A 57,671-nucleotide genomic window follows, 5' to 3' on the forward strand; every position below is an offset into this window, starting at 1 on the left:
GCTTCATCACCTCGTCAAACATTCCTTCGTACCCGCCATCCTTGAACAGGCCGCCAGGTTACCAGGTTTGACGCACAAAGACCTTGAAAGGGCTGCCCATAAGACCCCATCTCAAGCAGCCGTTAATTTTGAGGAAAGCGACGACGTCCGCCACGTCGCTCTAAATACAAGCCGGCTGAATTTCAGCTAGGCAAACTACTTGTTCGACGATGACGTGGTCAATAACGTGCGGAGAAACGTCCTGGGGCAAGACGACGTACCGCGCATTGGGGCGATCCGTTCTTCGACCAGAAGGGTATTCGCTGTCGGCCGCGATCGCAAGATTCATCGATATGCTGTTCCCCTTGAACGAGGACACACGCATCGAAAGTGGACGCCGGAATGGAGCGCATCTCGTTCAGTCGCAGACCGGTTTGGGCAGGAGGACGCCGTGCAGCGCGCTCATGCGTCTGTTGCATGGGTGTGCACAAGTCGACTGCGCTGGCTATTCAGAAAGGACCGAATCAGGAGCCGCAGATTGCTGAGGCCTCGCTTTCGCAACTACGTGACGCGAGCTATCTTCTTCGAGCTGACTCTCAATCTGATCAGGCATGCCGACAAAACTTGACGCCGCACTAACGGCTCTGAACAGATCCAGTTGTCGATGGACGCCATTGCCTTCAAGGACGACGAATCGATGCAAACGATCCAGCCAGTCAGCAGAAACTCGCCGCGTGACGGTGTCGACCATCAGCCGCTAGAACCGGACTTGACCATATCTCCTCGGGGGCGTGTAATATAGTCGCCACTTCACATCATCTGATGTGGTCATCTATGAATTGTAAAGAAATCGAAACGTCCAGCTATATGTCCTCGAAAATTAAAATCAGTCAAAGCACAAAGATTAGGGCCGATGGATTTTTCGTTAATGTATTGATTGCGATTGGTGCAGTCATTGCAGCATGCGTGGTGCTGCAAACGATATTCTGGGAAACCAGAAATTTGTTTGTGGTGCCATGGTACGACGACATGTTTGACCATACGCGTATGCATCATGCAATGGTTAGCTTGAAAGCGCTAATGTCCTATATGATCTCGCCGCACAATGAGCATCGCATTTTCACCACGCGCGCTATCTCGTTCCTTGACGAGCGTTTCCTGTCGGGTAGAGAATACGGGCAGGTTTTCATTACAAATTTATTGCAAATCGGCGCTGCGCTCATTACATGGATTGTCTTTATAAAGAGTGGTATCTTCGAGAACCGCTATTTGAAATTAACCCTTTTGCCGACCATTTTTCTCTTCTTTGTTAATCCGAATTTTCTCTACACGCTAGTCATACCGTTTCAATTGCAATTTGGCTTCATGGCGTGCATATGTGTCACCTCGGCGTTCGTTGTAAGCCAGGCATCGTCGGTAGAAAGGCTCACAGATCGTGAGCAGATCAAGTTGGTTGGTACTCTACTTGCCCTCGCCTTGGTGGCGACATTTACGCTGGGAAACTCACCGGTCGTGCTGCTTGCTTCGGCCGCCACCGCGGTGGTACTTCGATGGAGGCGATCGATAACCGCAACCTTAATTCTTCTCGCTGTCGCTCACGTCGCGATTATGCTGGCCATCACGCCAGCAACAGGTTCGCGGACCCATAACCCGATCCTGATCTTAAAGTTCTCGCTAATGTATCTCGGCGGAGCCTTCACGAGAGTCGATCCTTGGCCGGGTAATTTTCTAACGTGGAGCGACTCTCCTTACGTCGCCGCAATATGTGGGGCGTTTGTCCTCGCGACTGCTGTATGCTTCGCAATCGCTCGTTTCTTGCGTCCAGGACTCGGCGGTCGACTCGCAACTTTTGGGTTCATGCTTCTGACCGTCGTAATCATAACGAGCCTCGCGGGCGGCCTTGCTCGCGCTCAGTTCGGTATATTGGAGGCGCTGAATAAGAAGTATGCATCTTTTTCTGCGCTTAGCTGGATAGGCGCTTACGCAGTGCTTACGGGTGTCGCTTTCAATACGCAAGGCCCCCGTAGGCGCTTTATTCCCACGTCAATAGCAATTGCACTTGCGTTTGTGCTCGCGTTGACTTTGAACGGAGCAAATCGCGAGGAGCGACTCTGGACAAAAGCTAGAAACACGACATGGGAAGCGGCATTGGCTGGATTCGTAGGGATTAATAACCGCGATGAACTTCACGTGTTGGACGACCGTGAAAGTGAAGTTCCGGAATACATGCGCTATGCTAGTATCCAGAACATCGGCATTTTCTCCTATTTCCCATTCCGCATAGGCGACGACGCAGCAGCATTTCTTTCAGCAAGAAGGGAAATCAGTTGCAAGGGCGAAGTGGAGTCGGTGAGTCCAGTCAGCGCGAATTCACCACGATATTTCAACGTGGCGGGATCTCCCGCTGCGATCGCCGGTTGGGCTTGGATGACCGACGAGCATAAACCGGCAACGACGGTGATAGCCATAGACGGGACAAATCACATTGTCGGAGCAGCGCGAAGCACCCGTCGAAGCGCACGCGCCGAGGAGTGGTTAGCTCAAACTTTTGACCAAAATTTGGGTTGGTTTGGCTACGCGCGACCCGTGTCGTGGCAGGGCGTCAAATTCTACGCACTGTCAAGTTCCGGGAAACAATTCTGCGCACTAGGAACGCTGGGAAGCGTACGATAGTGAGCACGCGCATACGCGTGCCGACCTGCACGCGTATGCGCGATCTCGAATTATGGTGCCGACGTCTGTGGAGCTCAACTACCTGTAATTATCCAGGCTGCCAGATGCATCCGAATAGCTCAAAACTGGCGAGGTGTCGAGGATCCCTTCCACGCGACGCGAGGACGCTCGCAGTCCCTGACAAGCTGCTCGTACCCAATCCCACCGATGGCGTGTCGCTCGCGTCGTATCAGACGTTGTCGGTGGGAATCTCGCCGAAGGTATCGGCCACTTCTTTGCGATCCAGCGACTCAACCATACAAGTTGGGAGCTATCTGGTGCTATCGGAGAGGTCACTACGCATACTTCTGGATGGTGACAGTCGAGTTCCAGATGACGCTTGGTTCAGAATTCAACCGGCCGCTTCCGTTACAGACCACGAAACTACCGTCTGAATATCCGGCGCCACTTCGGCACGGCTTTGGTCTGGACAAGTGCTTGATTTAACTTCTCCAACTGCGCATACCGCTCAAATGCAAGCGTCTGCGTCGTTGTTAATGCCGCCTGGGTTGTTGCGAGTGCTTGCTGTAGCGTGCTTATTTGCGTGTGTCGCTCCAGCGCGAGCCTCTGCTGCTGCTCCAATGCTGCTTGGGTTGTCCCGAGCCGCTCCGAAACAGCCTGTACTATCTCTATAAAAGTCCGAGAAAACAGATGATCGAGCGTGACCTGCCAGATAGACTCTTGGTGGGGTGGCTCTACATCTCCAATTCCGGTCCAGTCGCCAAACACGTGTTCCTCAGGAACAGCTTCAACAAGCGTGGCAAGCGGAAAGCGATTGGCAAGCTCGAGATTGCCGGCTGCGAACTGCTGAATCAAATGGCGCCGCGTTCTAAAGTCCATACGCGGGTGCGCTGGAAGCGGCTGAGCGATTAGTTCAATCGCTCGCTCCTCTGCATCCGACAATGCCCGTTGCATCTGCGCGTGATAGAAATTCTTCAACGATTCGACGATCGGAAGTGATTCGTTGACCCGGCATTCTTCGACCGAGTGATCGGCCGGCCATTCGATCGCGGAGAGAAAATCGGGCAGTGCACCAGACGTACGTATTGAGTCGTATGAGCGGACGTCGACATCAATGTTGTGAACTCGATCCAGAACGTCAATTAGCCGCCGGTAATCGAGTGGGAACTCCGCCAGATCTTCGTGAATGCGCGCAAATGCGTACGGTGAAAATCCCAGGCGAAATCGGCTCTTTAACCGTTCGAGATAGTTGCTTTCGATGAAATCGGGCTGGCGTCGCAGATACAGGATCACGGTCACGCGATCAGCGACAGTCAGTATGCGATCGACGAACCGCTGAAATCCTTGAGTGTTGCGCCACAGCATATGCGTGAATTCTTCACTCGAAAGGATGATGTGGTGCGGAATGAGGGCAATCTCGTCAATCAGCGAGTCGGCCAGCGCTTCATACTCACTCAAGGACGCAGCAACAGCGAAGCCGTGATGTCCGGAATCTGGCGTCCATTTACCTGAATTAGGAAAGTAAAAACCCGCCTTCGACAACAACGACGGCACTTGGGCCAGCGACCGTTGAATTGAGGAGGTACCTGTCTTATGGGTCCCAATATGTAGAAAGCATCGGCGCATGTGTGCAAGGCTGTCGACTAGTTGGCGCAAGAGTGGGCTTGCAAGGGAGACCGGGTAAATGTACTCCCGATAGAGGTACCGGATAGCGCGCGGTGCCGCGAGGCGCTAACACGCGCACACGCAGCCTCAATGCCTGAAACTAAGCTTCTTATGCCCGATATAGCTGCTGAACACCGGCACAACGACTCCAACCAGGTGCGCAATATCGCGGTCGTGCCACGTCATACCTAGCTTGGGAAACACGTAATACGCCAGCCCCACGCTCACCGCCCACGTTTGCGCCACGGCCACGAGATTGACCAGCGTGAAAAAGAACACCGAGCGATGCGTCGACTGCTTGCTTTCCGTGAACACGAACATCTTCGCGAGCACGAACGCCGTGATCATCCCAGCGATGTACGCCACCACGATGGCCGCTGAGTAAGGCATCCACAGGTTGAACAGGATGCGGCTGCTCCAGTTCACGGCAGCCGCAAAGCCGCCGGTGAGCAGGAACATCAGAAAGTTCTTCGACACAAAGCCGCTGCGGACCATCGCGTGCGCTCTCGTCATACCATCCTCGCCATCTTGCGCGACAGCCCGATACTCTCGGAAATGCCGCGATCTTCAGGGTAGTAATACGACGTGTCAGCAACGAGCAGACCTTCCACCGGCAACTGGATCGGCGGCAGCCGATCAAGATAGCCCGGCTCGCAGATCGGCTGCGCGAAGCGGTACCGGCTTGCACGCACGTCGATGAAGTCATCCGCGGTCAGCGCGGGGTTGATCTTCATGAGGTAGCGCTTGACCTTGTCGATGAATGCCGAGTCCGGTTCCTGATACTTCGGATGCTCGCCGGGCACGTAGAACGGTACATACACGACATGGTCGTCAAGCGGCCGCAGATTCGTGTACTCGACGATGCCGGGAATATCCATTTCCGGATCGTTCGTGTTGAGCCAGAAGTTTTCGGTCACGCGCTTCTTGAGCTTCGCGATCACGCACACCACCGCGACGTTCTTCTTGCTGCGGAACGCCTCAAGAATGTCCGTCGGCAGATCGGGCATCACGCCCGCCACATAGGGCAGCGGAATCGTGCTGATTACCTTGTCGAATGCGTGGAACTCACCACCCGCTTCAATGCCCTTGACCTTGCCACTTTCGATCACCACTTTCTGCGCGGGCACGCCGAGCCGGAACTCGCCGCCATGCGCCTCGATGTAGCTGCGCATGCCGTTCAGGAGCGTGTCCGAACCCCCTTCGAGATAACCCAGCTTTTCGCGGAAGAGGTCGTAGCGCGAACGTCCGATACGGCGAATGCGGCTCCAGATCCACGCAGCAGAAAGGTTGTACGCGTAGTCGTAGAACTTGTAGTCGAACAAGCGCCGCCAGAGCACCTCCCATGCCTCTTCGCCAATCCAGCGTCGAATCCAGATCGTGGCTTCGACATGATCGAGGGGCTTCCAGTCGTTGCGCTTCGTCGAGAGAAACGCATGGAGTCCGTACCGAAACTTCGCGCTCAGGCTCAAACCCTTGAACTTGAGCAGTGCCATGGGATTCCCCCAAGGCTGCACGCGCCCCTGGTAGAAGTAGCCCATCTTCGTCTCGCGCCACTTCATCTTGTCTTCGATGCCAAGCTCACGCAGCACCTCGAAGAACGCGTGATCAGAAATCGCGTGGAAATGGTAGTAACGCTCGATGGACAGACCACCGAAGTCGAAGCAGGCCGCCATACCGCCCACGCGGTCGTCGGCCTCGAAGATGATGGGCTTGCGGCCGTCCTTGACCAGTTGGTAGGCAGCGCCAAGACCCATTGGTCCCGCGCCGAGCACGGCGATGCGTTCAGTACTCATGTGTCTTCAGAATTCCAGGGCGATGTGGCTGTAGGTCGGATCGTTGAACGTCTCGTCCATGGCTTTGGCGAACGGCGTGGCGCGAATGCCGAAGATGCCTTCCCAATCGATCACCTCGAACTCATCGCCGGCGGTCAGCGCCTTGAGCTGATCGGCCGTAAACGGCGGGTTCTTGTCGAACACGGCGTAGATCTTCAGCAGCACATAAAAGAGGCCGTAGGGAATGCGTACGATCGCGCAGCGTGCGCGCGTCGCGCGCTTGATCTGCCGGATGATGTCGATGTAATCGACGCGCTCCAGGCCGCTGATATTGAACGCCTGCCCCTTGATGCGCGAATCGATGCTGCTGATGATGACGTTGCAGAAGTCGCCAACGTAGAGCGGCTGGCGCATGTACCTGCCGCTGCCCGGAATCGGGAACACGGGCACGCGGTGCATGAAGCGCGAGAGCCAGCCAAGGTGCTTGCGGTCGAACCAGCCGAACATGAGCGTCGGGCGCAGCACGACACAATTGATGCCCGATGCCACGACGATCTCTTCCTGTTCGCGCTTGGTCTGCGTGTACCAGTCGTCGGCCACCGAGTTCACTACCGACGAGCTGATATGTACGGTGTGGGGAATGCGGTATTGCTTGATGACGTCGAGCACGTGGCGCGTTGCCACGATGTTGTTGCGCACGAAAGGTTCGTGGGTCGGCGCACCGATCTGCGCCTGCAACATGACTACGACGTCGGCGCCCTCGAAGTGCCTGGCCCACTCACCGGGTTCCGCAAGATCCGCATAGATCGCCGTGATGTCCGGATGAACCTGGCGCAGGACTTCGAGGTTGGCTTTGTGCTTGTCGAGCACAACGAGATTGGTGTATCCACGCGCCTTGAGCCGGGCGACCAGATTTTGTCCGACCAAACCGGCGCCGCCAGGAAGAATGATGCGAGTCTGATTCATGCGTTAGCGATTGATTAAATGGATGCCCTACGTGAACTGCCGCTTGCGTGCCCTCAAAGCGACGCCCGTTTGAACACGAATTTTGGAACCGACCTGATGATCAACATGATCAGAGACCAGAACCAGGGCGTGTAGAGAACGTCCCTGTTCTTCTCGACGGCGCGCGTAATGTCGGCGGCCACCTTGTCCGGGGTTGCAACGAGCGGACCGGGCAGCGGCAGACCCGCGGTCATCGGCGTGGCGACGAAACCCGGCTTGATCGTGACGACATGCCCGCCCACCTTGAAAAGACGGGCGTTCAGACCCTCGCAGAATGCCGAGAGCGCGGCCTTCGCGCTGCCGTAGAGATAGTTCGACGGCCGCCCGCGATCGCCCGCAACGGACGAAATGACGGCGATCGTACCATGGCGCTGGGACTCGACCAGATTCGCGATCGGCGTGAGCAGCCCGATGATGGAGGTGACGTTGGTGTTGAATTCACGCATTGCCACCGCTGGGTCGGCCTGGCACTGTGCCTGATCGGGCAGGGTACCGGGCGCGACGAGCACGATATCGAGCGTGCCCAGCTCGGCCTCGCAGCGTGCCAGCATGGCTGCGTGCTGGTCGACGTCGTTGACGTCGAGTTCATGGCACGTTGCCGCTTTGGCGCCACGCGCGATGAGGTCGTCGGCAACCTGCTGCATCCGCTCTACGCTGCGTGCGACGAGAAAGAAACTCGCGCCTTGCGCAGCCCAGCGACGGGCACATGCCGTCGCGATGGCCGAGGTCGCACCTACGATCAGGATATTTTTCATGTTCGTGTCGTTCGTTCCCAAAACCGTGAAAGCATCGCTGGATCCCGAAGGGACTCCAGTTGCTGCCATTGCGGATAGGCGGCCCGGAAATCCTCGCCTGACATGTGCGCGTCCTTCGCCGGATAGAGTCGGCCGTGCGCCTCTCTCACGATCGCGTCGAGACGCGCGAAGAGCCGCGCGTTTTGCGCATCGCGCTGCGGAAAGTCGAGTGCGAGCGAAGTGCCCTCGCGCGGAAACGACAGGAGCCCCGGCGAGGCGATATCGCCACAGCGCTTGAGCACAGCGAGAAAGGAGCCCGTGCCGCTTGTCGCGATGGCCTCGAGAATTTCGCGGATGGCGTCGCGCGCGGCTTCGGGCGGCACGACGCACTGGTACTGCTGAAAGCCCTTACGCCCGTAAATCCGGTTCCACTCGAGCAGACTGTCGAGCGGGTAGAAGTAAGCGTCGTAGCTCACTTTCGCGCGCCTCTCGCCGCTGCGCTGACGGTGGTAGTACGCGCCGTTGAATGCACGCAAGGTGAGCGAGTTGAAGATCGGAACGGGCAGCGTCATCGGGACCGTCCGCTTCTTGCGGCGGTCGACTTCGAGCGGGCCGCCTCTTGCGTGGTCGCCGACCATGAAGATGCCGCGCCCAAGCGTCGAACCGCGGCTCTGGCAGTCCACCCATGCCACGCTGTACTCGTGCAGCGGGTCGAGGCGTTCCGAAAGCGCGAAGAATTCGTCGAGGTTCGAAAAGCGGATGTTCGTCACGTCGATCAGGCTGGACCGGATCGGCATGAGCTGGATTTCCGCCCAAAGGATCAGCCCCGTGAGGCCGAGTCCTCCGATCGTGGCTGCGTAAAAATCCGCGTGCGCGTCCGGTGCGCATTCGAGCAGCGTACCGTCGCTGCGCGCCAGTCCAAAGCGGCGCACATGGCGGCCAAACGTGCCGCGCACGTGGTGATTCTTGCCGTGGACGTCGTTGGCAATCGCACCACCCAGCGTCGCGTATTTGGTGCCGGGGGTGACGGGCAGCATCCAGCCACGTGGAATGGCGACCTCGAGGATCTGCTCCAGCGTGACGCCCGGCTCTGCGCGCAAGACGCCGGTTGTCCAGTCCGCCGCGATCAGGCGATCGAGCGGCAGGGTCTGCAGCACGTGGTCCGAGGCGGCAAGGCAACTGTCGCCGTAGCTGCGTCCATTGCCGAATGCGAGCGCGTTGCCGTTTGCCGCTATCACCTCGCGCCAGGTCGCGGCCGCGCGGTCACGCCACGTGATTCCATGTACCTGTTGTGGATGGGCAGGATAGCGGCCCCAGGATAGCACCGTACCCATCGATCAGGTCGCCGCCCAGAAGACGAGGCAGCATAGAGCCACCACGGCAAGGCTTACTCGGTCGCGCGCGGCGAACACGATCGGATCGTCGTGCATCAGGCCACGGTGCGCGATGATCCACGTGCGGCTCACCCAGTAAAGGAGCAGCGGACATGCGAGCCAGATGATCTGTGGATGCCGGTAGAGATGTGCCGTATTGCCGTCCTGGATATACATGGCGAGCACAAGCACGGAGAGATAGCCGGACGCCGTGCCCAGCGACGAGATGAGCGACAGGTCGCTCGCGAGGTATCCGCGGCCGCGCGTTTTGGCGAGCCCGCGAGCTTGCATCGAATAGAGCTCGGCATAGCGCTTCACGAGCGCAAGGCTCAGGAAGATGAACATCGAGAACGCGAGCAGCCAGAACGTGAGGTGACCGCCGATGGCGGCGGTTCCGGCGACGATGCGAGTGGTATAGAGCATCGCCAGCACGACGACATCCACCATCACCTGGCGCTTGAGGTACATCGAGTAACCAAGCGTGAGTGCGTAGTAGCCCAGCAGCACGGCCGCAAAGCGCCATGGAAGGAATAGCGCGGTCAGCGCGAAGGCGCCCGCGAGCAGGACAGGAAAGAGTGCTATCCCCCAGGTCAGCGGCAGCGCGCCGGAAGCTAGCGGGCGCTTGCGCTTGGTTGGATGGTGCCGGTCGTCCTCGAGGTCGAGCATGTCGTTGAGCAGGTACACGCTCGACGCACAGAGTCCGAAGGCGAAAAAAGCGATCAGCGCTGCGACGATGAGGTCCGGGTAGGCGAGCTTGTGCCCGGCAAGGAGCGGCACGAAGATCAGCAGATTCTTCAGCCATTGATGCAGGCGCAACGACTTCGTCCAGGTTTTCAACGCTGGCGGACGCGATTCGATCACACGTTCGACATTGCCGATCTTGCGGGCCGCGCGTTCGACGCCGCTGGCCGGGTTCACGACATAAGCGCGCGCAGCGGATTGCCAGACCGCGATGTCGTCGTGCGAATTGCCTGCGTAGTCGAAGTTTTTTTCGCCGAATTCGGCCACGAGCTTGTCGCGTTTGCGCTGAGCGGAGAGGTTGACGCCGTCTGCGGTCGCGAAGGTCTGGTCGAACAGGCCCAGATGGTCGGCAATGGCGTGGGCATAGCGCTCGTGGCTGGCAGTCGCGAGCACGAGCGGGCGTCCGGCGTCGCGCTCCTCCTTGAGCCAGTCGAGGACCTGTGCGTCGTAGGGCAGGACCGTGACATCGACATTGGTGTTTTCGGCGAGGCCGGCTTTGAGCGCGGGTTTGCCGCCGCGCGCAAGCCACATGAGCGGCCGGTAAAACCGCAGCGGCGCGGATTTGAGATACGCGAATCCCGATTCGATCAGCACATCCGATCGAATCAACGTGCCATCCAGGTCAACAACGAGTGGTCTGCTGCGCATACAGTCGGCCGGTTGGCAATGGGTTTATAGAGTGTGGTTTATTTAGCGCGCGCCTCGATCCGTCCGAATCCTGCGCCGTTTTCAAGCCAGGAATTTTACCCGGAACTTGTGGCTCCGCTACAGACACGCCGTCGATCTCTTCTACGCTTGCACATTGTCAACAGCTTGCGGGGCGGTCAACGCGCGCAGGCGCGTTCACGCGGGCGGTTGGGTTTTGCCGGTTTCGAAAGCCTGCGCATCGGGAATTTCGCAGTATCGACCGCTATCGAGCCTGCCAAACAGCCGAATTTCGCTGTCCGGCGGACGCTTGAAAAACCCTGTCCAGCCGCCGTAACGATCGTTGGATCCAGTGAGCGATGCGAGATCCGCGCGTGGTGCCCCGGTGATACCCGTGCCCAGTACCTTGCCGGCGCGATCGGCGATCACGATCGACGAGACGTATCGTTTGCCTGTGGAGTCATACAGCCATCCAGTGGCGGCGAACGTGTCAGGGGTCGCAGTCGCGCTAATGCTGTCAATCTTACCGATGCAGCGGGCGTCCGCGGAGACCACTGCTGGCGGTACCGCATAGTCGTGCTGGCCCTGGGCGAATATGGAAAGCCCTGCGGCCTGCGCGCGCGTAGCAACCGCCTGGAGTGCCGCTGGGTTGGGATAGATCCTGGCCGTATACGGGGCGTCGTAGACGTTTGTACGCACCGCGAGGCCCGCGACGCGTTTCGCGTAAAGCTCGCGTTGCGTCGAGTGAAAGACCATGCGCTGTGCAACCGCAATCATTACGAGCATGAATACGAAGCCGCCGACTATCCAGCGCCGCCTCTCAGGGCGAATCTCATTGAGCCAAAGAAAAGCGACGAGCGAGGCGGTCATCAACAGTGGCCCGGTGGTATAGCGCGACAACGTGGCGGTGTCGACGCCAAAGCCAATTCGCCCGACAGCGGTGACGAATGCACCTGCACTTACGAATACCGCCATGGCTAGCAGCGCGGAACCGACGACTGCACGACGTTGCCGGGCTATCCATAGCGCATAAATCAGGCTCGCAAGCACGACTGCGCCCCAAAGGGCGCTCATCACCATGCCCAGGCACCCCCAGGTGGCGGGCGAGCCGAGATAGAGCAGTACGTAGAGCAGAACGCCGAGTGGCTGGTGCACCACTGCGTCGCGCAGTCCCCCGCTCGGCGAATTCGAATGCCACCCCGTGAAGTAGGCCAGCCAGATTGCCGCCGCCGCTAGTGCGATGACAAGGAGACGCGCGCGCGTCGTACGGAGGTACGCAGCCTGAACGGCGAGCACCGGGGCGACGAGGACACCACTAACCATCGATAGTGCCGCCATGATCGCGCTGCCGATGGCAACTGCGAACCATCCGGCCGAGGTCCCAGACGCGCCGCGAAAGCGTGCGCTTTCACTGAGATCGAGGGCGTCGAATGCGCAGAGTCCAAACAGGTACACGGCAAACCACTGGTTCTGGAAGCCCCACGTAAAGTTCTCCGCCTGCATCCAGGCGAATGCGAAGGCAAGCACGCTGCCGACGGCGACCATCCGGGATGCGCGCGAAAGCGTCAGGTTTCGGCGGATGATTCGATAAAGCGCAATGGCGATCAACGCCGCCAGGACGACGTTGGCAGCGAGGTCGAGCACATTGCGCCCGCCGAGGTAGCGCATGTCCGCGAAAAAGATGAGTCTTGAAAAGAACAGGCGATGCTCGTTGTGCAGACCAAAAAACGCCGCCCACGGATGCTCGAGTGCATCCATGTAGAAACCCAGGGTGCCGTCCCACTGGTCTCCATAGGGGACCGGGGAGAAGTGGAGAGCAACTCCGGCCAAGGTCGTCGCGAAGATCGTAATACCGAGCGAGAAGACGACCGCCGGCCAGAAAATGCGAGTATTTGTCAGATATTTCAAATGGGACACGGCAGAGGTTTCATTTTGGTTTCCAAACTCTGGTCAAGATGCAAATCGGTAACGGCAATCTCGCTTGCATGCCCATCGGCTCCCCTTTTTTGCCGGTCGGCCGCGCCCGGCCGCTACTGTACTATTCGTGTGCATCAACGGACAACTGTCCGGCGAGGACAATTATTCGCTGCGCACCGCCTTATCTGCGTAACAAATAGAAAAGTTGGTTGCCGAAGACGGTCATTTTCAGCAAACTAGGTGGTTTCAATCGACCCCGTTTAATCGTACGGCATCCAATGATGCCGAATCGTCGCGTTTCCAGATGACAGTGAGTGCGGTATCCAGCATGGATCACGGCGTGGTGTCCGTATCGGTGGTCGTCTTTCATCCAGACCAGCAACTGCTTGCCCGGACGTTTGCCAGCCTTGCGCAGGCCGGCGCTGCGTTGGCGCACTCAGCGCCTGGAATGTCGATTCATCTGTATCTCGTGGACAACGGCGGCATGCCCGAGATGCGGGCCAGCCTTGCCGCGTTGTCGCAAGCAGGCATCGCCTGCACGGTGCTCGCCGGACACGGGAACGTCGGCTACGGGCGTGGCCACAATCTGGCGATCGAGCGGGCATCGAGCCGTTACCACCTCGTACTGAATCCTGACGTAGACATCGACTCTAGCGCGTTAGCCGAGGCGGTGACCTTTCTTGAGGCGCACCCCGAAGCAGGCCTGCTCACGCCGGCCATTGTCGACGATGCCGGCCAGCTTCAATATCTTTGCCGGCAGTATCCGACCCTCATTGATCTGTTCGTACGCGGCTTCCTGCCCCGCGCCGCACGCCGGCCTTTCGAGGCACGTCTCGCCCGCTACGAGATGCGCGCGCAGATCAACGAGCGTGACACGATCTGGGATCCACCGATCGTGAGCGGCTGCTTCATGTTGTTTCGTACGAGCGTGCTAAAAACACTTGCGGGCTTCGACGCACGCTATTTCCTCTACTTCGAGGACTACGATCTCAGCCTGCGCGCGCATGATGTCGCACGCGTCGTCTATGCACCGTCGGTACGGGTGCTGCACCACGGCGGCGGTGCGTCGCGCAAGGGGTTGGCGCACATCCGGATGTTCCTCGCGTCGGCGTTCAAGTTTTATAACCGGTTCGGGTGGAAATGGCTTTGAGCCGCGTATTGGTAACCGGTGCGAATGGTTTCGTAGGAAGAGCGCTGTGCGCGGCGCTCTGCCGGCATGGCCACGAAGTGACCGCGCTGCTGCGGCGCGGCCACGTCGGCGGGGATGTTGTACGTGAATGGCATCACGAGGCGGCGGATTTCGTGGGACTTCAGGAGGCGTGGCCGAACGATTTGTCCCCCGATTGCGTTGTGCATCTGGCTGCGCGCGTCCACGTGATGCGTGATGACGCTCCCGACCCAGTGGCAGCGTTCCGTGCGACGAACGTCGAGGGCACGCTGCGCGTGGCCCGTGCGGCGCAGGCCCGCGGGGCCCGGCGCATGGTATTCGTGAGCAGCATCAAGGCGGTGGCGGAAGTGGATGGCGGCGTTCCGCTGGCGGAATCCGTGCCGCCCATGCCGCTCGACCCGTACGGACTTTCGAAGCGGGCGGCGGAGGAGGCGCTCTGGCGTTTGGGCGAAGAAACAGGATTGGAAGTCGTGGTTGTTCGGCCCCCGCTGGTTTATGGTCCCGGAGTCGGAGCCAATTTTTTGCAGATGATGGACGCGCTTTGGCGCGGCGTGCCGTTGCCGCTTGGGTCGGTGAATGCGCGGCGCAGTCTCGTGTACACCGAGAATCTGGCCGATGCGCTCATGCATTGCGTGACGGACCCGCGAGCCGCCAACGCCTGCTTTCACGTGGCAGACGCCGAAGACCTTTCTGTTGCCCAGTTGCTGCGCGGTCTCGGCCGCCACCTTTCGAAGCCCGCGCGCCTGATTCCTGTTCCGACGGGGCTGCTGCGCGCCGCCGGCGTACTGAGCGGCCGCTCAGCCCAGCTGGAGCGTCTGACGTCCAGCCTGCAAGTCGACACGTCGCTGATTCACGCGCGGCTCGGCTGGCAGCCGCCGTTTGCGGTGGAGGAGGGGCTGGAAGCGACCGCACGTTGGTATCGTGCGACGCACTGAATTCGTGGAGACCGTACACGTTGATCATGCATTTGCCGTTTTCGTCACCGTTGAGCGCCGTGTGGATCGCCTTGGCTAGCGGTGTGCTGTGCGCGGCCATACTGGCGTTTCTGCTGAAGAGCGGGCTCGCATGGCGGCTTGCCACGGATATCCCAAACGAGCGCTCGCTTCATTTGCGGCCGACACCGCGTGTCGGAGGCTGGGGCCTGGTGCCGGTCGCGATATTGGCTATTTTGCTTCTGGCGCCTTCACTATGGCTGATCGCGCTTGGCGTGGCATTTCTCGCCGCCGTTTCCCAGATCGACGACCGTTGCGGACTTCCTGCGCGCGTGCGCTTTGCCGCGCATTTCCTTGCCGTCCTGGCGCTGATCGCTGTATATCCGGCTCCAGTTCCGTGGTGGTGCCTCATAGGCCTGGCGTTTTTGATGCTGTGGCTGGTCAACTTGTACAATTTCATGGACGGTGCCGACGGTCTCGCCGGCGGTATGGCGCTGTTCGGTTTCGGAGCCTATGCGGCCGCGGCGCTTTTTGGGCCGGCGCCGATGCCGGAACTCGGCTGGGTCTGCGCGGCGATTGCTGGAGCGGCGGCGGGGTTTCTGCTCTTCAATTTCCATCCGGCAAAACTATTTCTGGGCGATGCCGGCTCGATTCCAGCCGGCTTTCTCGCTGGCGCGCTAGGCTATTGGGGCTGGCGTGGCGGCACCTGGCCGATCTGGTTTCCGGCACTGGTGTTCTCGCCGTTCATCGCGGACGCATCGGTCACGCTGATCCGCCGGCTGTTGCGCGGCGAGAAGTTTTGGCAAGCACACCGCGAACATTACTATCAGCGCATGGTGCGCTTCGGGACCGGTCACGCATCGACGGCCTTGGTGTGGTATCTGGTAATGTTTATCGGCACGGCACTTGCTCTTTGGGCTCTGAATCGCCCAGTACCTCTGCAGTGGGGGATCGTTGCAGCTTGGGCTGCCGTACTCGTCGTGATTGGTGCGGCAATTGACGCGCGCTGGCGCAGTTTTCAGACCGTAAGCAGAAAACCAGAGGTTGACGCTGATGCTTCGCAATAAAGCCTCCTGGCTCTCGTTCAGCGCCTTTCTGTTCGATATTGGCGCGGTGGCCGCCGCTTGGCTGACGGCCTATCTCCTGCGCTTTAACGCGACCGTTCCGCCCGAATTCTGGCACGGGGCCATGAGCACGCTGACCTGGGTGCTGCCCGTCTATGCGGTAATGTTCCGCATTTTCGGCCTGTATCGCGGCATGTGGGTCTTTGCGAGCCTGCCGGATCTCATGCGTATCTCGAAGGCGATCATGTCGGCCGCGTTGGTCGTCATGATCGGCTCGGTAATGGTGCAGCCCACACCGATCATTCCGCGCTCCGTGCTGATCGTTTCACCGCTTCTTGTGTTCTTCGTGATGGGCGGTTCGCGCGCGCTCTATCGTGCGACCAAAGAGTTTTATCTGTATGGTGCGCTCGTCGCGCAGGGTAAGCCCGTGATCGTCATTGGAGCGGGTGGTGCGGGTGCGAGCCTCGCACGTGAGCTCTCACGCTCTGCGGAGTGGCGCCTCGTTGGCCTGCTCGACGACGATCCCGCGAAGCAGCGGCGCGAGATCTATGGGTACAAGGTGCTCGGGCCGATCGATGAAATCACGCATTGGGCGCAAACGTTACGCTGCGAATTCGCCATCATCGCCATTCCGTCGGCGTCGGCCGATGTGCAGCGGCGCGTCGCCACCCAGTGTGTTCGCGCGGGAGTAAAGGCACTGGTGCTGCCTTCGCTCAACGATCTCCTGCCAGGCCAGGGTTTTCTTTCGCAGGTGCGCAGCATTGACCTCGAAGATCTGTTGGGGCGCGATGCGGTCAACATTGACACGCCGCACGTCGAGGCACTGCTGAGTGGCCGGGTGGTTATGGTTACGGGCGCGGGCGGCTCGATTGGCTCCGAACTGTGTCGGCAGATTTTGCGTTTCGCGCCCGCGCAACTTGTCGCGCTCGATGTGTCCGAATACGCGATGTACCGGCTCACCGAGGAAATCCGTGAACGCTTTCCCGAGCTTTCCGTGGTGCCGATCGTCGGCGACGCGAAGGATGCGCTATTGCTTGACCAGGTTATGGCGCGCTACGCGCCTCACATCGTCTTCCACGCGGCTGCGTACAAGCACGTGCCGTTGATGGAGGAACTGAATGCATGGCAGGCGATCCGCAACAATGTGCTGGGCACGTACCGCGTGGCGCGTGCGGCGATCAAACATCAGGTCAGGCATTTCGTTCTCATCTCCACCGACAAGGCGGTCAATCCGACCAACGTGATGGGCGCAAGCAAGCGCCTTGCGGAGATGGCCTGCCAGGCGTTGCAGCAGACCAGCGAGCGCACTCAGTTCGAGACCGTGAGGTTTGGCAATGTGCTGGGCAGTGCGGGTAGTGTTATCCCCAAGTTCCAGCAGCAGATCGCGAAAGGTGGCCCGGTGACGGTCACGCATCCGGAAGTTACGCGTTTCTTCATGACGATACCGGAGGCCTCGCAGCTCGTGCTTCAGGCCTCAAGCATGGGGCGGGGCGGCGAGATTTTCATTCTCGACATGGGCGAGCCGGTCAAGATCGTCAATCTGGCGCGCGACCTGATCCGTCTCTACGGATACACGGAAGAACAGATTCGCGTGGTCTTCACAGGGCTGCGGCCCGGTGAAAAGCTCTACGAAGAACTGCTCGCCGATGACGAAACCACGACGCGTACGCCACACGCGAAGCTGCGCACGGCGAAGGCGCGCGAAGTGCCTGACAATCTGCTGGACGAATTGCTGCCGTGGCTCATGCAACACCGCGTGCCCGGCGACGACGAAGTGCGGCGCGATCTGCGTCGCTGGGTGCCCGAATACCAGCCGGCGAGCAAGCCAACATTGCAGAGCGTGGCCGGGACTTCGGTGCGTTCTGCAGGGTAGGTGTTCGATGTCGAGCGCGCTCGCAAGCCTGTCTTCAATCGACAGGGCTCAGCGCTGAGTCGCGTGCTGTTGTGCAAGCGAAGCGTTGAGTTCTGGATTGAGACGACGCACGCGCGCCAGATAGTCCACAATCTGGTCGACGCAATGCTCAACGCTGTTACCGTGCGTGCGCAAGGTCAGATCAGGGTTGAGCGGCGGATGATAGGGCGAGCCGATACCGGTGAATTGCGAGAGTTCTCCGCGCCGTGCGCGACGATACAACCCCTTCGGGTCGCGTTCCTCACATAGGGCGAGCGGCGTATCGACAAAAACCTCGACAAAATTTTCATCGCCCACGATGCGCCTCGCATTGGCGCGATGCTCGGGCTCAGGCGAAATGGTTGCTGTTACGGCAACGAAGCCTTCCATGCAAAAAAGCGCCGCGACGTGAGCTACGCGACGCAAATTTTCTGTCCGCTCTACCTCACTAAATCCGAGATCTGAATTGAGCCCGGTGCGAAGGACATCGCCATCGAGGACTATCGCCTGCTGTGCAAACGTTTGCAATCTGGTTACAAGAGCGCGTGCGATCGTTGTCTTGCCAGCACCTGACATGCCGGTGAGCCAAATGACGATGCCAACCGATTTTTCTTGTTCCACAGCTTGGAGCCCCATTAGACGCACGTATGTCTGAAGGGCTATTCTAGCCGCGATGTTTCTGCTGTAACGTCGATGTAATAAACCGCAACAAATTCGCAAGTTCGTAACTATGCGTTTCTGTGCGATAGCCTCGGGACGCGGAGCGGCTCCGTTTTCACCAGTTATTCGAACCCGCGGGGATTATTTTCTTGCCAGCGCCAGTGGTCCTCGCACATCCGTTCGATACCGAACTGCGCCTTCCACCCCAGTACTGCTTCTGCCGCCTGCGGATTCGCGAAGCACTCGGCAATGTCGCCAGGACGCCGCGCGACGATTTCATAGGGTACCGGACGGCCCGAAGCGTGCTCGAATGCCTTCACCACTTCCAGCACACTGTAGCCGCGCCCCGTGCCGAGATTCACGATCAGGCCTTGGCCACGCGAGGCAAGCGCATCGAGCGCCTTGAGATGGCCCTTCGCGAGATCGACCACGTGAATATAGTCGCGCACGCCCGTGCCGTCCGGCGTCGGGTAGTCGCCGCCGAACACGCGCAGTTTTTCAAGCTTACCCACCGCCACTTGCGCGACATAAGGCATGAGGTTGTTCGGGATGCCGGCCGGATCCTCACCGATCAGCCCGCTTTCATGCGCGCCGACCGGATTGAAATAGCGCAGTACGGCGATGCGCCACGACGGGTCCGAAATTTCCACGTCGCGCAGGATCTGCTCCGCAATGAGCTTCGACTGGCCGTAGGGGTTGGTGGCCGAGAGTGGAAACGATTCGTCGATCGGCGAGCGCTCGGGTACGCCGTAAACCGTTGCCGACGAACTGAACACGAACTGCCTCACGTCATGCTGGCGCATCGCGTCGAGTACGACGAGCAGGCCGTCCACATTGTTGCGGTAGTACTCAATCGGCTTCGCCACCGACTCGCCCACGGCCTTGAGCGCTGCGAAATGGATCACGCCGGTGATGCGGTGCGCTTCGAAGATGCGCGAAAGAGCTGCAACATCGCGCACGTCCGCCTCGTAGAAGGCGACCGGCTTGCCGGTGATTTTCTCAACACGCTTGAGCGATTCGCTGCGGCTGTTGACGAGATTGTCGACGGCGACCACGTCATAGCCACCATTGAGCAGTTCGACACAGGTGTGCGAGCCGATATACCCCGCGCCGCCGGTGACGAGGATAGTGCCCTTTGAGTTCGTCGCAGTCATGCCGTCTTCGTTCCGTGTGATTCAGATTCGATCAAAATGTCGACCCGGTAATTTCCCGGATCAGTTCCCGATAGCGTTGTACCACAACGCGCTCGTCGAATTCTTTCTCGATTTTTTTCCTGCCGCGCTCGGCCATGGCGGCGCGCACTGCCAGATCGAGATCCAGCATGCGCGCGAGGCTGGCGGCGAGCGAGTCGGCGTCGCGCGCTTCGCAGAGCAGGCCGTTCACCCCATCGGCGACAACTTCGCGGCAACCGGGCACATTGGTGGCCACGATCGGGCGTCCCATCGCACTCGCCTCCATCAGCGTGCGCGGCACGCCTTCACGGTATGAGGGCAGTACGATGCAATCGGCATCAGTGATATAGGGACGCACGTCTGCCGTTTCGCCGAGATATTCGATGATGCCTTCACGCTCCCACGCCGCCACTTCGTCGCGCGAGATGGCGCTCGGGTTGTCCACGCCGACTGGGCCGAGCAGCTGAAAGCGGGCATGTGGATAGCGCGCGCGTAGTTGGCGGGCTGCCTCGACATATTCTCCGACTCCCTTGTCCCAAAGTAGCCGGCCAATCAGAACAAAGGCAAACTCCGCGCGAGCGGGTAGCGGCGTGAATGGGAAGTCCTCGAGATCGACGCCTTCGCCATGCAGGAGTCGAGCACGTTCTGGATGCGCCAGCAGGTTTTGGTCCTTGAAGGCCGCTTCATCGTCGCGATTGAGGAACCAGACTTCGCGGGGAAAGCGGAAGGCGAAGCGGTAGAGGCGCTTGGCAACCCGCGCGGCGCGGCTCTTCTGGATAAAGACGTAACCGAGGCCGGTTGTGACCGCAACCGAAGGAACGCGCGCAAGCCACGCCGCGACCGAGCCGTAGATATTCGGCTTGATCGTGTAATGGAACACGACATCGGGCTTGAGTGCGCGATAGTGCTTGAAGAGCACGAGCAGTGTGCGCAAGTCGTCGAGTGGATTCGTGCCCTTCGAGGCGACATGCAGATCGATGCAGTTGCAGCCCATCGCCGTGAGCGGCTCGAACGTGCGGTCGCGCGGTGCGATCACTGTGACTTGCGCTCCGGCAGCGTTAAGCGCGCGCAGGAAGCCCTGGCGATAGGAGTAGATCGCCCACGCCGTGTTGCATACCAGGGCGACGTGGAGGCGTCGGGTGCGAGCAGCTTGCCGGGTGCTATTGATGGCGCGGGAATTCACGAGCGGAATGATCTGAGTGCATGACGGAATGCGTGCGGTGCGCGCGAGGCGCGCCAGCGTGACGTACCCGCGCAGAAAGCAGCATTCTAGCCGACACCCCTCCCGCAAGACCGATCAGATGCGATGTGACGCAAGCCGGTCTTCGTGGAACGTGGCCCCGCGACTGACGATGCGCTTCAGGCTGAGCCGAGCGGGAGTTTCTGGAGGATCGCGTCGATGCAGGCCCGCTTGCTCATCAAAGCCGTTTGCACGTGCACGTCGACACTCGACGGCGGCTCATAAACGGAACCGATGCCGGTGAATTGACGGATCGTGCCTTGGCGTGCGAGCGCGTAGAGCCCCTTGACATCACGGGCTTCCGCGACCTCGATCGGGGCGTCGACGAAAACTTCAAAGAATTCGTTCTCTCCGAAGAGCGCGCGTGCAGACTCACGTGCGGAGCGAATCGGCGAGATGGTTGCGACGATCACTACGAGGCCAGCATTGAACATCAGCTTCGCAGCCTCGGCCGCTCGCCGGATATTCTCGCAGCGGTCGGCATCCGAGAAGCCGAGATCCTTGTTTAGCCCGAGGCGGAGACTGTCGCCATCGAGAAGTGCTGTGTGCATGCCTCGCGCATGCAAGTGCTGCTCGAGCATATTGGCGAGCGTGGATTTGCCGGCGCCCGAAATGCCTGTCAACCAGACAACAAATGCGCGTTGCCCCTTTATGCGCGCACGGTCCGATGGCTGGATGCTCGTCGGGCTTTCAACGACGATTTGATCTGGCTCTCGCTTCATTGTGGTCTTCTGGCTTTGCTTTTCGCGCGTTGGCGCTCGAAGTGCCTGCTATTCATTTGCGCCGGCGACGCGCGATTCGATAGCAACGAAGCTGACGCATTCCCCATTACACATGGAATGCTTGTTCCGGAAGGAATTTTAGGGTGATTTGTAAGCTTATGTAAATTATCTTTTAATGATTTTGTTACACAAAATTACGTGTATTGGCAATGCAAACGTTTGCGCCAGTGGCGCTGTTTTCTGCATGAATTCTGTCACGTGAAGCTTTCCCGGAAGGGGGCGCTCGGGCTGCGCCCCGCGGAAGTTACGAATTTGTGCGGCCGTAGCTGTCTTCGAAGCGCACGATGTCGTCTTCGCCGAGATAGGTTCCCGACTGCACTTCAATGAGTTCGAGTGGAATCTTGCCCGGATTCTTGAGGCGATGCTTTTCGCCCAGCGGAATATAGGTGGACTGGTTTTCGCCAAGCAGGATTTCCTCGTCGCCATTGGTGACGAGCGCGGTACCCTTCACGACGATCCAGTGCTCGGCGCGGTGGTGGTGCATCTGCAAGCTCAGTTGCGCGCCAGGGTTGACGACGATGCGCTTCACCTGGAACCGCGCGCCGTCATCGACACGTTCGTAGGAGCCCCACGGCCGCACGACGCGAGGGTGCGTGATCGACTCGCTGCGCTTTGCCTTTGTCAAATGTTCGACGATTTTACGCACATCCTGTGTGCTATCGCGATGGGCCACGAGCACTGCGTCGGCGGTTTCGACGACGACGAGATTGTCCACGCCGACTGCGGCAACCATGCGGTGCTCGGCGCGTACGTAACTGTTCGCGACATCAGTAAGGATGACGTCGCCGAGCGCCGAGTTGCCAGCGTCGTCGGTTTGTGCAATTTCGGCGAGTGCGGACCACGAGCCGATATCGCTCCAGCCCAGATCGTTTGCACCGATCACGGCGGCGCGGTCGGTTTTTTCCATCACCGCATAGTCGACCGAGATATTCGGGCAAGCCGCGAACGCCGCTTCGTCGAGACGCAGGAAATCGTGATCGGCGCGCGCGAGCTTCAGCGATTGCTCGGCGGGTTCGGCAACATTCGGCTGCAACCGGCGCAATTCCTCCAGGAAGGTGGAAGCCTTCAGCATGAACATGCCACTGTTCCAGTGATAACCGCCATCGGTAAGGAACATCTGCGCGGTCCGCGTATCGGGCTTTTCTACAAAGGCCTCGACGCGCCAGGCCGGTGTGCCGTAACCGAGCGATGTGCCGTGGCGGATGTAGCCGTAACCGGTATGCGGCTCGGTCGGTTCGATGCCGAACGTGACGAGATATTGGTCGCTCGCAGCACGCGCGGCCGCCTGTACGGCTTGCGCAAAGGCCGTGTCGTTGCGGATCGCGTGATCGGACGGCAACACTAGCAAAAGTGCGTCTGGCGAATGTTTGATTGCGATCAGCGCCGCCACGGCGATGGCTGGCGCGGTATTGCGACCGACCGGTTCGAGCACGATGGCTGCGGGCGCTACGTCAACCTCGCGCAATTGCTCGGCAATCAGAAAGCGCTGATCGTTGTTCGCGATGACGATTGGCGCAGCCACGTGGTCGATTTCGCGCACGCGTAGCGCGGTTTGTTGGACGAGCGTGTGTTCGCCGGAAAGGCGCAGGAACTGTTTGGGATAACCGCCGCGCGAGAGGGGCCACAGGCGTGTCCCGCTTCCGCCGCAAAGAATTACCGGATGGATAGTCATTGTCGATTGGATCGCGGAGTGCGGCCTACGCAGTGGCGCCGCGGATATTCGTTCGCGGCGCGACGGATGGCGCTGCCGTCGGCACGAATCGATGTGATAGATAGCCTTTTTTGCGCACGCCCCAGAGCTCCCCGTACCCAGCGTCCGGCGTGTCGACAAGCATTCTATCCGAACGGTTCGTGCCGCAATATACGGTGATCTAACTGTTGTGTCTTTGCCTGGCGCGCCAGATCCAGTGCGCGAGCACGTTGCGGGACCAGCGTTTCGCCTTGAGCCAGACGCGCAAACGATCGCCTTGAACGCGCCGTAACGGGCGCGCCGCGCCAGGCGCGAGCCGGGCGGCGACGGCTTCCGGCGTCGTAAAGAGACCGAGATGCCAATCCCAGTAAAGCGGATAGCGCAACAGGGCGCCTGCCGTGAGCATATCCAGCGTGAGCGTGCGCTCGCGCCAGGGTAGCGGGGCGAGCGCGTCGTGCGTCAGGCCCCAGCCGGCGTAGAAAGGCATTCCGTAGGTGTGCACCTCCTTGCCGCGCAGCAGTGCATCGAAACCGGCTAGCGAGGAGAGCGTGTGCACCTCGTCGCTCACTTCGATCAGGGAGAGCACATCGGCTTCGGTATCGACGACGTCGGCGAGTCGATGTGCATCGATCAAGCCATTGCGGTTGCCCGACATCACGTCCGGATGCGGCTTGTAGACGATGAAGGCGTCCGGGCGGCGGCTGCGGACTTCTTTGAGGAGTACATCGGCGGTCGAAATGGCGCGTGTGCCAAGGCGGATCGAGGCATCGTCGGCGACCTGGCCGGGCACTAGAACGACACGCTTGGCCGCCGGCGCGCGCCACTGCGGGCTGCGCCGGCCGAGGTTGTACTTCGTGAGCCCGCCGTTCACGATTTGCGCGCGCAGGCGCGCGGCGCGTTCGAGTTCGTCCGCCGTGAACGAGGTTTCGTTCAGGAGCACCGAGAGATCGCTCGGACGGCTCGCGTCGAAATACAGTCCACGCGTATCGACCACCTGGCTATGCGGCGCATTCATGTCGGAGCCGAGGCCGAGCGAATGCAGGAAGCCATCCTCGATGCGGATGTGGCGCACGCCATCGGCGAGACCTTCGGCGCTGCGGGCGCCCCACAGCGCTGCGCACTCGTGCGGCGCGACTTCGGCTGTCGAGCCCGCCCAACGCAGCGCGTGGCCGCTCGCGCCCAGATACGGCGTGGCGAACGGACGCTTCCACCATTGGAAGCGCACGCCCGCCACATTGCCAAGTGCGTCGAAACGCGCGGCGACCTGGCGTTGCAGTTCGAGGCTGTCGAGCAGGGCGTCGAGCGAGCCTGGCGCGTGCGTGGCCGGATCTAGATAGCGGCCGAAGCGCAGAAAGACGATGTCGAATAGTGCCGCTAGCGTCGGGCGAGATTTTCGAGCTGTCTGTTTTTTTGCGTCTTGCGTAAGACCCCAACCCGCATACCACGGGGCGCCGAAGACATGTAGTGGCACGTTGACCAGCAGGGCGTGCAGGCCTTCGGGCGCGGCCAGGGTATAGACGCGGGTAACTTGATCGATTGCCGCGCAGGCTGTGCTCTCAACATCGGCGATGGAGAAGCCTTGCCGCAAAGAACGACTCGCTTCCGAGAGCCAACGCCCGCGTCCGTTTGCGCCCGACCGGACGACATAGAACTGCGCCTGTGGGTACGCACCCCGCGCCGCCGACACCATGCGTGCGAATGCGGCACTTCGTGCGCGCGCGGTGCGGCTGTCATGGGAGCTAGACGCGCGTTCGTCAATGAATAGGACGCGCTCGCCAGCCGTTGCTCGAGCCTGCTGTAATGAGCCGGGCGGCGTGCGTTGGGCGTGATCAAGCGCACGCACGACGCGAACGCGAGCCATGAGTCGTGCGACATCCGGTGACGAGCCTGCATCGGGATGGCGTGCGAGTGCGTCGTCAATGGCGCGGGCGAACGTGGCAGGCGATGCGGCGGTATCCGGCACGCTAAACCAGGCGAGGGGTACAGCGTGACGATCCTCGCGCGCCCACAGCGGGCTCTGCCATGCCACGTCGCAATGCAGTCCTGTCAGGCGCGCAAACGCCAGAGCGATCCGGCCAGCGATGCTGTCACACCAGACCATGCCGGATCGCCCCGCAAGCCAGTTCAGCGTGCGAACACCGCGTTTGAGCGCGACGGCGGGCAACGCAGCTGCGGACGAGGGCGTAGGGCGATTCATGCTAGTTCAGCGAGGCAAGGAAATGGTCGACGGCCTCGAAGTGATCGGACCAACTAGGTGCACGAAAGCGTTCAATACGCGCGAGTTGCCTCATGCGCGCGCTGCTGGTGAGCGCTGCGTAGGCTTCCACGTTTGCCATCCAGCCCGGGCCATCGAGCGGATCGAGATAGTCAGGGATATCGTTGGCGATCTCACGAAACACGCCGAGGTCGCTGGCAATCACCGGTACGCCAAGCGCCAGCGCTTCGACGAGCGGCATCCCGTAGCCCTCAACGAAAGACGGAAACAGCAACGCCTGTGCGTGCTGTATCCACGTGCGCAACTCTTCATCGGAGCAGCCATGCAGTTCGATGACGGTGTCCTGAAGTTGGGTGCAGCGATCAAGCATGTCGACGGCGTTCTCGCATTCCCAACCGCGGCGGCCGATTACGACGAGCTTCGGCGTTGCCACGCCGTGGTGTTCTACGAGTCGTCGCCAGACTTGGAGCAGGAACCAGTGGTTCTTACGCGGTTCGATGGTGCCGAGCACGACGAAGTACGGTTGCGCGATTGGCGCGGGGTGCGGCGTGCGTGCGGTGATTGCCGGAGCGAGGCGGGCGACGACGTTGGCCGGTAAGGGCAGGTTGGCTTGGGAGGCCTCGGCGGCGAGCACGTCCAGCGTGTCCTGCGAGTTTGCGATCAGGCCGTCGGCATGGGCGAGCGCTGTGTGGATGCGTTTGCGGTGCGCGGCGTCGACGCCGGGGCGGCAGAATTCGGCATGGGTGAGGGGAATGAGGTCATGCACCATAAAAACGGAGCGCAGACCGCGTTTATCCATCGCGTTGTAATAACGCTGAAACTCCATTCCATTATGGCTGGTATGGAGTAGCACACCTTTGTCCCTATTTTCCGGACGAAGCCGGTTAATGCAGGCGCGCGCAACGAGTTTGCGAATTGCACAACGATTGCGCTCTCCTGAAAGAATCATGGCAAAAGCGGACTGCGACTCAATTTTCGATAAAACCGTCGAAAATCCGCGCTCGCTCAGCACTGCGCAAGCGTTTGCGCCGTAACGCTCTATATAGGCGAGACCGACTCGATCTACGCCAGTGGGAAGCAGGCCGTCGTAAAGTCGCGTCACTAAGCGGGTGACATCCAGAAGAATTCTTGACACGTGAGCGCGATTTGGTATTGGTCAACGGGAGTTGCTGGCTACTGACACCCTGCGCAACACCCTTTCTAATTCTCCCATTCTATTTCATTGCCTAACGTGAGACAATTCGCGCGGACCATAAGTAACGTATTCTTCCAAGACTCTAAGAAATTCTTCCAAGACTCCAAGAAATGTCGCGTTTGTCGAGAAGTACGTTTGGTATTGCGTTTGCCTGGGTGGCCGCGATATTTGCCGGTTGCTCCTGGGTGCCGAATTCGGGCCCAAGCACTGCGCAGATTGAGCGGGCCAGCTCTCCATCCAGTTCCGAATCCAGTCTGGCAGCGGGCATTCAGATCGTCGACCTGAATGACGATGTCGCTCGCAAGCTATACGCAGAGCGAAGCAGTTCGGACTTTTTTACTACGCTCGGCGGTGGAGCTTTGTTCCAGCAGCAATTGGGCGTGGGAGACACGATCGAGATTTCGATTTGGGAAGCGCCGCCCGCGACGCTCTTCGGCGCGGCGTCGATGGACGCAAAGACCGGGCCGAGCGGGTCACATGAAACGGTCTTGCCTGCTCAGGCAATCGACGGTGACGGCAATGTCAGCGTCCCCTTTGTCGGTGCCGTGAAGGCTGCCGGCCGCACGCCGTCCCAGCTTCAGCGCGACATTGAGCAGCGCCTTAGGGGCATGGCGCATGATCCGCAGGTGCTCGTGAAGCTGTCCACCAACGCGACGTCATATGTCACCGTCGTCGGCGATGTGACCAACAGCAATCGTATGCCGTTGAGCGCGCGCGGCGAGCGCGTGCTCGATGCTCTTGCCAATTCGGGCGGTGTGCGCCAGCCCGTTGATAAGGTCACGATCCAGCTCACGCGCGGTGACAAGGTCGCTTCTATGCCGCTGTCCACGGTAATTCGAGATCCTCGGCAGAACGTTCAGTTGCGCGCCGGCGATATCGTGACCGCCTTGTTCCAGCCATATAGCTTCACGGCGCTTGGCGCGACGGGCAAGAACGAAGAAATCAATTTCGAGGCGCAGGGCATTACGCTCGCACAAGCTTTGGCGCGCGCTGGGGGGCTGGAAGACTCGCGTTCGGATGCACGCGGCGTGTTCATCTTCCGTTTCGAAGATGCCAACGCGTTGAGATGGCCCACCACCCCAGTGCGCACGACGGCGGAAGGAAAAGTTCCGGTTATCTATCGCGTGAATCTGCGTGATCCCGGTGCATTGTTCGTGACGCAAAGTTTCATAATGGACAACAAGGACATGCTGTATGTCTCGAACGCCCCGGTAAGCGAAATCCAGAAGGTACTGAATTTGGTGTTCTCTGTCGTATATCCGGTGGTCAGTGGTGTACAGACGTTCAAATAATTTCACGCGTCGTCCGTGGCTTCCTTCTCGTCGCCCGCGGACGCCGTGCTCGATTCTCACAAACCATGCCAGTTTCCTTCGAACGTAAGCTGATCGATCGCTCTTCGCTTGTCGCGCTACGCGCCTCGCTGCCAGAGCTCGTCGTATTCACGAACGGCGTTTTCGACATTCTCCACCGCGGTCATGTGACCTACCTTGCGGAGGCCAAAGCGTTGGGCCAATGCCTGATCGTTGGCGTGAACAGCGACGCATCAGTGCGTATGCTGGGTAAGGGAGATGATCGTCCAATCAATACGACAGATGATCGTATGGCGCTACTTGCCGCACTGGAGTGTGTCGATTATGTAGTCAAGTTTGAGGAGCAAACGCCCATTAACCTGATCGAGGCTATTCACCCGGACGTTCTCGTGAAAGGTGGCGATTACGTTATGGATGCATTGCCCGAATCAGCGCTGGTGCGAGGTTGGGGCGGCACTGCACTCGCTATTCCGTTTGCTTTCGACCGTTCGACGACTGCGCTGCTCAAGAAGGTGCGTGCAAGCTGAGGCGATAAGCGGGACTGATTTAAATAAGACTGCACGGGCTTGTAGCGAAAATATCGAGTGAACTGCGATATCTTCCGGGCGGCTTTAGAGCAAGTAAGGTAAATACATGAGAACACTGATCGGGGCAATTGTTATCGCCTATGCTGCATATTTGACATTTGCAGTACTCAATGTCAACAAGGTGGCGGTAGAGATTCAGGATTGCCAGAGCAAATTGACGGCTCAATTGCACTCCGCTCCGATTAATGCATCTTCGACAATTGAAGTACTCAATACTTGCCAGTTGCTCGCAAAACAGGTGCATGTGTCAATTCCTCAGATCAAGTAAATAGCGGCAACACAGTCGCTGAACGGAAGTTGTGCATAAAAGCGCGATCGTGCCGCTCTACGTCTGGTCGCGGCATAGGTGCCGTTTTCGATGCCGGAGCCGAAAACCCGGGTGACGAAGAAAACCGCGCTTTTTTCTGATGGCCTCATGAACTTAATTTTTTTAACATCGCAGCTTGGCGCAAACAATAATTGATATGCAAAGCACGCAATTCTCGGGAATGGCTGAGGGGAAGTCTGGGGCAACGTCTGAGGAGCAAGAAATTCTGTCGGCGCTGAAAGTGCATTACGCAGAAAAAGTCCTGCCGATGTGGCGCGCGGCGGGTTTCAATGTCGAATTGGGCCTTGCATACGAAGCCGTTTCCTCGCAGACGACTGAACCACTGGCGCCTACTAGATATCGCGCAATGGCGTGCGCAAGACAATTGTTTGTATTCGCACTCGCGGGGAAACTGGATCACGCTAAGCTGCTTTTCAATTCCTTAAAAATTCGTTTTCAGGACAAGGAACACGGCGGTTGGTTTTTTAGCGTTGATGCACGGGGCCACACCGGCGAGCGTAAGAAAGATCTCTATACGCATGCGTTTATCGTGTTTGCAGCTGCCGAGTATGCGCGTCTTTCCGGCAACAAGGAGGCGCTTCAGATCGTCGATGAGACCTCCGATCTGATCCTTGAGCGCTTTTCAGTTGCGGGTGGCGCCCCAGGGTTGCTTAACGCCGTTATGTCCGCCGATTTCTCGGAGGCAATCGAAGGGGCAGCGCAAAATCCGCTGATGCACCTGACAGAAGCGTGGCTCGCTGCACGCGCGGCCTCTGGCGATACTCGTTATGACGAACGGTTAGACGTGCTGATTCGCGCTGTTGCCGGGCACTTCACCCATGAAGCTACGGGCTGCATTCTCGAATTACCCGAGGGCACGGAAGGTAACCGGATCGAACCGGGTCACCAGTTCGAATGGTATTTCCTCGCTTATGGCAGCGCACATACGGCTTTCGACGCCGCGGGTATGCGTGCGTCGCTCGCGCGCGCATTCGATTTCGCTTGCCGCCATGGCGTCGATCCCGTCACCGCCGGCGTCTGCGCAGCAGTCGATGAGTCTGGTCAAGTGCTCGATCCGACGCAACGAATCTGGGCGCAAACGGAATTTCTGCGTGCGCTCGCGACACATGTGTCGTCCGATGTGAAAGCGCACTTGCCGCAGGTGGCTTCGCGCTTCAAGACGCGCTTCCTCCACGATCGCGGCTGGTTTGAATGCCTCACGGCCGACGGCGTCGTTTCGCGCAGTGATATGCCGTCGACCACGCCTTATCACTTGGCGACAGCACTTCTCGCGATGCCTTGAGTAAATAGTGACCTAGAGGAACGCGAAGCGCCCCCCAACAACTATCGATTTGCACCAAAGCATGAATCTTGATTTCTCGAAGTCCTCTGTCCTGGTTGCTGGCGACGTCATGTTGGATCGCTACTGGTTCGGCGATACGACGCGAATTTCTCCGGAGGCGCCTGTGCCGGTTGTCCACGTTTCGCGTGTGAGTGCCACCGCGGGAGGCGCAGCCAATGTTGCGGTCAATATTTCGAATCTCGGTGCGAAAAGCGGACTAATTTCTGTCGTTGGCGCTGATGAGGCAGGGCGAGAACTGAAGGCGATTCTGGACGAAGCCCGGGTCAATTGCCATTTCCTGGAAGCCAACGACTTTCCGACAGTCGTGAAACTGCGGCTGCTCGCGCGCGGCCAGCAGGTAGTGCGCGCCGACTTCGAAGAGCGTCCTGAACGTGAACTCCTGCTTCCTCTGGTCGATATCTTTTCGAAGGAACTTGCCGATCATTCAGTCGTTGTTTTCTCCGACTACGGCAAGGGTGGTCTTTGTCATCTGCAGAGCATGATGGAGGCGGCGTTGGCCAAGCACAAAATCGTGCTCGTCGATCCGAAGGGTTCGGATTATTCTGCCTACCGCGGTGCGACGCTGCTTACGCCCAATCGTGATGAGTTTGCGCTGGTCGCAGGCCGCTGGAGCTCGGATAGTGAGTTCGAAAGGAAAGCCTTCAAATTGTGCGATGAGCTTGAATTGAGGGCGTTGCTCATCACACGCTCGGAAGAAGGGATGAGTCTCTTCTCAAACGGCAGGCATCTGCATATCAAGGCCGAAGCTCGCGAGGTTTACGACGTATCGGGTGCGGGCGACACAGTCATTGCGACGCTCGCCGCTGCGCTCTCCGACGGGTACTCGCTTGAAGACGCTGCCTTCGTCGCGAATCGGGCGGCCGGGGTCGTAGTTGGCAAGGTGGGTACCGCGCCGATTGCACTCGATGAATTGAAGCGCGCGCTCGTATAAACATTGGTACAAGGCCTCGCAACGCGAGGATGCCGTCAAATATGGATGTCGTTTGAACCTGAGTTGTGACGCTTCGGACCAGCGAAGCGTTGAGCTCGGGATGAATCGGCTCTCTGGCGTGAATGGGATGAACAAAATACACGAAGCACTGGCAATCAGTCCGCAGACAGCGGTTGCAGCGAATACTGCGCTGGCTCAGGGCGTTGAAACAGATTTCGGCCTCGGGACCATCGCGTACGAGAACATCCATGCGCCCGTCTTTCATGCATGGTTGAAGATGGGGCGTGAAAATCGCCGGCATGCGTTGCGAGATCGCTACGTTTTCTACTCGTACACAAGTTGCGTGGGTGCACACGTAACCGAATTGATGCGCCACGACTTCACCGAGGGTGACGCGTTTGTCGCCGACGTGCTGGAAAATATCTCGTACCTCGTCGACGCGCGTATTTCCTTCACGGAGGAATGGTTCAAGGGGCTGGAGCAACTCGTTGGTGACTTCACGACGATGAACTTCCTGCCCGAAGCGCGCACGCTGGTTGCCGTGGGTATGAACACTGGTGTCAAGAAGTTTCCGCGTCTCGCGCAGTCACTCTCTGTGCACGCGGCCTATCTTGATGCGCTCGCTGGGCGCGTCGACGATGCATGCGCCGTCGCGCTGCGTCTTATTCAGCGCCCGTACCTTTTGCCCAGTCGGCGCGAACTGCCCGCGTTCTGCCATCGTCTTGTATATATTCTAGCTGCGGGTAACCGCCTGCGTGAATATCGTCTCGTCTTGTGGACGGGACTGGCGTTGCGCCAGACCAGCGGGCAATTGCGCGATTCGTTTGCGGCGCAGATTGCTAAGACGTACCGGGGCGTATTCCGTGCGCTCGCGCTTAACGGTGACGTGCCGCTCAAATACCGCATGTTGATCCTGCCGTCGTATACGGCCAGCCTGATTGCGAGTGTTCCCCCGCTGCGCTCAATCGGCTTGCATAAACCGTTCCGTCTGCTGGGTTCGGCTGTGTCGCTGCTCTCCGAAAGATTCCTGATCAAGAAGAGCGAATTGTTTCGTCCCGCTGGCGCGGCGGCGCGGACACGCGAAGAAGCGCGCGCTTTGAAGCAGGCGGATGCAAAGCAGCGCAGGATTCTGGTGACGCGTGCAATGGGAGGCATTGGCGATCTTTTCATGATGACGCCGGGTCTACTTGCACTGAAGCAAAAGTATCCGCAGGCATCGATCGACTTTGCAATTCCCAAGTCGTTTCACGCAGTATTCGAAGGTCTCCCAGGCATTCGTTTGATCAATATCGACGAAGACGCGATCGAAATCCGAAAGTACAAGCGCTGGGTGAATTTGACAGATTGCCCGGCCGGTAAGCTGGAGTCAAAGCAGTATCCGAACGTGCGTCAGAATCGCATCGAGATCTTCGCGCGTTCGATGGGTATTTCGAAGGCCCGTTTGAGCCGCGCGCACGGTTTCCTGCCGTTCTATCGCGTGCGCGAAAGCGAACGGGAATGGGCTCAGCGCTATCTGCAAAAGATCAATCCCGACGGCCGCCCGGTCATCGGCGTACAACCCTTTGCTGCGGACAGTTATCGCAACTGGCCGCACATGGAAAAGCTGGTCGAGGAGCTTTCACACAGCTACTGCGTGCTCGTGTTCCATCATGAGCCGCTGAATGGCTTCCGCTTTGACAATGTGACGACGGTTGTTGAACCGCTGCGCAACAGCATCGCGCTTGCGAGCCTCTGCGAACGCCTCGTCGTGCTGGATTCGTCATTCCTTCATATTGCGGCCGCGCTGAAGGTGCCTACGATCGCAATCTTCGGTGCAATTAGCGGTCGTCTGCGGACGAAGGATTATCCGAACATTCAGTTGCTCGCACCGAGCAAGGCCGAGTTTCCGTGCTATCCGTGCTGGCGTCATGAGCACAAACCGTGTCATCTGACCAACGGGCGGGAGAGTATTTGCCTGCGCGCGATTTCCGTAGACAGCGTGGTGTCAGGCTTGAAGAAGGATTTGACGCAGTGGCGCGAGTTGCCTTCTACCGGCAACAAGGTCGTCACGTGGATGCGCTTCGGCGGCGAGTGATTACATAAATGAAGAAGACCATGCGCAAGATCCTCTATCACCATATTCCGAAGACGGGCGGTCAGTCACTGGCATTGCGTCTGGCTTCCGCGTTCGCGCTCGGTCGCTCGAGCTATATGTCCGGCGACTTGAGCTTCCCCGAAGGGCGCGAGAAGCTGCGCGAGTTGCTCGAACATAAGGACTTCATCGAAGCACATATCAATGGCCCGGTCCTCGATGGTTTTGACGAACTCGATGTGCTGGCCACGGTTCGCGATCCTATTGCACAGATCGTCTCAAACTATCTGCATATCCTGCGCGAACCTTCGAACACGTTGCACCGGGTTGCACATCTCCTGTCACCCGAGCGATTCTTTGACCAGTACGGCGATTTTTTTTGCAACCATCAAACACGCTATTTCGTGTCGGCGTTTCGCACTCTGGAAGTCGAGGCAAGCCAGGTCGTCGAGATGACGACGCTGATGCTTGACTGCCTGAAGCACGTCAGATGGCTCGTACCGACGGAATCGATCGACGAATTCTGTTTTCTCTGGCAAGTCGAAAGTCAGCGTGTGATGTCGCATCAGGATCTGCGCACGAATGTCGCCGGGACGGAGCGCGGCGAAAAAGAGCAATTGACTCGCATCGTTTCGAAACGGCCAGAACTGTATTCCATCGATCTGTTGCTCTGGCAAGTGGCTCGAGATCAGTTTCTTGCGTACAAGAAGCGCGTGTCGAAGCAGGTTTTTGCGGGTGCTTCGTCTGACCACTGGGGACGTGTCTGGTCCGAGGATGCGAGCGCAATCCTGCTAGGTGAGGGCTGGCATCAACCGTATTTCACGGATAACGGCGTGGAATATTGGGCGGGCCCTCAGAATACTTCCGAAGTGCAGATCAAACGATCGGCTGAGCAACGATGGCTTGTTTTCACCGTTCACGTGTTTCATCGGGTTTTGGACGATGAAGTCAGCTTCCTGAAGGCAGACGGAACGCCGCTTCCGACACAATTCCGTCGAATTAACAATCAGCAGGTGATGTATGCAATTGACCTCGATGGGTTGAGCGAATCAGACGTGGCGCTTCTTCGCGTGCCGGAAGTGTGGTCGCCCGCGATGGTCGATCACGGTCTGACCGACGTAGCGCGCCGCAGCGTCGCGACGTCGAACTGGCAACTCACATCGAACTTGCCCGAAGGGTTGGGAATTACTGCGTAACCGTAAAAGCGCGCCGCTTTAACCTTCGCAGTTCGAAGGTTAAGACGGCGGCGTCATGCTTAAGCGACCCGGTTGATGAAGACGTTGTTGACCGAACCGGATGCACCTTTCTCGGTGCGCAGTCGGACTTCGATATCGCCTTTTGCACGGTGCAGATGGAAGGGTACCTTCAGCCAACGCTCGGTACGCAACAATTGCGCAGGATATTCTCTCACGACGACGACGCGACCGCAGTCGCATGCGAGATCCAGATACAGGGTCGTGTCCGTCATGAAGTCGTCAGCGAGTTTCACATGCGCAACATAGGTCCCGGCCTCCAGGCGCACATAAGGCCCCGACATGATGTGGCCGTGGCGTTTCGGGTCGAAATGCGGTCTCGTGGTCTCGCCAGGGAAATCCATACGCTGGAGAAGTTCCTCACCCTGTTGGCCCTCAGCTTCGCTGCCGCTGCGAGCAACGTTGAAATGTGCACGAAGCGACGGAATGCCAAGGTTGGAAACGGGCTTTTCCTTGATCAGCGCATGCGTGAGTACCGTATTGACACCTGTCGCCGCGCCGGCAATCGGCAGTGCAATAGGCAGTCGCAGGAAATCCGGCTTGATCTGTTCTACCTCGTCGTTGAAGTGAAAGTAACGGGTCACATATGTGGGAGCGTCCGGGCCGAACACGACGGACTGGAATGCGACTTCGCCCGTCGTGATTCTTTCACGCAAATGCCAGTTCGGTTCAATCGCGAGTTGGCGCTCGTGTAGCGTTTCGTTCTCGTTCGTCGTTCCGTCGCCAAGCCAGGACAGCGAGCTCCCTAGAGCCTTGCGTTCGGCGGCAATGAATTCGTTCAGATCAAAAGATCCGCGGTCAAGCAGGAAATTACGGATGATGCTGCGTAGCGCGCCATAGCGCTTGAGTTCCTCCGCCATCCAATGGTCGAAATGATCGACATATTGGATGTTGACGTTCTGAATGCTCTGGATATTCCTTGCATTCTCGATGTCGAGCGGATCTGCGCGAGAGACATAGACATCGACCGATTTTGCGGGCCATTCGGCAAGGATCGTTCGCACGTCCTTGATTGTTGCCGGCACATCCGATAATTTCTCGAAAAAGCGGGTGAAGCGGCCGTCAGCCAGAATATTGCAGGTCCGCGTACATACACTAGTTTGCGGCGAAATGGCGACAATCTTGTCAGCCTTTACCCGTGCACCCAGCAAGATCGCGCCGAACGCCCCCATGCTATCGCCGATAAAGAGCATGCGTTTGTAACGCGAGCGTAGCGGCGCGAGATATGCGATGACCTCTTCGTGCGTAGCGCCAACACCGTCGATACCCTTTGTGTACCAGGCGTTATCGAGATCCTTCAGCAGGACCGCGGCAAAGTCGCTGCCGTGGGTCAGCGACGCAAAATCAAATGTGTCAGCTTTCGAATTGTCTGCGTTGTATGACGTAAGCGCGACAATTAGACATTCCGAGTCGATCAGATTCTCTTGTTTCCACATGATTTATGTCTGGGAATGGAGCGGAGATCCGCGCGCGATCGAGGATCGCAAGCTTTTGCTTACGATTGACGCGGCGTTTCGTAGTAGTTATAGGCTGAATCGACGTCGGGGAAAAACTTGAGTTCACCGGCATCGAGCACATAGGCTTTGGAGCAATGCTCCTTGATCATGTGCGGGTCATGCGAGACCATAATCATGGCGCGATTGGCGCGTCGGAGAAAAAGCTCAGTATGGCATTTGCGCTGGAATTCCGAATCGCCCACTGCGATCACTTCGTCAATCAGGAAACAATCGAATTCAACGGCCATCGACATGGCGAACGCCAGTTTGGCACGCATACCGTTCGAGTAGCGCTTGACCGGCTCGCGCAGATATTTGCCCAACTCCGTGAACTCTTCGACGAATGGCAGCGCTTTTTGATACGAAGTATTGTAGATGCGGCAGATGAAGCGCAGATTGTCCAAGCCGGTGAGACTGCCCTGAAAGCCGCCGGAGAAGGCGAGCGGCCAGGACACACTCATACCACGCTTGATATGTCCGGAGGTGGGCAACTCGGTACCGCTGATGAGGCGGATCAGCGTGGACTTCCCCGCGCCGTTCTTGCCGAGAATGCCCACATGCTCACCGTGCTCAATCGCGCAGTTGATTGCGTTGAGGACCGTGCGTTTGCCATCGCGAACTTCGTACTTCTTGCAAACGTTCACAAGCTCGATCATTGGGTTTCCACTCGTTTCGATGCGCCACGCACGACCAGCAGGCCAAGCCACGTGATTGCGAGGCACACCGCACAGGTATAGGGCACGTTGTAGTAAGGGGTGATGTCCTTGCCAAAATAACCGTAACGGAACAGTTCAGCGCAGTTGGACGCCGGGAACAACATCACGATGTCGCGCAGGCTTGGCGGCAGATAGCTGGTCATGACGAATGCGCCCGAGACTGGCAACTGGAAATAGGAGATCGGATGCCAGAGACGCTCGACAACTTCGCTGTATTCGGTGAGCCCGCCAATCAGCATGCCCATGGCTGCGGTGTACCATCCGAGCAGCAACCAGCCAAAGATCATATTGAGTACATCTGCCGGCGGCGGAATCAGGCCCATTAGCGTAAGGCCCACAAGCAACGCCACGATCGACAGTGTAACGCCCGCAATTTCCAGAATGATCCGCGAAATAAACAGGTCGATGACCCGAACGTTACGGTGAAAGAGCAGGGAGGCGTTTGGCGTGATGGCCAGTGCGCAACGGCCAATACCATTGCGCCATACCAGTACAGTGGAATAGCTGGTCACCGCAAAGGCGATGATGTTGATATGTTGCGACGATGTAGATTTATGGACGATACTCCAGAGTCCGATCACGCCGATCGTAAATAGCATCGGTTCGGCAAACAGCCATGCGAACCCAATATTATGCCGACCATAGCGCGTGATGATTTCACGCATGATCAATGCATGGACCACGCGCGCTTGAATGCGCAGCGACTGCATGAATGACGTAGGCGATGTGCTCATACCTTCAGTCTTGGTGCTCGCGAACGCTGGCAATCAGAAGGCTCAGGACACCCCACAGAATCAAGCCGACGCAGAAGGTGGCCGCGATCCCGCGAAGTCGCTTCGGTTCTATGGCGATATCCGGGGCGTTCGGTTGCACTAGGACTTCAAGGTAAAGTTGCTTTCTTTCCGCCTCCGCTCGTGCGTTGTCGAGCGAAGCCATGGCCGAGGCTAGTTGCTTGTCGGCGAGTTGGGCATCCAGTTCGAGCCGCGTGTATTCGCTGGCCTTTTGCGAAAGCGAGTTTTTGCCACCAGCCACACTGCCGGTCGCAACATCGATCTGCTTTTCGATCGTGGTGATGTAGGTCTTAATCGAGGGAATCTGCGGATTCTGCGGCGATACGGCTTGAAGCTGGCCCAATTGCGATTGCGCTGCAAATAGCTGCGTTTGCAGGCCGTTCACTTGCTGGAGTTGCAGTGCCGATTGCTTTTCCGGATCGAAAACCGTGTGGCTGTTTCGATAGAGCGCGAGTTCTGACGCGGCATCCTTGGCTTTACCGAGGGCGGTGTTCACCTGACGCTGCGCGAACGTAATGGCGTCCGAAGCCGCGCGCGCGTTGAGCCGGTTAATCAGCCGTTCGCTGATTTCAACGAGTGTATTGTTGATGCGTTTTGCATCTTCGGCCGAATAAGCCCGCGTCGTCAAGGTCGTGATTGACGAGATTGGATCGAGCTTCGCTTCGACAACATGATTTGAATAGTACTTCCACAGCGATTCAAAGCTATTGTCGAAAGAGGTATGGAAGCGACTGATAAAATCGCCCTGTCGCGAGTAGGCATTCAGAACATAGTTATTTTGATCAAGCTCGCGCAAGGCGTCACGCGATTGGATATAATCTAAAACCGGATACGTGTCGTCTTCCGAGTGAGAAATTCCCGATCCTTCGAGCAACGCACCTACGACGCTCATCTTTGGCTGCTGCTGCGCACTGCGAACGACAAAGCGAGACTCGGAAACGTAGACGTCCGATGCAACAAATCCGTAATAAATCGCAGCTAGCGCGGTCGGCGCAACAACGGTCAGTGCGAAGAGTCGATTGACACCTTTGATTCGATCTAGAAGGTTTTTTTGCGGCTTGGCGGTTGTATTTGTCATGCTGCTTGTTACGTTGTTCGAGGTGTATTCCAGGCCATTCGCAGCCTGCCGCCATGATTGGCAGGCGGAGGACTTCAGGTCGCGTGTGGGATCTATCGGTCAATGACCGTTTCGGAAGCTGGCGGCCAAACCGCTGGATCTCGTTCAGGGCTGGCTCAAGTTTGCTGGATCTTCTGTTGGTCTCGACGTCTTGCGTGGGTTTTCGCCATGCGTGCGGGCGATTATAGCTCGATCCTATTGTTTTCGAAGAAAAGTGTAGCGTCTCGATGCATTAAATCGCACGCCCTATATGACAAAGACACGTGATGCGATAAGCTTTCGAACCGTGCCAGCTTTCGATTGTCGGTCGGGGAATTAATATCGGCGTCGAACGGGGATCGGGGCAGTTCGTGTCAAATTACACGGTCCGGGGGTGTGGGAGCAGGGTATCCAGACGGTCTTCGCGGGCGAATACATTGCGGCAGGGAATCAGGTTGAACCGTCAAAGGCGCGGGAAACGCGCCACGAACGGAAGTGCGTTCCTGCTTGTTCTGCATGTTCGCGTGACTGAGCTCGGGTAGTCATGCTGCTGAATCGGAAGGTTGACAATAGACCGGGGAAGCGAGTTCGCCGATAAGTCACAAAAGCTGGCTACGCTCTGGCTCGCGATCAAAAAATATACGTATGCGCCGTTCATTCCTTGCCTTGCAAGGCACTGCATCACCTTTTTTCAGCAAGCTTGCGATCGCATTGCGCGCTCGGGGGAATCTTGTTCGCCGTATCAATTTCTGCGGCGGCGATCTCGCATACAGCGCTGACGGAGGCGCGCAGGATTACCGCGATGAAATCGGGCATTTAGAGACCTGGTATCACAGCGTGATCGAGCGCGACGCCTGTACGGATGTCATACTATTCGGCGACTGCCGGGAGATTCATCGCCCGGTCCACGATGTTGCGCAGAAGCTTGGTGTGCACGTTCACGTATTTGAGGAAGGCTACGTACGGCCGCACTGGGTCACTCTAGAACGCTACGGCGTAAATGGTCGTTCGTTGTTGCCGCGCGATCCTCGCGCGTATTTCGACGCCCGCCCCGGCCTTTCGGCAGTGCCGCCAAGCAGTCCCACCGGCTACAACCTTTACGAGCGCGCATATCACGACATCAAATATCGGCTCGCCAACACACTCCATGCGAAACGATATCCGCACTATCGTAGCCATCGGCCGCGAAATGGCTTTCAGGAATATTCTGGGCTAGTCTGGCGTCTGTTGCAACAGCGCCAGATATACGACCGCGAGGCCGCGCGTGTGACGCGGGCGTTGCTTGAGCAACGGTCGCCTTACTATTTGCTGCCTTTGCAATTAAATTCAGATTCGCAGATCGTGGTGCATTCGCCGTTCGGCGGCGTGCGCGAAGCGATCTCGGTTGTGATGCATTCATTCGCGCGTCATGCGCCGTCGGATTCCCTGCTGGTCGTCAAGAATCACCCTCTGGATACGGGACTGATCGGTTATCGAAAGTTTGTCGACAAACTCGGAACCGAATTAGGTGTTTCGGAACGGCTGCGGTTTATCGACGCTGGGCATTTGCCGACCCTGTTGGACAATGCGCGGGGAGTCATCGTTGTCAACAGTACCGTCGGTTTGTCGGCGCTTCATCACTCAAAGCCGGTCATTGCCTTGGGAACGGCGATCTATTCGATGCAAGGCCTGACATGGCAAGGCAGTCTTGAGGACTTTTGGATCCGGGGCGAGAAGCCCGATATGGATCTCTATAAGGCGTTTCTCGACTACGTGATCCACCATACGCAGATCAACGGCGACTTCTATACCCGTACCGGCATTGATATGGCGGTCGCCGGCGCGGTTCGTCGTCTGGAGGCGGTGGGACATGCCTAGCGTCAGCAGCTCCCCGCGCCACCTGGTCATCACCGGTGCCAGCGCCGGCATCGGCCGCGCGCTCGCGCTCGCTTACGCGCGTCCAGGCGTAACGCTCGGCCTCGTCGGCCGCAACGCAGGGCGTCTTGAGGCCTGCGCAGAAGCCTGCCGCGAGAAAGGCGCCACAGTTATTACAAAAGCACTCGACGTCCGCGACGCCACCGCAATCGAAAACTGGCTCAACGATTTCGACGAAAAGCATCCCATCGACCTTCTGATCGCCAATGCAGGCGTCGCGAGCACGCTCGAACACGCGAACGACTGGGAAGGGCGCGAGCGTACCGCAAACATTGTCGACACAAACTTCACCGGCGCGCTTAACGCTGCGCTGCCCGTAATCGAACGCAAGCGCGCGCGCCGTCGCGGTCACATCGCGCTAATCAGCTCGATCGCAGCGCTACGCGGCATGGCAATCTCTCCAGCTTACTGCGCAAGCAAGGCCGCGCTAAAAGCCTGGGGCGATTCTGTGCGCCCGGTCCTCGCACGCGACAACGTCCGGGTATCAATCGTGTTGCCGGGCTTTGTCAAAACCGCCATGAGCGACGTTTTCCCCGGCGACAAACCTTTCATGTGGACCGCGGAGAAAGCCGCAATCCACATCCAGCGCAAACTCGCCGCCGGCCGCGCGGAAATCGCCTTCCCCGGCATGCTCGCCTTCGGCATGCGTTTGCTCACGCTGCTGCCGGCCGCGCTTGCCGACGGCATTCTCGGTCGCATGTCCTATCTGCCACGCGAGGAGCGTTAGCGTGGCGTCAACGGTTTCGATCCCGCTAACGTTTGCGTGTGCCGCCGCGCTGTCTTTTGCAGCGGATGCGATCGCACGTCCGCGCGTCGGTCTGCGCCGCACGCCGGGCGCGCTTGCGCTGCATATCGTGAGTGTGGTTTTCGTCGCCTGCCTGATTTGTGCGCTCACGCGTCGCCCTCATTTTTCTGCCTTCATCGCGCTGGCGCTGGTAGGCCTTATGAGCGGCGTTAGCAATGCGAAATACACGTCGTTGCGCGAGCCGTTCGTTTTTACCGATCTGAGCCTTTTCGGCCAGTTATTCGCGCATCCGCGGCTGTATTTGCCATTCCTGAGCGTACAGACGGTGATTGCCATCGTCGCGGGCGTGCTTTTGCTCGCGGGCGGCTTTTTTCTCGACGCTGACGCGCCCGCATACGTCGCTGCATATTGCGCGCTAGCAGCCGCTGTCTGCCTGATCATCGGATACCCGTTCGCTGCGCGTCTGCGCCTCACGCTCGATCCACTCGAAGACCAGCTCCATCACGGTTTTTTCGCCGTTTTCGTGGCCTACCTTCTCAACGGTATGCGTCCCGCAAGCTTCCGGGGCTTCGAGTGTGCGATGTCAGCGAGCTCGTTCGCGCACGCATCCATACCCGCGAGCCGTCCCGACATCATCGTCATCCAAAGCGAATCCTTCTTCGACGCACGCCCGTCAAGTGCGGCAATCGAATCTTCGCTCTACGTCCAGTTCGACACCGCGCTGCGAGAATCTGCTACGTACGGCGAACTCGACGTCCCCGCATGGGGCGCCAACACGATGCGTTCGGAATTCGCTCTTCTTAGCGGCATTTCAACCTCCAAACTAGGCTACGCACGCTTCTACCCTTATGCCTTCGTGCGCCGAGCCTACGCCTCACTAGCCAACTGGTTCAAACGCGCCGGATATGAAACTGTCGCGATTCATCCGTATCATGCGGACTTCTTTGGCCGCGATCGCGTCTTTCCACTGCTCGGTTTTGACCGCTTCCTCGACATTCGCGCCTTCACCAACGCACACCGCGCGGGCCCTTATATCTCGGACGAGAGCGTCTTCGATCGAATCGTCAAGGAACTGGACTCGTCGCGCTCGAAACCCGCGTTCATTTTCGCAATGACGATGGAAAATCACGGCCCGCTGCATCTGGAAACTGTGGAAAAGGGCGAATCCAGCCGTTATCACCACCTTGGGGAAGATCCCGCGTATAAGGATCTCACCGCGTATCTGCGTCACATCGCCAACGCGGACGCCATGATCGGCCGATTGCTCGCGCATCTGCGCGCGCGCCGGCGCGACACCGTGCTGTGCTTTTACGGCGATCATGTACCCGCATTGCCACACATATTCGAACGGCTTGGCACTGTACCGAGCCGCAGCAACTACTTCATCTGGCGGAATTTCGGAGATCGGCCCGCCAGGAAGCAAGACAAAGCCGTCGAGGATCTCGGCGTCGCGCTGCTCCAGGCCATGGACACGGCGGAGCGGCGCGAGGTCGTGACAGGCGAGTCCGAGAGAACAGAGCAGCTATGAAGAACAGCAAGATCGCAATCGTTGGCATGTCGTGCCGTTTCCCGGGCGGGGTTACCGGGCCGGAAGAGTTCTGGAGTCTGCTCGAAAGCGAGAAAGACGCCGTCACGCACATTCCCGCAGACCGCTTCGGCACCGAGTTCTATCAGCACCCATCGAAGCGCGAGCCAGGCAAGAGCTACACGTTCGCCGCGGGCGTGCTCGACGACGTCGCAGGTTTCGACGCGGCCTTCTTTGGCATTTCGCCGCGTGAGGCGACGCAGATGGACCCGCAGCAGCGCCTGCTGCTCGAGTTGACATGGGAAGCCTTCGAGGACGCGGGCGTGCGTCCTGAATCACTACGCGGCAGCGATTGCGCCGTCTATGTCGGCGTCGCGAGCAGCGACTATGGCAACCGCAACATGGACGACCTGAACACGGTCGATCCATACTCGGCAACGGGCAACACGCTCTCCATCGCCTCGAACCGCATTTCGTGGGTCTACGATCTGCACGGCCCGAGCATGTCGATCGATACGGCGTGCTCGTCATCGCTCGTCGCGCTCCACCAGGCCGTGAAGGCGCTGCAGACCGGCGACGCCAGCATGGCGCTCGCGGGCGGCGTCAATCTGCTGCTGCATCCGTTCGGCTTCGTCGGCTTCTCGAAGGCGTCGATGCTGTCGCCGCGTGGGCGTTGCCGCGCGTTCGACGCAACCGGCGACGGCTATGTGCGCGCAGAGGGCGGCGCGGTCGTGGTGCTGAAAACGCTCGAGCGCGCACTCGCGGACGGCGACACGATCCACGCGGTGATCGCGGGCAGCGGCGTCAATTCAGACGGTTTCACGCAGGGCGGCATCAGCGTGCCGGGCACGCCCACGCAGGCCGCGTTGCTGCGCGAAGTCTACGCGCGCGCGCAGATCGATCCGCGCACCGTCGATTATCTGGAAGCGCACGGCACGGGCACGGCGGTTGGCGATCCGATCGAGACGCGCGCGCTCGCCGATGTCGTCGGCGCGGGCCGCGATGCGGATAAGCCGCTGCTGATCGGCTCGGTGAAGACCAATATCGGCCACCTGGAAACGGGTTCGGGCATGGCGGGCCTGCTCAAGGCCGTCCTGTGCCTGAAACATCGCGCCGTGCCGCGTTCGCTGCACTTCGAAAAGCCGAATCCCAATATCGATTTCGCGGGCGGTCATATGCGCGTGGTCGAGCGCATGACGCCGATTGGCACGCATGGCCGCGAACTGGTGGTAGGCGTCAATTCGTTCGGCTTCGGCGGCACGAATGCCCACGTCGTATTGACGGAAGCGCCTGCGCGTCAGGCCAAAATGCAACAGGCCGCACAGGTAGAGGGCTTCGCGCCGCTCGTGCTCACCGCACGTTCGGAGCGCGCGCTGGCGACGCTCGCCGCGCGCTATCTCGCGCGCCTCGACGCAAGTCAATCATGGGATGCGCTCGCCGCCGCCGCTGCGCATCGGCGCCAGTGGCTCGAGCATCGCGCGATCATTGCGCCCGCAACGTTCGACGAAGCGCATGCCGCGCTCGCCGCCTTGGCGCGTCCGGAAGAAATCGCAGTGCAAGGCGACATCGCGCCTGCCGCGCTCGTCCATGCTGAAATGATAACTGACGACGCCCCGGTCGCGCTGGTGTTCTCGGGCAACGGCTCGCAGTGGGCCGGCATGGGCAAGCAGCTGCTCGCCGAAGACGCTGTGTTTCGCGCGGCTGTCGAAGAAGTGGACGCGCTCTGGTGCGCCGACGGCAGCCAGTCGCTCTACGCGATGCTCGCGGCGGGCGCAGACGCTGACACGCTTTCCGCCACCGAGCACGGACAGCCGCTGCTGTTCGCGATCCAGGTCGGCATCGTGCGCGCGATCGAGGCGAACGGCGTGGCCTATGACGCGTGCGTCGGCCACAGCGTCGGCGAAGTCGCGGCCGCGTGGGCTTCGGGCGCACTGACGCTCGCCGACGCCGTCCAGGTCGTCAAGATCCGCAGCCGCGCCCAGGCGCTCACCCGCGGGACGGGCCGCATGGCCGCCGCGGGTATCGGCGAGGCCGAAGCGCGCGAAATGATTCTTCAGCAAGGCCTGACCGGCGACGTCGAAGTCGCCGGCATCAACAGCGTGCAGTCGGTCACGCTCGCGGGTTCGCTCGCGGGCCTCGAGGTGATCGGCACGGCGCTCAAGGCCACGGGTCATTTCTTCCAGTTGCTCGATCTCGATTACGCGTTCCACAGTCGTCACATGGACGGCATCGAAGCGCCGGTGCGCGAGGGCCTCGCCGATATCGCGCCGCGCGTCGCCGCGCATCGTTACGTGTCGACGGTCACGGGCGGCCCGCTCGCAGGCAGCGAACTCGACGCGCAATACTGGTGGCGCAATATCCGCGAGCCGGTGCGTTTTGGCGACGCCATCGCGCATCTGGTCGAAGAGGGCGTGCGCCTCTTTGTCGAAGTCGGCCCGCACTCGATCCTGCGCACCTATGTGAAGCAGACGCTCGCCGCGCTTAAGGAAACCGGCGCGCCGCTTGCAACGCTCAAGCGTCATCACGACAGCGCCGCGACGCTGCATCGCGCGGTGCTCGCCGCCGTGGCGCATGGCGCGCGCGTCGATCGCGAGCGTCTCGTGCCGCGTGCCGCCGATACCGATACGGTGAGGCTGCCGGTTTATCCGTGGCAGCACGAGCACTACTGGCTGGTGCCGACGATCGAAGGCTACGGCCTCGCGAACCGTCACCGCGTGCATCCGCTGCTCGGCTATCGCCTGCATGAGCACGCGTTCGGCTGGGAAAACCATATCGATCCGACGCGCCTGCCGTATCTCGCCGATCACGTCGTCGATGGCGGCGTGACGTTCCCGGCGGCGGGCTTCGTGGAAATGGCACTGGCCGCCGCACGCGTGCTCTTCGCGACCGAAACCTGCGCGCTCGAAAACGTCGAAATCCGTCAGCCGGTGGTGTTCCAGGCGAATCACGCCAAGCTGTTCCGCCTCGTCATCGACGTGCGCACCGCGGCGTTCACGATCGAAACGCGCGAGCGCATGAGCGACGACGCGTGGTCGGTCAATGTGGTGGGGCGGCTCCTCGCGAGCGGCAACACGCTCGACGCCAACAGCACGATCGATGCGCGCACGCTGCAGTCGTTGTCCGCGCAACTGGCCGTCGACGCGCCCACGCTCTACGCCGCGACCGAGTCGATCGGTCTGACCTACGGCCCGGCGTTCCGCCGCGTGCAGTGCGTGCGCGCCTTGGGCGAAGCGGTGCTGGCCGAACTGGCCGCGCCGCAACTGGCCGACGACGCCGATCTCGCGCGTTACAGCCTGCATCCGGCGCTGCTCGATGCGGGCTTTCATCCGCTCTTTGCACTGACGGGGACGAACCAGGACCGCGCCGCCTGGCTGCCGGTGCAGTTCGGCCGCATCGACTATCTGCGCGGCGACACGATTCGCCAGGTACTGGCCATGGTCGAGCGGCGCAGCCCGCATTCGGTCGTCGTCTCGTTCCATTTCCTCGACGGCGCCGCGCGCGTGGTCGCACGTCTCACTCAGTGCCGTTTCCGCCGCGTCGATCTGCAGGCCCGCCGCCATGCCGCGCCGTCGCGCTATACGTATCACCTGGAAGCGCGTCCACTGGCGGACGGCTTTGACGCGTCGACGCTGCCCGCTCCCGCCGCACTGCTTGAAGAGGCGCAGCGGGCGCTCGCCAACGACGGCGCGCAGGACGCACAAAAGCGCCGCGCAATGCACCTCACCGAAGTGCTGCCGCTCATCGACGTGCTGGCGAGCGGCTATGCGCTGCGCGCATTCGAGAAGATCGGTGCATTCCGCACGCCTGGTCTCGCCTTCGGCCCGTTGCCGGGCCTGGCGGCGCGCCTTGCCGCGATGCTTGTCGAAGACGGCCTCGCGCGTCGCGAAGGTGAGCTTCTCGTGCGCGAGCCAGAAGCCTGCGAGGCGCTCCCGCCCGTGGACGAACTTTGGCGCAGCCTGCTCGAACAATCGCCCGCGCACGTCGCGGAACTGACGCTGCTCGCGCATTGCGGCGTGGCGCTGCCGGCGCTCCTCGCGGGCGAGTTGGCGCCGGAAAAGCTGATGTCGCCGACCAGCAAGAGCCTCGTCGAGCACTTCTTCGAGGCTTCGCCGACGTGGTCGCATGTGCGCGCGCTGATCGGTGCGCTTGCCGCGCGCGCGGTCGCGGCGTGGCAGGCGCCGCGCCGCCTGCGTGTGCTGGAGATTGGCCGCGCCGACGTGGACGTGCCGCGCCCACTCGAAGTTGCGCTGCCGCCCTCGCGCTGCGACTACGCGATCGCCTGCACGGCGCCCCAGCAGGCCGCGCTCGCGGCTGAAGGCGGCCATGCCGCGCGCCTCGTCACGCTGGTCGCGGGCGAGCGGCTCGCGCTTCAGTCCGACGACGACGCGCCGTACGACATGGTCATCGCCAACTGTCTGCTGGCCGGTCAGGCCGATTCGCTCGCGGCGCTGACCGCGCTGCGCGGCTGGCTCGCGCCGGGTGCGTTTGTCGCGCTCGCGGAGCCCCGCCGGGGCCGTTTTGCCGATATCGTCTTCGGAGCGGCGCGCGCCGAAGCGGGTGCGCCGCAAAGCGCCGTCGAACTTGTGCGTCTGCTGGAGGCTGCCGGGTTCACCGATGTGGTGTCGTTCGCGGAGCAGGGCTATGAGATCGAAGGCACGCCTGCGTTGATCGTGGCGCGCGCGCCCCTGCGCTTGCCGACGCACACCGCGAATGAGGCGCCTGTGGCTCCGACCTACGCCCAGTGGCTCCTTGTCCATGCCGATGAGAGCGCTGGCCCACGCGTTGTTGGCCTGGCGGACGCCTTGCGCGCGCTCGGCGTCGACGTCGAAGCCATTGCGCAATCCGAAGTGGCGAACGCACTCCGCGTGGTGAGCACTGCACGCGATGGCGCGCCGTTGCATCTCGTGTTCATCGCGCCCGAAGCCGCGCTGCCTGCCGACGCCGATGGCGCCGCGTTGATGCAAACGCAGCGCGCGACTTCGGTCGCACTCGCGCGCCTCGTGCGCGAACTGGGCGACGCCGCACTGCCGGTGCAACTGAGCATCGTGACGCAGGATGGCGCGCCGTTCGCGCCGGCTGAATCGGCGGAAGACTGCACCCCGCGCCGTGCCGAGCAGGCCACGCTGTGGGGCCTGGGGCGTGTGCTTGCGAACGAGCATCCCGAACTGGGCTGCCGCCTCATCGACGTATCGGCGGCATGCGAGAACGCTAGCGCGTTACTGGCAATGGAGCTGCTGGCAGGCGACGTCGAAGAGGAAGTCGTGCTCACCGCGCGCGGCCGCTTCGTGCCGCGCATGCTCGATGCCGCCCAGATGCAACGTCGCCGTGCGGTGCCCAACGTGCAGCCCGCTGTGCTCGCCTTCGATACGCCAGGTTCGCTGCGCAACCTCGAATGGTTCGCACAGGCGGCGCGCACGCTCGCCGCCGACGAAGTCGAAATCGAGCCTGTGGCGACCGGCCTCAATTTCCGCGATGTCATGTACGCAATGGGCCTGCTCTCCGACGAAGCGGTCGAAAGCGGCTTCGCGGGCGCGACAGTCGGCATGGAGCTGTCGGGCCGCGTGACGCGCGTGGGCGCGGGCGTGGGCAACTTCAATCCCGGCGACGCCGTGCTCGGCTTCGCGCCGGCCTCGTTCGCCACGCGCGTCGTCACGCGTGCGGGCGCGATCACGCGCAAGCCGGCCTCGATGACCTTCGAGGAAGCCGCGACGGTGCCCACCACCTTCTTCACGGCCTGGTACGCGCTCGTCGAACTGGCACGCGTGCGCGAAGGCGAGCGTGTGCTCGTGCATGGAGGTGCGGGCGGCGTGGGCATTGCGGCGATCCAGCTCGCGCGCCTGCTCGGCGCCGAGGTGTTCGCCACCGCGGGCAGCCGCGAGAAGCGCGAGTTCGTGCGCCTGCTTGGCGTGGACCGTGTGTTCGATTCGCGCAGCCTCGCGTTTGCCGATCAGGTGCGCGACGCCACGGGCGGCGCGGGCGTGGATGTCGTGCTCAACTCGCTCGCGGGCGAGGCGATGGTGCGCAGTATCGATACGCTGCGTCCGTTCGGCCGCTTCCTCGAACTGGGCAAGCGCGACTTCTACGAGAACAGCCGCATCGGCCTGCGACCGTTCCGCAACAACATCAGCTATTTCGGCATCGATGCAGACCAACTCATGGGCGCGCTGCCCGGGCTGACAACGCGCCTGTTCGAGGCCGTCATGCAGCGTTTCGCCGATGGCGTGCTGCATCCGCTGCCGTACCGCCTGTTCCCGGCGGCGCGTGTCGAAGAGGCATTCCGCTACATGCAGCAGGCGCGCCAGATCGGCAAGGTGCTGATCGGTTATCCGGCGGGTACGCCCGCGCCCACCCGCGACGCGAGTAGCGCGGCTGCGCTGCGCTGCGACGCCAGCGGCGCGTATCTCGTGATCGGCGGCACGGGCGGTCTTGGTTTCGCGACGGCGCGCTGGATGGTGGCCCGCGGCGCGCGGCATATCACGCTCGCGAGCCGCAGCGGCACGCTGGGCGAGGCGGCACGCGCGGAAGTCGCACGCTGGCAGGAAGAACTCGGCGTGAAGACGCGCGTGGTTTCCTGCGACGTGACGAACGCCGCCGCCGTGCAGGCGCTCGTCGCACAAATCGCGGCGTGCGGCACGCCGCTCAAGGGCGTGCTGCATTCGGCGATGCACATCGACGACGGTCTCGTGCGCAATCTCGACGACGCGCGCTTTGAAGCCGTGCTCGCGCCGAAGCTCGCGGGAGCTTGGAATCTGCACCGCGCGACGCTGGATTGCGCGCTCGACTTCTTCGTCGTCTATTCGTCGGCGACGACGACGCTCGGCAATCCGGGCCAGTCGAGCTACGTGGCCGCCAACAGCTTCCTCGAAGCGCTGGTGGAAATGCGTCGCGCGGCGAACCTGCCGGGCACTTACATGGCATGGGGCCCGCTCGACGACGTCGGCTTCCTCGCGCGCAACGAGAAGACACGCGAGGCGCTGCAGTCGCGCATTGGCGGGGCGTCGATCTCGTCGGACGAGGCGCTCGTCGCGCTCGAGCACGCGCTGCTCACGGGCGCAGCGGGCGAGGCCGTGGTCCGACTCGACTGGCAGGCGCTCTCACGGGGCATGCCGGCGGCTGGCGCGCGCCGTTATGCGGCGCTGCGCATGCGCAATGCGAACGAGCCCGCGAGCGACGGCGGCCAGCCGCTGCGTGGCCGAGTCACAGCTTTGCCGCATGCCGAGGCGCTCGCGCTTGTCGAAGAGACGCTGCGCGCGCAGATCGCGCGTATCCTGCATCTCGCGCCCGAAAAGGTGGAACTGGAGCGTTCGGTGCTCGACATGGGCATGGACTCGCTGATGGGCATGGAACTCGGCCTCGCGGTCGAGGAGGCCTTCGAGGTCAAGCTCTCGGTAATGGCGATCGCGGAAGGCGCGACGGTGCGCTCGCTCGCGGCGCGCATCGTCGAATCGATCGAGGCCGATGCGGAGTCGGCCGACTCCTCGCCTCGCGCGCAGACCGATTCACAAACCGAAACCGCGGCGGCGGTGGCGGATCTCGCACGCAAGCACGCGCTCGAGATCAACGTCGAACTGGCGGCACCGGCCGTGGCGAGCAAACGCGCCGAGGAACTGGTCGAATGAGGGCGCCCGCAGGCTGGGCAAGCAGCGAAGGCACGCTCGCGCGCGAACTCGTAATGAGTGGGCACGGGCTGCACACGGGGCGCCGCGTTCAGGTGCGCATTCATCCCGCGCCCGATGCACATGCAGGGCACGGCATCGTATTCCGCCGGGTGCAGGCCGGCCGCGAAGTCGCCACGCTGCGCGTCGATCCGGCGCTGCGCGAGGCGCAGCCGCTTTGCACGATGCTGCGCGCGCGCGAAGGCTCGAACAAGGGCAAGGGTGTGCGCACGGTCGAGCATTTGCTCGCTTCGCTTCTCGTCGGCGGCATCGACCATGCGATCGTCGAACTCGATGCCGAAGAAGTGCCGATTCTCGACGGCAGCGCCGCGCCCTGGATTGCTGCGATCGAGGCATGCGGACGGACATCGCTCGCGCGGCTGAAGCGCTTTATCCGCGTGAAGAAGCCCGTCGTCGTGAGCGATGGCACGCTCGCGCAGCGCCGCGAAATGCGCATCGAGCCGTGTGAGCGCTACGAGATCAGCGTGCGCAACGACCTCAAGGGCTTCGGCGACATGCATTGGGAAGGCGCGCTCACGCCCGAGGTATTTGCGCGCGAGATCGCGCCGTCGCGCTCATATGGCCGCGTGAAGTGGGCGCTGCCCGCCATTGTCGCCGGTTACGTGAAGCGCACGCCTGTCCTGCGCGGTGCGCGTCTGTCGTGCACGGCATCGATCCTCGGCAACCGGGTGATCGGCGGAATGCGACTGCCCGAGGAGTTCGTGCGCCACCGCGTGCTCGATCTCGTCGGCGACCTTGCGCTCGCGGGCGCGCCCTTGCTCGGCCGCGTGAGCGCGCTGCGCCCGAGCCACGAAATGAACTACCGGCTCGTGGCCGCGTTGCTCGCTGACCGCGACGCGTGGGAATGGGCCGAATGTACCAGCGACAACGAAAGTACATAAAGCACATAAAGCACAACAAGCGCGGACTGACATCGCGCGCAAGCACGTACGGGGAACCAGCAGCAGATGGGAATGGGTGATCAGATCCGCAAGCAGCTCGCGGCAGCAGCGCTCAAGCGCCAGCTCGAGCGCGTTTCAGGCGAGGCGCAGGCACAGCTGGACGGTGCGGCAGCGACCCGCGGCGCGAGCAGGCAGACTGCGTCGTGGGACGCGCGTGCAAGCTTCGAAGCGATGCCGCTTTATCAGCAGGTCAAGCTCCTGAAGCAAATGGGCGAAACGCTGCAGGTAGCGTCGCCGTTCTTTCGCGTGCACGAAGGCATGGCCGGCGCCACGACGACGATCGGCGCGCGCGAGTACATCAATTACGCGAACTACAACTACCTCGGCTTCGCTTCCGATCCCGGCGTCATGGCGTCCGCACAGGCCGCGATTGGCCGCTATGGCACCTCGGTGTCGGCGAGCCGCATGGTGGCGGGCGAACGGCCCATACAACGCGAACTCGAACGCGCGCTCGCAGACTTCTACGAAACGGACGACTGTGTGGCCTTTGTGAGCGGCCACGCGACCAACGTCACGGTGATCGGCGCGCTGTTCGGCCATGGCGATCTGATCGTGCACGACGCGCTTGCGCACAACAGCATCGTTCAGGGCGCGCAACTGAGCGGCGCGAAGCGGCTCGCTTTTGCGCACAACGACTGGCGCGAACTCGATGCGCTGCTTGCGCGCGTGCGCGGCGAGTATCGCAACGTGCTCGTGGTGATCGAAGGCCTCTACAGCATGGACGGCGACTATCCGGAGCTTGAGCGCTTCGTCGAGATTCGTCGACGCCACGGCGTGTTCCTGATGGTCGACGAAGCGCACTCGTTCGGCGTGCTCGGTGAGACGGGCCGCGGTATTCGCGAGCAGTGCGGCGTGCCGTCCAGTGAAGTCGATCTATGGATGGGTACGATGAGCAAGACGCTCGCCGGTTGTGGCGGGTTCATCGCGGGCTGCCAGCCGCTCATCGACATGCTGCGGCACCTCGCGCCGGGCTTTCTCTACAGTGTCGGGCTTGCACCCGCGCTCGCCGCCGCATCGCTTGCTGCGCTCGAAGCGCTGAAGGCGCAGCCCGAGCGCGTCGCGATGCTCAAGGCGCGCGGCCAGCAGTTTCTGCACGAGGCGCGCGCCGCTGGCCTCGACACCGGCACGAGCGCCGGCTATGCGGTGGTGCCCGTCATCACGCGCAGCTCGCTGAAGGCGGCGCAATGGGCCAACGCGCTCTTTGACGAGGGCATCAACGTTCAGCCGATTTTCTATCCCGCGGTGGAGGAGCGTGCGGCGCGTCTGCGCTTCTTCATTTGTTCGACGCACGAGTCCGGGCAGATCACGCGCACGGTGATGGCACTCGCTCGCATCGCCAGGCGTTGAGGGAGCATGTCGATGATTACGGCATCCGGCGCGGCACGCGCAGGTGGGCTGCCCATGCGCCAGGGCGCGCTGACATTTCGTCCTGCGCGCGCAAGCGACGCTGCGGTTTGCGCGCCGCTGGTCTTCGCCTCGGGCGAGCACGAATTCGAGTTTTTCCTTGGTGCGCCAGCCGGGCAGTGCATCGCGTTTCTCGAATACGCGTTCTCGTGTTCGTCGGGCCGCTTCTCGTGGCGGCGCCACGAAGTCGCCGTCAATGAAGCGGGCGAAGTCGTCGCCGTGCTTGCCGCGCACGACGGCCGTCGCATCGCCTTCGACGACCCGCACATTGTCTGGGCGCTGCTGCGCCGCTTCGGTGTCCTGCGCACGGTGCCGATGCTGCTGCGCGGCCTTGTGCTCGAAACCGAGCTGCCCAGGCCGAAGCGCGTGCAGACGCTCGTAGCGCATTGCGCGACGCACGCCGAAGCGCGAGGGACAGGCGTATTTACCGCATTGTTCGAACATGCGCTGAGCAGCACGTATGCGTCCGAGCGTGGTCTGGAACCAGGCGGGCGCGAAATTGTGCTTGATGTGCTCGTGCACAATTCGCGCGCGGCGGCGTTGTATCGGCGGCTCGGTTTCGTTGCGCTGCCGCGCAGGCGGGCGCGTTCGCGCTATCTGCCTGCGCAACTCGAGTCGGTGCGCATGCGGCTTTCCCGGGAACCTGGAGCCTGATGCTGCGTTACGCGGCAGCTTCCGGAGCCCTGCACGGGCGTCAATCGCGTGTTCGCTGCGCGTGAAGCTCACGGGAAATGGATTGCCTCGCTCATCGCCGCACCTCGCCGCGCCCGACGGTCAGCCTTCGAACGAGTCGGTTTTGACATCCGTGCGTTCCGTGATCGCCGCAAGAACGGCCAGCATGGTCGCGTAGAAAGACACGGTGCTCTTCAGGTCAAAAGTCTCGACCGTCAGCCCGAAGACGAAAAACATCAGGACAAAGGACAGCCCCATGAGCGCCGTGCGCCGCGTCGTCCTCGATGCGGACTTGAGTCTGGCCGCGAAGAACACCGCCGGCACGATGTAGATCCCGAGCAGCGCGAGGCCGCCCACAATGCCGTAGTTAGCCATGTAGGCGAGCAGCTCGTTGTGCACTTCGCCCTCGCCGAACGCCGCTGCCGTGGGGGTGAGCGCCCCTTGCTTCGCCATCGAGGTCATCTTGTCCCGAAACCCGTCGCCGCCAAGGCCCAGCACTGGATGTTCGGCAATCAGCGTGGCCGCTGCCTCATAAAGCTGCAGACGGATGCCGACCGAGGTGTCGCGGTGGCCTTGCGTGTATTGCGTCAGATCGGACGACACGCTGTTGACGCGGTCGCGCACGGTCCCCGAAAGCCCGTACACGAGCCCGAGCAGCAGCGCGACAACCACCGGCATCAGCACCTTCCAGTGGAGCGGTTTGCTGCGGCCGAGCTCCCACACGACCAGCAAGGCGACGAGCGGAATTGCCGCCCAGCCGCCGCGCGCGCCGGACAATAGCGAAGCCGCGAGCCCTCCGAACAGCCCCGCGATCTTGAGCGCGCGCCAGAGTACCGAGTCCTTGCGCCACCAGTTGAGCGCAATCGCCGACAGTATGCCGAGCGCGAGTGCCAGATCGCCAAAATGGATCGGGTTCAGAAACGCGCTGCCGATGCGGCCGTCGCCCCAATCGCGCGGCGTGAAGAGAGCCAGCGCGAGCGCGGACAGTGCGCCCAGCGTAAAGGAGAGGTCCGCCCAGACGAAGATTCGCGGCGGCGCGCGCCGCAGTGCGAGAAAGATCGGGATCGCAAGCAGGAACCGCGACGGCGAATCCCAGGTCCGCAACATGGGATGTCCGTGGGAAAGCGTACTGAGCGCCACCGCGGCAACGGGGCCGCACAGTGCGATGCAAAGCGCGAGTGCGCGACGCTCGAGCGGCGCGTAGCCATAGGGCGCGCCCGCGGGCCGCGAGCAGAGTGCCGTCAGCGAAATGACGCCCGCCCCGATCGACACGGCGCTCGAAGCGCCTTGCACGAGCATGGCGATGGAGGGAAAAGCGAGCAGGAAAGCCGCGGTCAGCCAGTCGCTGGGCGCGGTGCGTCGGGAATCAATCGTAACTGCTGTGGGCATCGCTACACTGCTGTTGTCTGTAAGGGCGGGTTCTGTTTGAGCTATGTCCCCGTTTTACGTCCTCACTACGCAGCTTTATGGGTGCGGAGCATGACGCGAAACCTACTATTGTACGCATAGATGTTCCTCGCCCGACGCTGCTCCCAGCATCTGCGAACCACGGTGGGGATGACCACTGGCTGCAATAAACAGGGATCAAACATGTGCGTAGTCTACAGCGCTCACCGGGGGACGCATCGCCCGCTGGTATGACGATTCGCTGCGCCTTGCGTGCCGTTGGGCTACACTGCGCGCGCCGCGCATGTTTGCCGCCTCACCCTAGCCTTAGCCATGCTCCGTTCCCTTGCCGCCCTCCTGATTTTCCAGTGTCTCGGCGAGAGCGTGTCCTACGTGTTCTCGCTGCCCGTGCCCGGTCCCGTGATCGGCATGCTGCTTTTGTTCGCCTTCGCGCTGATGCGGCCCGCCGCCGTCGAGGCCATCGAGCCGACCGCGCTCGAATTGCTGCGCCATCTCTCGCTGCTCTTCATTCCGGCGGGCGTGGGCATCATGGTGTCCGCGCACGCGGTGCGCGGCGAGGCGCTTGCCGTGATCGCAAGCCTTGTCGTGAGCACGACGCTCGGCATCGCGGTGACGGCGCTGGTCACGCGCACGCTGCTGCGTCGTCAGCGGCGCAACACGACGGCGGGGGAGGGCGCGTCGTGAACAGCTACCTGCCCATCACGAAGCTCGATGCAATCTGGGTCTATCTCGCCGCCACGCCGCTGCTCGGCTTGACGGTGACGCTCGTCGCCTATCTCATCGCCATCAATATCTACGCGCGGGCGAAGCACAATCCGCTCGCGAACCCGGTGCTTATCGCCGTGGCGCTTGTCGTCGCGGCGCTCAAGATCACGGATACGCCGTATCGCACGTATTTCGAAGGCGCCCAGTTCGTACACTTCCTGCTCGGGCCCGCAACGGTCGCGCTCGCACTCCCGCTCTATCGTCAGTGGGACAAGCTCAAGCGCGGCGCGCTGCCATTGCTCGGCGGGCTCGTTGCGGGCTCGCTCACGGCGATCGTGTCGGCGGTGGGCGTTGCGAAGCTCTTCGGCGCCTCGCATCAGACCATTGCGTCGCTCGCGCCGAAGTCTGTGACCACACCGATCGCCATGGCCGTTGCCGAAAAGATCGGCGGCATCCCGTCGCTCACGGCTGTGCTCGTGATCTCGACGGGCGTGTTCGGGGCGGTCACCGCGCGCTGGATTCTCGACCTCATACGTGTGCGTGAGACCGAGGTGCGCGGCTTTGCGATTGGCGTGGCTTCGCACGGTATCGGCACCGCGCGCGCGTTTCAGGTGAGCGAAGAGATGGGCGCGTTCGCAGGGCTCGGCATGGGCCTCAATGGTGTGTTCACGGCGTTCATCGTGCCTGTTCTGCTGCCCGTGCTTCTGCGCTGGCTGTAACCCCGTGCCGGGCATCTGGCACCGGGCTGGCGAAAGCAGGTCCACGTCGAAGCCGTACAACGCAGTGCAGGATTGATCTGCCCGTCCGGAGCCGGCTGTACCGCCACGCGCCCTGCCTTTGGTGCTGCCGAAGCCCTCTTTGCCGGTCGCGCGCAACGTGCACCATGCGCCTCCGACCTGGGCAATTCAATGTTGCGCCTCCGGTTTCGACGCCGTTCTTTGCGGGATGCGGGGGCGATGTGCCGTGGTGGAGACGGCTGACGCCGACGACGGCTCATGAGAAATATCCGGGCGCTGTGGCATGCTGCACGTGCCTGGGGCGGCGAGGTCGGTGAACAGTTGATGCTTCGTCCAGAAGATCACGAAGCCCGGCACCGCGAGTGCATGGAGCAGCAGCACACCCATTGCAAGCAGTGCCGTGCATTGCACGGCCCGGCGCACCGAGCCTGCCGCCTTGCAGGCCGCCTCATCGACTCTGGGCACGGCCGCATCGATCGAGGCAACGAACCGCATGCGGGCCTTTTCGAGCGCCGCGGCGTGCTCAATGGCACTTTGCGCAAGCACGCCGTGCTCACCGGTCAACTGGCGGCTGACATCCTGCACGATGTCATTTGTGCCTTCTTCGACCAGCTGGCTGATCGCCTGGGCCGAGAGTTCGGCCAGGAGCTTCTGGTAGCTCGCGGTTGACTGCCGCTCCAGCGCCTTCAGGGTATCCTGGTGGCTTTTCAGTGCCGCTGACTGCGCTTCGGCCATGACCTGGACCTGGGCGCTGACCGACTGCGCACTGTTGCCGATCCTGCGCAGGGCGCGATCAGCGGCCTGCCCGATTTCCTTCGCCGCGTCCGCTGTCTGCGTTCTGAGCTCATCCAGGGTCATCCGGGTAATCGCGAAGGGAACCCATGACGGATCGTCAAAGCTCAGGCCGTACGCAATGGCCATCTCGTGGATACGTTCGCGCTCTTCATCGTCGATGCGCGAAAGCAGCCGGTCGAATGCCTCGCTGCTCATCTCTTCGTCTCCGCAAGCCCCAGCCACTGCGCCGCCTCGTCCAGCTCTTCATCAAGCGCCTGCATCCAGCGGTGCAAACGCGAACGTTGGGGTGTCGTCAGCCGTCTGTCCTCGCGCGCATCTGCGAACGTGAGCATCAGGTCGTCTATCGCAACGAGCACGCCCGCCTGAAGCTTCGGCAAGTTGATCTCGATTCCACCCGACTCGCCGAGCATGGCGCGTCCGGGACTGGCGGCAGTATGCGTGCCGCCATACCACATGAAAAAATCCTCGCGATCACCAAACCACCGGTTGATCGCCACCACATAATCGGCCTGTGTCCCGGCCAGCTCGATCATCTCGCGAACCGTGCGGGTGCTTGAGCTGAATGGCGAGAGGACGTTGACAAGCGTGGGCCGGTAGCCGCAGCGCGCCAGTTCCGCAAAAAAGCCGGTATCGCGATCGAACGCGCCGAGCTGCGTGAGCGAGGCCGCCGGCAGGTCGGCCAGGATAAGCGCGCGCCCGGAATCGATGGCGGCGAG

The 57,671-nt window shown here is 60.9% G+C and carries 44 protein-coding genes (1 of these 44 running past the window's edge); 22 read left to right on the forward strand and 22 right to left on the reverse strand.

All coding sequences use genetic code 11. The annotated features are described in order from the left end of the window. Positions 1 to 190 (forward strand): hypothetical protein (locus tag C7411_RS37915; RefSeq protein WP_207786583.1); only part of this gene is annotated, 190 nt, incomplete at its 5' end. 656 nt (positions 191 to 846) lie between these two features. After that, positions 847 to 2,652, forward strand: a complete 1,806-nt coding sequence (locus tag C7411_RS33435) for a hypothetical protein (RefSeq protein WP_110388386.1) — start codon at positions 847 to 849, stop codon at positions 2,650 to 2,652. Between the two features lie 423 nt (positions 2,653 to 3,075). On the opposite strand, the gene C7411_RS33440 is transcribed toward C7411_RS33435, so the two are convergent. The 8 genes from C7411_RS33440 to C7411_RS33475 form a co-directional block, all read right to left on the reverse strand. Then, positions 3,076 to 4,206: a hypothetical protein gene (locus C7411_RS33440; protein ID WP_207786584.1), complete on the reverse strand. Its 1,131-nt coding sequence runs from the start codon at positions 4,204 to 4,206 to the stop codon at positions 3,076 to 3,078. A 198-nt stretch (positions 4,207 to 4,404) separates the two neighbouring features. Then, the gene (locus C7411_RS33445; RefSeq protein WP_110388388.1) at positions 4,405 to 4,830 is read right to left on the reverse strand and encodes a GtrA family protein; all 426 of its coding nucleotides are present in this window, start codon (positions 4,828 to 4,830) and stop codon (positions 4,405 to 4,407) included. Next, positions 4,827 to 6,110: an NAD(P)/FAD-dependent oxidoreductase gene (locus tag C7411_RS33450; RefSeq protein WP_110388389.1), complete on the reverse strand. Its 1,284-nt coding sequence runs from the start codon at positions 6,108 to 6,110 to the stop codon at positions 4,827 to 4,829. The genes C7411_RS33445 and C7411_RS33450 overlap by 4 nt, the downstream gene beginning before the upstream one ends. A gap of 6 nt (positions 6,111 to 6,116) precedes the next feature. Beyond that, positions 6,117 to 7,055 (reverse strand): NAD-dependent epimerase/dehydratase family protein, encoded by a 939-nt coding sequence (locus tag C7411_RS33455; RefSeq protein WP_110388390.1) that lies wholly within the window; start codon positions 7,053 to 7,055, stop codon positions 6,117 to 6,119. A 53-nt stretch (positions 7,056 to 7,108) separates the two neighbouring features. Further along, positions 7,109 to 7,849 (reverse strand): SDR family oxidoreductase, encoded by a 741-nt coding sequence (locus C7411_RS33460; protein ID WP_110388391.1) that lies wholly within the window; start codon positions 7,847 to 7,849, stop codon positions 7,109 to 7,111. Next, positions 7,846 to 9,162 (reverse strand): FAD-binding oxidoreductase, encoded by a 1,317-nt coding sequence (locus C7411_RS33465; protein ID WP_110388392.1) that lies wholly within the window; start codon positions 9,160 to 9,162, stop codon positions 7,846 to 7,848. Before C7411_RS33465 ends, C7411_RS33460 begins: the two co-directional genes overlap by 4 nt. A gap of 3 nt (positions 9,163 to 9,165) precedes the next feature. Next, on the reverse strand, positions 9,166 to 10,590 hold the full coding sequence (locus C7411_RS33470; RefSeq protein WP_110388393.1) for a UbiA family prenyltransferase: 1,425 nt from the start codon (positions 10,588 to 10,590) through the stop codon (positions 9,166 to 9,168). Positions 10,591 to 10,785: 195 nt separating this feature from the next. Next, positions 10,786 to 12,504, reverse strand: a complete 1,719-nt coding sequence (locus tag C7411_RS33475; RefSeq protein ID WP_243413435.1) for a hypothetical protein — start codon at positions 12,502 to 12,504, stop codon at positions 10,786 to 10,788. Positions 12,505 to 12,808: 304 nt separating this feature from the next. Here C7411_RS33475 and C7411_RS33480 point away from each other — a divergent pair, with 304 nt between their 5' ends. From C7411_RS33480 to C7411_RS33495, 4 genes are read left to right on the forward strand one after another with little or no spacing between them, the layout of a single operon-like run. Next, positions 12,809 to 13,654, forward strand: a complete 846-nt coding sequence (locus tag C7411_RS33480) for a glycosyltransferase family 2 protein (protein ID WP_110388394.1) — start codon at positions 12,809 to 12,811, stop codon at positions 13,652 to 13,654. Next, a complete protein-coding gene (locus C7411_RS33485; protein ID WP_110388395.1) occupies positions 13,651 to 14,607 on the forward strand; it encodes an NAD-dependent epimerase/dehydratase family protein in 957 nt (318 codons plus the stop codon). Before C7411_RS33480 ends, C7411_RS33485 begins: the two co-directional genes overlap by 4 nt. Before the next feature lie 26 nt (positions 14,608 to 14,633). After that, positions 14,634 to 15,671 (forward strand): MraY family glycosyltransferase, encoded by a 1,038-nt coding sequence (locus tag C7411_RS33490; protein ID WP_110388396.1) that lies wholly within the window; start codon positions 14,634 to 14,636, stop codon positions 15,669 to 15,671. Further along, positions 15,658 to 17,541, forward strand: a complete 1,884-nt coding sequence (locus tag C7411_RS33495) for a polysaccharide biosynthesis protein (RefSeq protein WP_110388438.1) — start codon at positions 15,658 to 15,660, stop codon at positions 17,539 to 17,541. Before C7411_RS33490 ends, C7411_RS33495 begins: the two co-directional genes overlap by 14 nt. A 48-nt stretch (positions 17,542 to 17,589) precedes the next feature. Here the strand turns inward: C7411_RS33495 and cysC (C7411_RS33500) are convergent, their stop codons facing one another. From cysC (C7411_RS33500) to C7411_RS33530, 7 genes are all read right to left on the reverse strand, one after another. Beyond that, positions 17,590 to 18,195 carry an adenylyl-sulfate kinase gene (gene cysC, locus C7411_RS33500; RefSeq protein WP_110388397.1) on the reverse strand — a complete coding sequence of 202 codons (606 nt, stop codon included), beginning with the start codon at positions 18,193 to 18,195 and terminating at the stop codon, positions 17,590 to 17,592. Between the two features lie 146 nt (positions 18,196 to 18,341). Then, complete coding sequence (gene galE, locus C7411_RS33505; RefSeq protein WP_110388398.1) at positions 18,342 to 19,373, reverse strand: UDP-glucose 4-epimerase GalE; 1,032 nt, start codon at positions 19,371 to 19,373, stop codon at positions 18,342 to 18,344. 31 nt (positions 19,374 to 19,404) lie between these two features. Further along, positions 19,405 to 20,559, reverse strand: a complete 1,155-nt coding sequence (locus C7411_RS33510) for a glycosyltransferase family 4 protein (RefSeq protein WP_110388439.1) — start codon at positions 20,557 to 20,559, stop codon at positions 19,405 to 19,407. 191 nt (positions 20,560 to 20,750) lie between these two features. Next, complete coding sequence (gene cysC, locus C7411_RS33515; protein ID WP_110388399.1) at positions 20,751 to 21,353, reverse strand: adenylyl-sulfate kinase; 603 nt, start codon at positions 21,351 to 21,353, stop codon at positions 20,751 to 20,753. A 304-nt stretch (positions 21,354 to 21,657) separates the two neighbouring features. Further along, on the reverse strand, positions 21,658 to 23,085 hold the full coding sequence (locus C7411_RS33520) for a mannose-1-phosphate guanylyltransferase/mannose-6-phosphate isomerase (protein WP_110388400.1): 1,428 nt from the start codon (positions 23,083 to 23,085) through the stop codon (positions 21,658 to 21,660). A gap of 199 nt (positions 23,086 to 23,284) precedes the next feature. Next, entirely contained in the window at positions 23,285 to 25,300 is a 2,016-nt protein-coding gene (locus C7411_RS33525; RefSeq protein WP_110388401.1) for a capsular polysaccharide export protein, LipB/KpsS family, read from the reverse strand. 1 nt (position 25,301) lies between these two features. Beyond that, positions 25,302 to 26,453: a glycosyltransferase family 4 protein gene (locus C7411_RS33530; RefSeq protein ID WP_110388402.1), complete on the reverse strand. Its 1,152-nt coding sequence runs from the start codon at positions 26,451 to 26,453 to the stop codon at positions 25,302 to 25,304. 170 nt (positions 26,454 to 26,623) lie between these two features. On the opposite strand from C7411_RS33530, the gene C7411_RS33535 reads away from it, so the two are divergent. The 7 genes from C7411_RS33535 to C7411_RS33560 all read left to right on the forward strand — a co-directional run bounded on the left by C7411_RS33535 (position 26,624) and on the right by C7411_RS33560 (position 34,278). After that, positions 26,624 to 27,805, forward strand: a complete 1,182-nt coding sequence (locus tag C7411_RS33535) for a polysaccharide biosynthesis/export family protein (RefSeq protein ID WP_110388403.1) — start codon at positions 26,624 to 26,626, stop codon at positions 27,803 to 27,805. Between the two features lie 65 nt (positions 27,806 to 27,870). Further along, positions 27,871 to 28,350: a D-glycero-beta-D-manno-heptose 1-phosphate adenylyltransferase gene (gene rfaE2 / locus C7411_RS33540; protein ID WP_110388404.1), complete on the forward strand. Its 480-nt coding sequence runs from the start codon at positions 27,871 to 27,873 to the stop codon at positions 28,348 to 28,350. Between the two features lie 106 nt (positions 28,351 to 28,456). Then, the gene (locus tag C7411_RS37220) at positions 28,457 to 28,678 is read left to right on the forward strand and encodes a hypothetical protein (protein ID WP_133253743.1); all 222 of its coding nucleotides are present in this window, start codon (positions 28,457 to 28,459) and stop codon (positions 28,676 to 28,678) included. Between the two features lie 196 nt (positions 28,679 to 28,874). Continuing rightward, a complete protein-coding gene (locus tag C7411_RS33545; RefSeq protein WP_373682742.1) occupies positions 28,875 to 30,020 on the forward strand; it encodes an AGE family epimerase/isomerase in 1,146 nt (381 codons plus the stop codon). A 61-nt stretch (positions 30,021 to 30,081) separates the two neighbouring features. After that, positions 30,082 to 31,011 (forward strand): D-glycero-beta-D-manno-heptose-7-phosphate kinase, encoded by a 930-nt coding sequence (gene rfaE1, locus C7411_RS33550; protein WP_110388405.1) that lies wholly within the window; start codon positions 30,082 to 30,084, stop codon positions 31,009 to 31,011. A 127-nt stretch (positions 31,012 to 31,138) separates the two neighbouring features. Continuing rightward, positions 31,139 to 33,085 carry a glycosyltransferase family 9 protein gene (locus C7411_RS33555; protein WP_165822946.1) on the forward strand — a complete coding sequence of 649 codons (1,947 nt, stop codon included), beginning with the start codon at positions 31,139 to 31,141 and terminating at the stop codon, positions 33,083 to 33,085. An 8-nt stretch (positions 33,086 to 33,093) separates the two neighbouring features. Further along, positions 33,094 to 34,278 carry a hypothetical protein gene (locus C7411_RS33560; RefSeq protein ID WP_133253744.1) on the forward strand — a complete coding sequence of 395 codons (1,185 nt, stop codon included), beginning with the start codon at positions 33,094 to 33,096 and terminating at the stop codon, positions 34,276 to 34,278. A gap of 59 nt (positions 34,279 to 34,337) precedes the next feature. Here C7411_RS33560 and C7411_RS33565 read toward each other — a convergent pair whose 3' ends face one another. The 4 genes from C7411_RS33565 to C7411_RS33580 are packed head-to-tail and all read right to left on the reverse strand — an operon-like array spanning position 34,338 to position 38,416. Further along, the gene (locus C7411_RS33565) at positions 34,338 to 35,771 is read right to left on the reverse strand and encodes a hypothetical protein (protein WP_110388408.1); all 1,434 of its coding nucleotides are present in this window, start codon (positions 35,769 to 35,771) and stop codon (positions 34,338 to 34,340) included. A gap of 59 nt (positions 35,772 to 35,830) precedes the next feature. After that, positions 35,831 to 36,487 carry an ABC transporter ATP-binding protein gene (locus tag C7411_RS33570; protein ID WP_110388409.1) on the reverse strand — a complete coding sequence of 219 codons (657 nt, stop codon included), beginning with the start codon at positions 36,485 to 36,487 and terminating at the stop codon, positions 35,831 to 35,833. Beyond that, the gene (locus C7411_RS33575; RefSeq protein ID WP_110388410.1) at positions 36,484 to 37,281 is read right to left on the reverse strand and encodes an ABC transporter permease; all 798 of its coding nucleotides are present in this window, start codon (positions 37,279 to 37,281) and stop codon (positions 36,484 to 36,486) included. Before C7411_RS33575 ends, C7411_RS33570 begins: the two co-directional genes overlap by 4 nt. Before the next feature lie 4 nt (positions 37,282 to 37,285). Next, complete coding sequence (locus tag C7411_RS33580) at positions 37,286 to 38,416, reverse strand: KpsE/RkpR family capsule polysaccharide export protein (protein WP_110388411.1); 1,131 nt, start codon at positions 38,414 to 38,416, stop codon at positions 37,286 to 37,288. 663 nt (positions 38,417 to 39,079) lie between these two features. Between C7411_RS33580 and C7411_RS33585 the strand changes: the two genes are divergently transcribed. From C7411_RS33585 to C7411_RS33615, 7 genes are all read left to right on the forward strand, one after another. Then, the gene (locus C7411_RS33585) at positions 39,080 to 40,291 is read left to right on the forward strand and encodes a capsule biosynthesis protein (RefSeq protein WP_110388412.1); all 1,212 of its coding nucleotides are present in this window, start codon (positions 39,080 to 39,082) and stop codon (positions 40,289 to 40,291) included. After that, positions 40,284 to 41,075: an SDR family NAD(P)-dependent oxidoreductase gene (locus tag C7411_RS33590; RefSeq protein ID WP_110388413.1), complete on the forward strand. Its 792-nt coding sequence runs from the start codon at positions 40,284 to 40,286 to the stop codon at positions 41,073 to 41,075. Before C7411_RS33585 ends, C7411_RS33590 begins: the two co-directional genes overlap by 8 nt. Positions 41,076 to 41,094: 19 nt before the next feature. Then, a complete protein-coding gene (locus tag C7411_RS33595) occupies positions 41,095 to 42,621 on the forward strand; it encodes an LTA synthase family protein (protein ID WP_110388441.1) in 1,527 nt (508 codons plus the stop codon). After that, positions 42,618 to 50,237 (forward strand): type I polyketide synthase, encoded by a 7,620-nt coding sequence (locus C7411_RS33600; RefSeq protein ID WP_110388414.1) that lies wholly within the window; start codon positions 42,618 to 42,620, stop codon positions 50,235 to 50,237. The genes C7411_RS33595 and C7411_RS33600 overlap by 4 nt, the downstream gene beginning before the upstream one ends. Next, the gene (locus C7411_RS33605) at positions 50,234 to 51,175 is read left to right on the forward strand and encodes a UDP-3-O-acyl N-acetylglycosamine deacetylase (RefSeq protein WP_110388415.1); all 942 of its coding nucleotides are present in this window, start codon (positions 50,234 to 50,236) and stop codon (positions 51,173 to 51,175) included. The genes C7411_RS33600 and C7411_RS33605 overlap by 4 nt, the downstream gene beginning before the upstream one ends. A gap of 66 nt (positions 51,176 to 51,241) precedes the next feature. After that, entirely contained in the window at positions 51,242 to 52,582 is a 1,341-nt protein-coding gene (locus C7411_RS33610) for an aminotransferase class I/II-fold pyridoxal phosphate-dependent enzyme (protein ID WP_110388416.1), read from the forward strand. 54 nt (positions 52,583 to 52,636) lie between these two features. Next, a complete protein-coding gene (locus C7411_RS33615; protein WP_243413440.1) occupies positions 52,637 to 53,293 on the forward strand; it encodes a GNAT family N-acetyltransferase in 657 nt (218 codons plus the stop codon). 120 nt (positions 53,294 to 53,413) lie between these two features. Here the strand turns inward: C7411_RS33615 and C7411_RS33620 are convergent, their stop codons facing one another. Further along, positions 53,414 to 54,700, reverse strand: a complete 1,287-nt coding sequence (locus tag C7411_RS33620; RefSeq protein WP_110388417.1) for an O-antigen ligase family protein — start codon at positions 54,698 to 54,700, stop codon at positions 53,414 to 53,416. Positions 54,701 to 55,030: 330 nt separating this feature from the next. On the opposite strand from C7411_RS33620, the gene C7411_RS33625 reads away from it, so the two are divergent. Both C7411_RS33625 and C7411_RS33630 read left to right on the forward strand, forming a co-directional pair. Further along, positions 55,031 to 55,402 (forward strand): CidA/LrgA family protein, encoded by a 372-nt coding sequence (locus C7411_RS33625; RefSeq protein ID WP_110388418.1) that lies wholly within the window; start codon positions 55,031 to 55,033, stop codon positions 55,400 to 55,402. Continuing rightward, on the forward strand, positions 55,399 to 56,142 hold the full coding sequence (locus tag C7411_RS33630; protein ID WP_243413437.1) for an LrgB family protein: 744 nt from the start codon (positions 55,399 to 55,401) through the stop codon (positions 56,140 to 56,142). Before C7411_RS33625 ends, C7411_RS33630 begins: the two co-directional genes overlap by 4 nt. A gap of 186 nt (positions 56,143 to 56,328) precedes the next feature. On the opposite strand, the gene C7411_RS33635 is transcribed toward C7411_RS33630, so the two are convergent. Then, entirely contained in the window at positions 56,329 to 57,150 is an 822-nt protein-coding gene (locus C7411_RS33635) for a hypothetical protein (RefSeq protein WP_110388419.1), read from the reverse strand. After that, positions 57,147 to 57,671: the 3' portion of a nucleotide-binding protein gene (locus C7411_RS33640; protein WP_110388420.1), read on the reverse strand. It continues 249 nt past the right edge of the window; 525 of the gene's 774 nt are visible here — the last part of the coding sequence; its start codon lies beyond the right edge, outside the window; its stop codon occupies positions 57,147 to 57,149. The genes C7411_RS33635 and C7411_RS33640 overlap by 4 nt, the downstream gene beginning before the upstream one ends.

The sequence above is a fragment of the Paraburkholderia silvatlantica genome, assembly GCF_003096715.1.
Lineage (GTDB): Bacteria > Pseudomonadota > Gammaproteobacteria > Burkholderiales > Burkholderiaceae > Paraburkholderia > Paraburkholderia silvatlantica.

What these genes read in the sequence shown, in the direction of transcription:
- C7411_RS33435 (WP_110388386.1), top strand. Translation starts at nt 847, where the DNA reads ATGTCCTCGAAAATTAAAATCAGTCAAAGCACAAAGATTAGGGCCGAT.
- C7411_RS33445 (WP_110388388.1), bottom strand. Translation starts at nt 4,830, where the DNA reads ATGACGAGAGCGCACGCGATGGTCCGCAGCGGCTTTGTGTCGAAGAAC.
- C7411_RS33450 (WP_110388389.1), bottom strand. Translation starts at nt 6,110, where the DNA reads ATGAGTACTGAACGCATCGCCGTGCTCGGCGCGGGACCAATGGGTCTT.
- C7411_RS33455 (WP_110388390.1), bottom strand. Translation starts at nt 7,055, where the DNA reads ATGAATCAGACTCGCATCATTCTTCCTGGCGGCGCCGGTTTGGTCGGA.
- C7411_RS33460 (WP_110388391.1), bottom strand. Translation starts at nt 7,849, where the DNA reads ATGAAAAATATCCTGATCGTAGGTGCGACCTCGGCCATCGCGACGGCA.
- C7411_RS33465 (WP_110388392.1), bottom strand. Translation starts at nt 9,162, where the DNA reads ATGGGTACGGTGCTATCCTGGGGCCGCTATCCTGCCCATCCACAACAG.
- C7411_RS33470 (WP_110388393.1), bottom strand. Translation starts at nt 10,590, where the DNA reads ATGCGCAGCAGACCACTCGTTGTTGACCTGGATGGCACGTTGATTCGA.
- C7411_RS33480 (WP_110388394.1), top strand. Translation starts at nt 12,809, where the DNA reads ATGACAGTGAGTGCGGTATCCAGCATGGATCACGGCGTGGTGTCCGTA.
- C7411_RS33490 (WP_110388396.1), top strand. Translation starts at nt 14,634, where the DNA reads ATGCATTTGCCGTTTTCGTCACCGTTGAGCGCCGTGTGGATCGCCTTG.
- C7411_RS33495 (WP_110388438.1), top strand. Translation starts at nt 15,658, where the DNA reads ATGCTTCGCAATAAAGCCTCCTGGCTCTCGTTCAGCGCCTTTCTGTTC.
- cysC (WP_110388397.1), bottom strand. Translation starts at nt 18,195, where the DNA reads ATGGGGCTCCAAGCTGTGGAACAAGAAAAATCGGTTGGCATCGTCATT.
- galE (WP_110388398.1), bottom strand. Translation starts at nt 19,373, where the DNA reads ATGACTGCGACGAACTCAAAGGGCACTATCCTCGTCACCGGCGGCGCG.
- cysC (WP_110388399.1), bottom strand. Translation starts at nt 21,353, where the DNA reads ATGAAGCGAGAGCCAGATCAAATCGTCGTTGAAAGCCCGACGAGCATC.
- C7411_RS33520 (WP_110388400.1), bottom strand. Translation starts at nt 23,085, where the DNA reads ATGACTATCCATCCGGTAATTCTTTGCGGCGGAAGCGGGACACGCCTG.
- C7411_RS33525 (WP_110388401.1), bottom strand. Translation starts at nt 25,300, where the DNA reads ATGAATCGCCCTACGCCCTCGTCCGCAGCTGCGTTGCCCGCCGTCGCG.
- C7411_RS33535 (WP_110388403.1), top strand. Translation starts at nt 26,624, where the DNA reads ATGTCGCGTTTGTCGAGAAGTACGTTTGGTATTGCGTTTGCCTGGGTG.
- rfaE2 (WP_110388404.1), top strand. Translation starts at nt 27,871, where the DNA reads ATGCCAGTTTCCTTCGAACGTAAGCTGATCGATCGCTCTTCGCTTGTC.
- C7411_RS37220 (WP_133253743.1), top strand. Translation starts at nt 28,457, where the DNA reads ATGAGAACACTGATCGGGGCAATTGTTATCGCCTATGCTGCATATTTG.
- C7411_RS33545 (WP_373682742.1), top strand. Translation starts at nt 28,875, where the DNA reads ATGCAAAGCACGCAATTCTCGGGAATGGCTGAGGGGAAGTCTGGGGCA.
- rfaE1 (WP_110388405.1), top strand. Translation starts at nt 30,082, where the DNA reads ATGAATCTTGATTTCTCGAAGTCCTCTGTCCTGGTTGCTGGCGACGTC.
- C7411_RS33555 (WP_165822946.1), top strand. Translation starts at nt 31,139, where the DNA reads ATGAACAAAATACACGAAGCACTGGCAATCAGTCCGCAGACAGCGGTT.
- C7411_RS33560 (WP_133253744.1), top strand. Translation starts at nt 33,094, where the DNA reads ATGAAGAAGACCATGCGCAAGATCCTCTATCACCATATTCCGAAGACG.
- C7411_RS33565 (WP_110388408.1), bottom strand. Translation starts at nt 35,771, where the DNA reads ATGTGGAAACAAGAGAATCTGATCGACTCGGAATGTCTAATTGTCGCG.
- C7411_RS33570 (WP_110388409.1), bottom strand. Translation starts at nt 36,487, where the DNA reads ATGATCGAGCTTGTGAACGTTTGCAAGAAGTACGAAGTTCGCGATGGC.
- C7411_RS33575 (WP_110388410.1), bottom strand. Translation starts at nt 37,281, where the DNA reads ATGAGCACATCGCCTACGTCATTCATGCAGTCGCTGCGCATTCAAGCG.
- C7411_RS33580 (WP_110388411.1), bottom strand. Translation starts at nt 38,416, where the DNA reads ATGACAAATACAACCGCCAAGCCGCAAAAAAACCTTCTAGATCGAATC.
- C7411_RS33585 (WP_110388412.1), top strand. Translation starts at nt 39,080, where the DNA reads ATGCGCCGTTCATTCCTTGCCTTGCAAGGCACTGCATCACCTTTTTTC.
- C7411_RS33590 (WP_110388413.1), top strand. Translation starts at nt 40,284, where the DNA reads ATGCCTAGCGTCAGCAGCTCCCCGCGCCACCTGGTCATCACCGGTGCC.
- C7411_RS33600 (WP_110388414.1), top strand. Translation starts at nt 42,618, where the DNA reads ATGAAGAACAGCAAGATCGCAATCGTTGGCATGTCGTGCCGTTTCCCG.
- C7411_RS33605 (WP_110388415.1), top strand. Translation starts at nt 50,234, where the DNA reads ATGAGGGCGCCCGCAGGCTGGGCAAGCAGCGAAGGCACGCTCGCGCGC.
- C7411_RS33610 (WP_110388416.1), top strand. Translation starts at nt 51,242, where the DNA reads ATGGGAATGGGTGATCAGATCCGCAAGCAGCTCGCGGCAGCAGCGCTC.
- C7411_RS33615 (WP_243413440.1), top strand. Translation starts at nt 52,637, where the DNA reads ATGCGCCAGGGCGCGCTGACATTTCGTCCTGCGCGCGCAAGCGACGCT.
- C7411_RS33620 (WP_110388417.1), bottom strand. Translation starts at nt 54,700, where the DNA reads ATGCCCACAGCAGTTACGATTGATTCCCGACGCACCGCGCCCAGCGAC.
- C7411_RS33625 (WP_110388418.1), top strand. Translation starts at nt 55,031, where the DNA reads ATGCTCCGTTCCCTTGCCGCCCTCCTGATTTTCCAGTGTCTCGGCGAG.
- C7411_RS33635 (WP_110388419.1), bottom strand. Translation starts at nt 57,150, where the DNA reads ATGAGCAGCGAGGCATTCGACCGGCTGCTTTCGCGCATCGACGATGAA.